Raw genomic sequence first — 57,671 nt, forward strand, 5'->3', positions numbered from 1 at the left:
CGTTCTCCTCTCCGCGCAGAATCAGTAACTTGCCCGCCGCTAACTTGTGCGGCGGGCAAGTTGATTCCACTATAGGCTGTTAATTTGATTATGAACTAATGATGTTATTCAGCTGAAGTTCCGTTATTCAAATCTTTAATTTGTTGAACGGCTTTGTCCATGGCAACTTTAGGATCAATGTCTTTATCCCAAATTTCAGGAAGAGCTGCGTTCACAGGGCTCCATACGTTGCCCATTTCAGGAATCGAAGGCATAGGCTGAGAGTTCTTAGCTTGCTCTGCAAATGCGGATACGTAAGGGTCATCAGCGATTTGCGGATCAACCAGAGCCTCGTTGTTGGTAGGCACAGATCCGATCGTTTTGTTCAATAGAAGTTGAGCTTCTTTGTTGGAAGCGAAGCTGGCATACAATTTAGCAGCATTAGGATATTGCGAGTATGCATTAACAGCAAAGATCTTGATACCCGAGAAAGTGATTGCTGTTTTACCTTCAATAGTTGGGATTGGTGCGATTCCAAGGTTCTCTCCAAGTGCTGTTTTGTAACCGGCAAGCTCCCAAGGACCTGTAATATCCATCGCAACATCACCTGTATTGAACAAGCTGCGTTTGATATCGGCATTAATATCACCGCTCTTGATTGGCAATGCTTCTTTCATTTTTACAAATGCCTTTAGGCCCGTAATAGCACCTTCATTGTTAAGACCGATATCGTCTTTGTTAGTGCCGTTTTCTCCGAAGAGATATCCGCCGTTAGAAGAGATGAACATGTAGTTGAAGTAAAGGTTACCCACTTCCCACATAATTCCGTATCTGTTCTTAGATTTATCAGTGAACGTTTTGCTGAAGGCAAGAACGTCGTCGAACGACTTCGGAGCTTCTTTAACTAATGATTTGTTGTAGAACAAAGCATAGGTTTCTGCCGCTCTAGGGTAACCATACAATTCGCCGTCAAAAGTGGATCCAATAATGGAAGCTTCTGTGTTAGCGGCTTTGGTTTCTTCACCGAAGATATCATTTGGAAGGAGCAAGCTTGCACTCGCTGCTTTTCCTAAGTTATCGTGAGGAATCAGAATAACGTCTGCAGCAAGTCCGGATGGACCATCTTGTGTAAGTTTAGTGACTTGATCGGGTGGTGCTACTTCTTCAATTTTAACTTGAACGTTATATTTTGCTGTAAACTGCTTGGCGATTTCTTCTGCGAAAGGTCTCTCTTCTTTACTTTCCCATACAGTCAGTGTAGCGCCTTCTTCTGGCACAACTTCCTCTGTAGTTGCAGCGTTGCCTGCATTCTCTGTTGTATTTTCTGCAGGTGCATTAGTAGCTGCTACATTTCCCCCATTGTTGGCATTGTTGTTGCTGCCGCAAGCAGTAATGGATAGAACCATTGAGCAAGCCGCTGTTAGAACCATTAGTTTTTTTAACTTCATTACGTTAACCCCTCCCGTTTTATGTAGCAAAATATTCTTACAACACGCTTCAATAAACTTGCGCAAACGATTTCAGTAGGAGTGAAAAAAAGGTTGATTTCAACGTTTATCCCACCTGTATTTGCTATAACAAGTTTAGAAAGCGCTTCATTCATGAGTCCATCATACAACAGTAATGTTTGTTTGTAAAAACGTTTGCACATAGTGAATTTGGGCATTTTCACGCATTTAGGCTGAATAACATCCACTTTACTCCCTCTTTTGCAAGATAACTCTGATTTGAATGCTTTTTTCAAAATATTCAGCTATAATTTTGGGTATACATCCCACTTTTAGCTTCTTATCAAAGCATAAACCTGGGATATTTACCCGTTAATAAATTTAAATATCCTCAAATTTATGTGAATAATTGTGCAATGGTTTGTACAAAATAGATTGAACCCTTTTTTTTTTCGTGCTATAATCCAAATCGATCCAGAAACCGGTCATCTATCGTTCCGGTATCTGTAAAATTAAAAGGCAATGTTACTTATGACAGGTACATCCTCGGCAAGCTACTTTGCTTTGATGTGCCTGTTTTTTATTTCAGGGAGCCTTAGCTCACCACTTTTGGGAGGAAACAACTATGTTACTGGAAGCTGTATATCATCGTCCGCGGTTAAATTGGTCTTATGCTTATAATGAGAACACCATTCACCTACGTCTACGCGCTAAAAAAGGGGACTTAACAGAGGTATATGCTTGGACTGGAGATAAATATGCCTGGGATACTACCAAGGAACTGATCCCGATGAGTCTTTTCACCTCAGATGAAATGTTCGATTATTGGGAATGCGAGACCGTTCCTCCACACCGCCGTCTTAAATACGGATTTTTACTGCAAAAAGGTTCTGAACGGATCTGGATGACCGAAAGCGATTTTCAAACCAAGCGTCCGGAAAATCCGGAAAAGCTGTTCGAGTTCCCTTACATAAATCGCAGCGACATCTTTACTCCCCCTGCATGGGTTAAGGATGCCGTCTTCTATCAGATCTTCCCTGAACGATTCGCGAACGGTGATCCCAGCTTAGACCCGGAGAACGTACAGCCGTGGGGGGGCAAACCGGAGCGCGACAGTTTTTTTGGTGGAGATCTGCAAGGCGTTATTGATCATCTGGACCATTTGAGTGAACTGGGTATCAATGCTATTTACTTCACTCCCGTCTTTGCTGCAACAACCAACCATAAGTACGATACGGAAGACTATATGCGTATTGATCCGCAATTTGGTGATGCCAAAACGCTAAAAAAGTTGGTTGACGTCTGTCATGAACGCGGTATTCGCGTGTTGTTAGACGCTGTATTTAATCATGCAGGCAAAACCTTCGCCCCATTTATAGATGTGCAGGAAAAAGGAGAGGCCTCTCCCTACAAGGACTGGTTCCATATCAATCAATTTCCGCTGGCATTTGACCAAGATATTCCGTCCTATGATACCTTTGCCTTTGAACCGTTAATGCCAAAGCTCAATACGGAAAATCCTGAGGTTAAGCAGTATTTGCTGGAGGTTGCCGAATACTGGATTAAGGAAGTTGGAATCGACGGCTGGCGGTTGGATGTAGCCAATGAAGTGAGTCATGAGTTCTGGCGGGAATTCCGCAAAGTTGTAAAACGCGCGAATCCAGATGCCTATATTCTAGGGGAAATATGGCATGAGTCCGCACCGTGGCTGGAGGGTGACAAATTCGATGCCGTAATGAATTACCCATTCACCAGTGCTGTGATTGATTTCTTTGTTTTCGGTAATTTGGACGCTGAGGGATTTGCTAATTCCATCGGAAAACAGTTATCCCGTTATCCGCTGCAGGCAAGTGAAGTTGCGTTCAACCTGCTCGACAGCCACGATACCCCGCGCCTTCTTACGCTTGCTAAAGGGGATAAGAAAAAACAAAAACTGGCATCGTTGTTCCAATTTACTTTCATGGGTACGCCTTGCATCTATTACGGTGATGAAGTAGGAATGGACGGCGGTGGAGATCCAGATTGCCGTAAATGCATGGAGTGGGACAAAGACAAGCAGGATCTCGATTTGTTTGAATTTTACCGTAGATTAATTCATATCCGAGCTAGTCATCCCGCACTACGAACTGGAACTTTGACCTTCCTTGAAGCAAGCCGCCAGGGAACCAAACTGGCTTATGAGCGCCGATTGGGTGACGATATTCTGATCGTACTGGTCAATACAGAAGAAACGGCCCAATACTTCCAATTGGCTGTAGAGGAACGGCAATGGGAAAATGTCCTTACGGACGCCCCTCTCCGGGCTGAACGCGGCATTCTATCTATGAAGCTTCCTGCCTTCGGTTATGCGGTTCTAAAGGCTGTCTATTAATAATAGTAGTAATTTTCGTTAGCGTTCATATTTTACCCTTCAAAAGCCATCATCCCGTCTGTTTTTGGAGATGGCTTTTGGACATACTAAATGAGTCTCAACATTCAAAAAAAGCATTCGTATCGTTGGTAAACTGCGTTTCTCGTTGTAATCCCGAGGGATTTTATGTATTTACAATTAACTTTACTTCGATTAATATTACTGTGTAAAGCAAACGGTTCCATAAGGAGGTTTCTATGACAGTTACCATCAAGGATGTGGCCAAGAGAGCCGGAGTATCACCTTCAACGGTGTCCCGGGTATTGTCGGGCCATCCCAGAATCAGCCTAGAAACTTCCCGCAAGGTTAAGGTTATTATGGAGGAAATGGGCTATCACCCCAACATGATGGCTAAAAGCCTGGTCTCGAAGACTACGAACAGTATCTGTATCATTCTTCCGAAACCAGCTGAAGAGCTGTTCTCTAATTTGTTTTTCATGGAATTAATACGCGGTATTGTCACACAAGCCAGCCGTTCCGGCTATGATGTGCTTATCAGCTCCGGTGCGAATGAAAAGGAAGAGCTGGAGGCTGCCTCACGTCTCCTGAAAGGGCGCCGCGTCGACGGCGTTATTCTGCTGTATTCGCGAAAAGACGATGCTGTAATTGATTTTCTGGAGAACAACGACTACCCATTCGTTCTCGTAGGACGAAGTGACCGTTATGAGAACATACTATCTGTCGATAATGATAATGTGATGGCAGCGTATGACGCTACGAATCACCTGATCTCTATGGGACACGAACGCATCGGCTTTGTCAGCGGTCCGCAGAACCTGATTGTTTCACGCGACCGGCTGGAGGGATACCGTAAGGCGATGCAAAATAGTGAGCTGGAAATGCGGCCTGAATGGATAGTAGAAGGTGAATTTCTGCAGGATAGCGGATATCGGGCCATGTCTTTTTTCATGAATCTCCCGAATCGTCCCACTGCGCTGGTTGTAGTCGATGATATGGTGGCCTTTGGGGTACTGCGCGGGTTAAATGAGTTGAAGTACAGTGTTCCGGAAGATTTGGCCATTGTCAGCTTCAATAATATCCCTCTCTCTGAGTTATCCAATCCACCGATCAGCAGCATTGATATCGGAATTTATCACCTGGGCTACACGGCTTCCCAAGTATTAATTCAAGGCATTCAGAAAGCGGCAATTGGTGCTGGATATACGAATAGATTTGTTATTCCGCATCGTCTTATTATTCGCGAATCTTCTATGCATTCCCTTATCAAGAAATAATTGCAACATAATAAATGAAGCATTGAGGCTTCATTTATTTTTTCGAAAGTTGTACAAACGTTTGCGCTAATCATTAATTTGTAATAGTTAATTCTACAGGAGGTTCTATTCATGAAAGAAGTAAAAGCTTGTTTGTTCGACCTTGACGGTGTACTCGTTGACACAGCCAAATATCATTATATTGCCTGGAAAGAGCTGGCAAATGATCTTGGATTTCAGTTTACAGAGCAGGATAATGAACGTCTTAAAGGTGTTAGCAGAGTCGCTTCCCTTAACATTCTGCTTGAAATCGGCGGCTTATCATTTACCGAGGAAGAAAAGGAAAAACTGGCCGAGAAGAAAAATAACCGTTATGTCGAATACATCAGCACTATGGACAGCTCAGAGATTCTCCCTGGGTCTTTAGATTTCCTGAAAGATTGCCGTGCACACGGAATTAAAGTGGCACTGGGCTCCGCCAGTAAAAATGCTATGATGATTCTAAATAATACCGGTCTCACCTCTTACTTCGATGCCATCATTGATGGAACTCATACATCAGTCGCCAAACCGGATCCCGAAGTATTCCTGCTCGGCGCTAAAGCCCTGGAGACAGCTCCTGAACATTGTGTTGTATTCGAGGATGCTGAAGCAGGCATAGAAGCGGCTATCCGTGCCGGTATGGTCAGCGTTGGTATCGGCTCACCGGAGACACTTGCGGCAGCGAATGTAGTGATCCCCTCTTTGCAGCAAATGAATGTTGCACGCTTAAGAGAATCATTTGCAAGCGTTTGACGAACATTAAAGTCCGAGTGGAGTGAACGTGTGTGTGTTTTCTATTCTCTTCTCTCCAATTAGAGTGAACTAAATATAGCCATTAGATTTTCTGGTGAGAAGTCACGGAGAGGAATTTTGGAACTGGAGAAGCGTTAGCGTTCGCCTTTATAATCAGATTTCATCCGTAAAATACGGATAAAATAGAGAAATCTGATTATAACAGCGATCGGAGGTCCAAACATTCCACGCAGTTACGCTCCATCACCAGGTCTAATTCACATATTTTTATTCAATATAAACCCCTACTTATTAAAGGAGCGATTAACGTGAAACAATACTTAACGATCGATGAATGGTCCATTATTGAGGAATCCTTTGATTCTCAGACTCATGAGATTTCCGAAAGCGTGTTTAGTATCGGGAACGGTTATATGGGCGGCCGAGCCAACTTCGAGGAGCAATATAGCGGTCGCAGTCTTCAAGGCAGTTATATGGCCGGGGTATATTACCCTGATAAAACCCGTGTAGGCTGGTGGAAGAACGGCTACCCGGAGTATTTTGCCAAAGTACTTAACAGCACCAACTGGATTGGTATTAACATAGAAATTGACGGTGTACAGCTGGATTTGGCTACGAGCACAGTTTCTGAGTTCCGCCGGCAACTGAATATGAAAGAGGGGACTCTCTCCCGCTGCTTCACAGCTACCCTTGAGGACGGTAAGATCGTCAGAGTGGAGAGCATCCGGTTTGTCAGCTTGGTTCGCCGTGAGATCGGAGCTATCCGTTACTCTGTTATTCCCGTGAATTTTTCCGGTAATATTACTATTACTCCTTATCTGGACGGGGATATTAAGAATAAGGATGCCAACTATGATGAAAAGTTCTGGAATGAGGTTGAGAAGAAAGGCGAGGCTGACGGCGGATTTCTCACTTTAAAGACGAAAAAGCTCGACTTTCATGTTACTTCAGCCATGGCTTTTGACATACTGGTGAACGGTGAGAAGCTTAACACAGAAGTGGAAGTTATTGAGCTAGAAAAATATGTAGCGAACAAAATCAACCTATCCGTACAGGAAGGCGATCAGATAGTTATTTATAAATATGCCTCAAACGTTACCTCCAGAAATCATGGTCTCGGCCAACTCGTTGAAGCTGCCAAAACTACACTTCAACAAGCAAAAGAAGCGGGATTCTCCACTCTTTTGAAGGAACAAAATGAAGCATGGAGAGATAAGTGGAAGGAAAGCGACATTATCATCGAAGGTGATGCCTCTGCTCAGCAGGCTATTCGCTTTAATATTTTCCAACTGAATCAGACTTACAACGGTGAAGACGACCGTCTGAACATCGGACCGAAGGGCTTTACGGGTGAAAAATACGGCGGCAGCACCTATTGGGATACAGAAGCCTATTGTGTGCCTTTCTATCTTAGTACGGCTGACTCCTCTATTGCACGAAACCTGTTGATTTACCGATACAAGCATCTTGAAAAAGCAAAAGAAAATGCCCGCAAGCTCGGCTTCACTAAAGGCGCCTTGTACCCAATGGTAACGATGAATGGTGAAGAATGCCATAATGAGTGGGAAATTACATTCGAGGAGATTCACCGGAACGGTGCGATCGCTCACGCCATTTTCAACTATGTGAATTACACCGGCGACAAAGCCTATCTTGGACAATATGGTCTTGAAGTACTTGTGGAAATCTCCCGCTTCTGGGAAGAACGTGTTCACTATGTCCCTCATAAAGACAAATATGTAATGCTTGGTGTTACCGGACCGAACGAATATGAGAATAATGTCAACAACAACTGGTACACGAACCGGATGGCTTCTTGGACGATGGAATATACTTTGGAAGCTCTCGCTTATCTGCAAGAAAATGAAAGCACACGGTATGCTGAGCTGTTAGAAAAGCTGGAGCTTCAGGAAACTGAAACCTCTAAATGGAATGATATCATTGCTAAAATGTATTATCCTGCGGATGAAGAACAAGGTATCTTCTTGCAGCAGGATGGTTTTCTGGACAAAGAAATCATCCAAGTAAAAGATCTGAACCCAGAGAATTTGCCTCTGAATCAAAAATGGTCCTGGGATCGAATCTTGCGCTCATGCTTCATTAAACAAGCGGATGTCCTGCAAGGTTTATACTTCCTGGGTGATCGTTATGATCTGGAGACCAAAAAACGGAATTTCGATTTCTATGAGCCGATAACCGTTCATGAATCCTCCCTCTCCCCTTGTATCCATGCGATTCTTGCCTGCGAACTCGGTTACAAAGAGAAGGCTTATGAAATGTATCTCCGCACTTCCAGACTGGATCTCGATAATTACAACAATGATACTGAGGACGGCTGTCATTCTACTAGTATGGCCGGTACTTGGATGTCTATCGTACACGGCTTCGGCGGACTTCGCGTCCATGACGGCAGATTAACATTGAAGCCTTCGAATCCAGGCCACTGGAAATCATATTCCTTCAAAATCATGTTCCGCGGCACACGACTTAAAGTAAGTGTTACCGACCTCAATGTCACGGTTTCGAATGAAACTGAAGTACCGGTTTACATCACGATCTACGACAAGGAATTTACAGTAAACGGCCTGAGCAGTGTTACTGCCCCGGGAACCTCCGTTACAGCGTAACTTTCTGACCATAAGACCCGGAGCTTAGGCTTTCGGGTTTCTTTTTACATAAATTAAAGGAGTGACTAAGAATGAATAAAGCCTTTTGGAAAGAAGCCGTTGTCTATCAAATTTACCCTCGCAGCTTCATGGACAGCAATGGTGACGGCATAGGTGATCTGCGAGGAATTATCTCCCGGCTGGATTACCTGCAGAAGCTTGGTGTCGATGTGGTCTGGTTATCACCGGTATACAAGTCGCCAAATGATGATAACGGTTATGACATCAGCGATTACGAGGGTATTATGGATGAATTTGGTACCTTGAAGGACTGGGAGGAACTGCTTGCAGGCCTACATGACCGCGGCATCAAATTAATGATGGATCTTGTAATCAACCATTCCTCTGATGAACATGCCTGGTTTGCGGAGTCACGCTCCTCCATAGACAACCCTTACCGTGATTACTACATTTGGCGTCCAGCCCAACCGGATGGCAGACTGCCTAATAACTGGAGCTCCATCTTTAGTGGTCCTGCATGGGAGCTAGATGAAACAACTGGTGAATACTACCTCCATCTGTTCTCACGTAAGCAACCTGATCTCAACTGGGAGAATCCGCGCTTACGCGAGGCACTATATAAGATGATAAGCTTTTGGCTCGATAAAGGTGTAGATGGGCTGCGCATGGACGTCATCAATCTGATCTCCAAAACTCCCGGTCTTCCTTCAGCCGGAGAAGAAGAGCTGGACTGGGGCGGACAATATTTCATGAATGGCCCGCATGTACACGAGTATTTACAGGAAATGAATGAGCAGGTTCTTTCTAAATATGACATCATGACTGTTGGCGAGACTCCGGGGGCAACCGTAGACGATGCTATTTTGTATACTGGGGAGGATCGTAAAGAACTGCAAATGGTGTTCCAATTCGAGCATATGGATGTGGATTCAGGCCCCGGGGGCAAATGGGACGTGGTCCCTTGGACGCTGATTAATTTGCGCAACATTCTCCACAAATGGCAGAGCGGACTTGCCGAACAGGGCTGGAACAGTCTTTATCTGAATAATCATGATCAGCCGCGGATGGTATCACGGTTCGGAAATGACGGACAATACCGCGTAATATCGGCTAAAATGCTGGCTACTCTGCTGCATACCCTAAAGGGAACTCCGTATATCTATCAAGGTGAAGAAATCGGTATGACCAATGTGAAATTCTCGGTACTTGAAGATTACCAGGATATCGAGACTCATAATATGTATCGTGAAAAAGTAACCGTAGGCGGAGCGGATCATGAAACGATTCTGAACGCCATTCATGTGAAGGGCCGTGATAACGCGAGAACCCCAATGCAATGGAATGCGTCAGCAAATGCGGGTTTTACAGAGGGTACTCCGTGGCTGAAGCTTAATCCCAATTACAATGATATTAACGTAGAGCAAGCGTTGGCAGATCCGGAATCTATATTTTATTATTACCAAAAGCTAATCAAACTGCGCAAAGAGAATCCGATTATGGTCTATGGTAAATACGAATTATTGCTGCCAGAACATGAATATTTGTATGCCTACACCCGGTCTTTGGACAACGAAAAGTGGCTGGTGCTGCTTAATTTCAGTGATACTCCGCAAAGGGTTGATCTGCCTGAAGAACTGAAAACCGTTAACAGACTCATGATTAGTAATTATGAGGAATCTTCTGCTGAGTTAGAGACGCTTAGACCTTACGAAGCCAGAGTCTATTCTTACTGATTCGAGAGTTCAGGAGCGTATCTCTGTCTTTATAAAGCACAAAATGACAGGTAAAGCTGCTAAACTTCATGATAGTATGGTATCAAAGGAGATGGCGAACTTGGAATGGCTTATTCGAATGAAGGACGCTTTGGAATACATGGAGAGCAAAATGGAAGATTCGCTGAATATAGAAGAGATAGCTAAGGTAGCCTGCTCCTCCACTTTTCACTTTCAGCGTATGTTCAATATGTTGACCGGGGTTACGGTCGCAGATTATATCCGTAAACGCAGATTAACATTAGCTGCTCAAGAGCTGACTATCTCTAATGCAAAAGTGATAGATGTGGCACTCAAATACGGATATGACTCTCCAGAGTCCTTTGCCAAAGCATTCCGCAAGGCTCACGGAATTACACCCACTGCAGCCCGCGGGCAAGGTGTACCGCTCAAAGCCTTTCCCCGTCTCTCCTTCCATCTATCCTTGAAGGGAGATCAAGAAATGGACTACAAAGTGATTGAAAAAGGCACTTTTACAGTAATTGGCAAGTCATGGGAAGTTACATGCAGAGATGGTGAAAATTCACGCAGAATCCCTCAGATTTGGCAGGAAGTTAATGCGGACGGCACTTCCGATAAGATTATGGAAATCGGCGGGAAAGAAGATATTCTCGGTATTTGCATACAGATGGAACCTGCGAATGAGAATTTCTACTACTGGATCGCTGCGGAGAGCGGATCCGACAATGACCCTCAGGGCTTTGAGTCTACGGTAATTCCTGCTGCCACCTGGGCTGTTTTCACCTCCACAGGACCGATGCCGCATGCTATTCAGAATGTATGGAAACGTATTTATGAGGAATGGTTTCCTGCCACAGGCTATGAGCATACAGGCGGACCTGACTTTGAATTATATCCTCCAGGGGATCCCGGAGCAGATGATTACCGCTGCGAGGTATGGATTCCGGTCAAGAAAAATTAATATTTCACCCTACCACCCTTTCAAGATTTAATGAAGGGGTGGTTTTTTGTTTTGCGAATAGTGAAACCTTGCTATAATAGAAGAATTATTGCGATTAATAACTGTATCTATGGAATGGGTAAAGGAGAAATTCATGTCTAATGTAAAAATATTCGCAGACAGCACTTCCGATTTGCCTCAGGGCTGGAAGGACACTTATGACATTGGCATTGTTCCGCTTTATGTAGTTTTTGAAGATCAGACCTACAAAGACGGCCTTGATATTACACCTGAAGCTGTGTATCGCCGAGTAGAAGCATCCGGTAATTTGCCAAAGACAGCAGCGCCCTCACCGGCGGATTTCATGGCTGCCTTTACTCCAGTTATAGAAGCTGGACATGATATTGTATATATAAGTCTTTCCTCTTCTCTATCCTCCACTTACCAAAACGCCCTGCTGGCTGCCGGGGAATATCCGGAAGGACGGATCAAGATTATTGACTCACGGACTTTGTGCGGCGGAATTGCTCTATTAGTCATGAAAGCCGTTCGCGCAGCTCAGAGCGGACTTAGTGCAGATGAAATTGCAAACCTTCTGGAACAGGATCGTGACCGGGTAGAGACTGAATTTGTTGTCGATACGCTAGATTATTTATATATGGGTGGACGCTGCTCCGGTATGCAGAATTTCATCGGCAGCTTGCTCAAGATTCGGCCCATCCTTAGAATGGTCGAAGGTGCTATCGTACCTGTGAACAAAGTGCGCGGCAAGAAGGAGAAAGCGGTGGAGCAATTGCTTCAGAATGCACTGCCGAATATTGAACGTATGGATAAAGAACTGCTCATTATTGCCCACGCGCTGGCTGACGATGACGCTCAGTATCTACATAAGGCTCTGAAAGAAGCAACAGGTATTGATAATATCGCAATAATTCAGGCCGGCTGTGTAGTCGGCAGCCATTGCGGTCCGCAAACGGTTGGTCTTATGTATATACTTAAGCCTGATGCTGTGTAATCATCCGCTGATTGTTTTTAAATTATGTCACATCAAGAAACCTCCGATCCCTTATAACAAGGGCCTCGGAGGTTTCTTGATGTTCTCATGTTGTTACCAGGAAGCAGTAACTCCCACTTCTGATTCTTCTTTTGGAAAGGAGAGCATAAATCGGAAGGTAGACCCCCTATGCTCCTCACTCTCTACAAATATAGTACCGCCCATCAATTCCACAAGCTGCTTGGAAATTGCAAGTCCAAGTCCAGTCCCGCCATATTTCCGGTTAATGGTTGGATGTACCTGAGAAAAAGATTGAAATAACAAATTCAGCTTGTTAGCAGCAATACCTACTCCGGTATCTCTCACGGAAAACTCCAATAGGTAGTCCGATGCATCCGGCAGTGGAATATTCTTCACCGAAAGAGTTACGCTTCCTTTCTCTGTGAACTTGAGGGCATTCCCAACCAAATTAACAATAATTTGCCGTAATCTGCTCGGATCGGTTTTGATAATTTCAGGAACACTGGTATCCGCCCACCACCGCAGCGACAGCTTCTTCTCCTCCGCCTTAGGTGTAAATAGATCTACAATGCTGGATATCATTTCACGAAGATCGAACATCTCGGACTGAAGAGGCATTTTGCCTGCCTCCATTTTACTGAAGTCCAGAATATCATTCAGAATATGCAGTAAGCTGTAGCTGCTGCTTCGCAAAATTTCAGTATAAGTACGTTGTTCCTCGCCAAGCTCCGTTTCGAGCAGGAGATCTGCCATTCCGATCATACCATTCATAGGTGTGCGGATTTCATGGCTCATCATAGCCAAGAAGTCTGACTTTGCCCGAGCGGCCTTCTCAGCGAACTCCTTAGCCCGAATGATCTCCCGTTCATTAGTGATATCGCTAAAAGCAACAACCGCCCCCTGAATCGCTCCGTTATTAATAATGGGAGAGACCCGATAATTCACCAAAAAGCTTGTCCCGTCCTTACGCCAGAATACTTCCTCATCCATACTTCGTGTGACTCCATCGGAAATAGTCAGACTGATTGGAAACTCTTCCTTAGTATAATGGGAACCGTCATAACGAGTATGATGAATTAGGGAGTGGCTATGGATTCCTATAAATTCTTTGCGGGAGTATCCAAGCATCTCCATGGCAGCCGGATTGATAAAAATAGTATGTCCTTGAGTGTCGAGTCCAAAGATCCCCTCAGATACAGAATCCAGGATGAGACTATGCTGATCACTGAGCTCCCTGATCTGCTGCAGATTGCGCATATTTTCCGTAATATCAATGGCAACGCCATGAACGCCCTCCAGATGACCGTTTATCTTTATGGGAACATTGACTACATTTATGAGAAGTGTATGACCGTCTTTATGGGTCAATTTTACTTCATGATGCCTGGGCTCTGAAACGGTGTCCAAATCATAGGATGACATCACTCGGTAACACTCATCCGGATGAATAAGATCATCAAAGAACTTTCCAAGCAATTCTTCTTTTGTAAATCCTGTAAGATGCTGCAGTCTGGCATTCACCTCTATAAACCTTCCCGATAGATCAAGTAAGAACACACTCGCAGGATTGTACTGGAAGAGTGACTTATAACGTTCCTTGCTCTCCTTCAGCTTATTCTGCGCTTTAACATGCTCCGTTATATCCTTGGCTAAACCATACACACCGACTACTTCGCCCTCAGCTTTTATAGGTACGTAGGTTATATCTGCTGTATGCAATTCTCCGCTTTTGTGAATGAATTCAATAACAAATCGGGGGGATTGCCCCTCTACTGCCAAAGCAAAGTTGTACTTTTGTAAATCAATGCTCTCGGCCGTGTATGTTTCTTTGGCAGATACTTCTTTCATTTCCTCAAAGGTATAGCCTGCCATCGCATGCGTTGAAACGTTCGTATCCACCAGATTCCCTTGTAAATCTAGAATGTAGATCGAATCTGGATGATTCATATATAAGGATTTAAAGGCGCCATCGGCCGATATCATTTCTTTTAAAATCAGAGTCTTGTCCTTGTACACAGCCCACATCCTCCCTGCGTTCCCCCTAGAAATCACTCTAAGTCCTGCGAAATAAGTCTTTTCATGTATTAATATAGACGTTTTTATAATTTATTATATATCAAAATTGTATGGATTCGTATCCGTTAAAAATAAAAAATAACCCCCGTCTACAATCATGACAGAGGTTAAGGAATATTAGATTAAGCAATGTCCTCAGTTTCCACCTTTCGGATGGATAAATAGGCAATACCAATGCCAAGCAAACCAAGGGATATCGATACTGCGGCCAGATTTCCTAGGCGGAATTGATCAAATCCGGAAGTGATTGTACTGACAACAAGGACCGCTGTTACTATTGTAGCCGGGACTGATTTTTTGCGCATTCCCACGTACAGTGGAATTAATCCAATACCTGCGGCATACAGTGCACCCATTACGATTGTATATAACTCGTTTGTTACTAGAGAAGCTGACAAATTACCCGGGATAATATTCACGAAATAATTAATACCGATGAGGATCCCTCCAAGTACTACATCTGAGATCAGTATGGCCGCAAAGGTGAACAGGAACACGATGATTAGTTTGGCAGTCATCAGTTTTTTTCGGGGAATAGGGTACATAAACAGCAATGTAACGGTGTTGTTCTTATACTCATCAATGACCAGTTTACATAGCAGCACCGAAGCAAAAATAATAAATACAGCTTTCACAAAAACGAACAAGGCGTCAAACAATTCCTCATAGGAAGCAAAGGTAAGGTCACTCTCCCCTTGCTCTACAAAAATAATTAGAAGTATAAACGCAAGTAGCCCTAAGTTGGCATATAAGAAACCTTTGAGCATACCCGACAATTTATGTTTACGAATTTCAAGCGAAATCAGCTTAAGCAACGCCATCACCCCCGATCAATTTCAGAAAATAATCTTCCAGCGAATGTTGCTTTTTAATTAGGCTCTCCAGCTCCACGTCTGCTGTGACAAGGGCCTTGTTCAACTCACGTTGAGAGATTCCCTCATAAATACGAATCGTTCGAGGATCAAGCACCTTGAAATTCGATAACCCAAGCTTGTGCTCAAGCACATAAACCGCTTTGCTGGTCTCATCCGTAATCAGTTCCATATACTCCGTATTCTGGCCGCGGATGGACTTCATCGCTACTTCTTCTACTAATACACCTTCACGAATCACACCGATTGTATCCGCAATCTGTTCAATTTCAGCCAAAATATGACTGGAGACCAGCAGGGTCATCTGATACTCCTGGCTTAGCATCCGAAACACCTCACGCATCTCCTTAATTCCGACCGGGTCCAGACCATTTATGGGCTCATCCAGTATAAGCAATTCCGGTTTGGTCATAACGGCTCTTGCAATGCCTAGGCGCTGCTTCATTCCTAGTGAGAACTGCTTTACAGGCTTGTTATCGATCCCTGTAAGCTTTACCAGTTCCAGCGCTTCACCAATCGCCTGTGGATTATAATAGCCCATGTACTCTCCATGCAGGATCAGGTTTTCTTTTGCGGTCAGCTTGTCGTAGAACACCGGGTATTCTATAATACAGCCCATCCGTTTCAGCATTTCGTAGGATCGATCCGTCATTTTTTCTCCGAAAAATTCAATCTCCCCGTTCGTTGGTTTTACGAGATTGGTGATCATCTTCATGACCGTTGTTTTACCGGCTCCGTTCGGGCCTAGAAATCCGTAGATTTCACCCTGCTTAATATTCATATTCACATTGCTTACGGCTTCTTTGCCCTGATAAACTTTTGTGAGATTCCTTGTTCGCAGTATGGTTGTCATTTCCGCTGTCCCCTTTGGCTTTTGTTCTTGTTTTCTATATTTTTATTGTACACAGCGGAATTTTCTTTTTTATTACTCAATTCTTACGTAATTCTTAAGTTCTACTCTATCAGAATCGCAGTCTTCGAAAAGATACCGTAAATACCGTTTGGACATATGGTTGACTTGTCAGTTTGATCGTGCCGTTCATTTGCTCCGTTAGCCTTTTCGTAATCGTTAAGCCTAGTCCGCTGCCTTGATACTCTCGGTTTCTTGAATCCTCAAGGGTATACAGCCGCTCGAACACCTTATCCTGATGCGACTCCGAAATGCCCTTTCCCCGATCCCAAACCTCTATGTATGCGTTCTGTTCATCACTATATAGCTTTAAACCGAGCACACCGCCGGCATCTCCGTATGAAATCGCATTGGAAAGCAAATTGGAGAGAACCCGGTCCAAAGCCTCGTCATTGCCCATTATGTAAAGTGCCGTATCGGAAATATCAATCTCCACCTCACTGCCTTTAGCCGTTAAGAGATCGTAGAAGGACAGGATATTCCTCCGGCATACTTCACCCAGCTCTACCCGTGAAAGAGGGATATCCCGGTCCCCGGATTCCAACTTTGCTAGGTCAAAAAAGGTATTCATCAGTATGATCACTTGATCCGCTTTCTGATGAATGGTGTGCAAGATACGTTCACGCTCTGAAGCTGACATCGTCTCGTCATGCATTATCGTCTCTATATAACCGAGCACAACCGTTAGAGGTGTCTTCAGATCATGAGAGATATTGGACAGCATGTTGCGCATAGATTTCTCCAGCTTGACCCGCTCTATCGCCCCCTTATGATTCGTATCAAGCAGGTTGTTCAAGTCGGTTAGCAATAGTTGCAGTTCTTGATTACTGCTGAATAGAAGCAATCGTTCGCGTGTGCCCTGAGTCATGATGCTGTTCAGTTTCTCATGGATATATCCTAGCTGTCGTGAAGACTCACGAGCATTCCTATACTGCCAAATAATTATAAGCAGTAGGCACACAATCACAATAGGTAAGAGGGTACTCACAACCGTAATCATGGTGCAAATTCTCCCAGCTTGTATCCGATCCCCCACAGCGTCTTGATGAATTTTGGACGGGAAGGATCATCCTCTATTTTTTCGCGCAATCTGCGCATATGTACATTGATGACATTCTCATCCCCGTAATACTCATCCGCCCATACGACGCCATAGATCTGCGCTTTCGTAAATACCCGCCCCGGATGGGTCACGAACAACTTGAGAATCTGAAATTCCTTGGCGGTCAGCTTCACCTCTACTCCGTACTTCTGTGCTGAGAAATTATCCAAATCCACCGTCAAACCGTGAAGGGTAACCCTTTTCTGAGGTAGTAGATCAGGTTCATTGCCCTGACCGCTTGATGAAGCATATCCAGCCCTTCGTATAGCAGCCTTCACCCTTGCCGCCAGCTCGATCATGGAGAACGGCTTGGTGATATAATCGTCTGCCCCGAAGCCAAGTCCCAGCGCCTTATCTACATCGCTGTCCTTGGCCGACATTATAAGAACAGGAACCAAACTACTGGCCCGAATGGTCTGTAGAATATCTGTTCCGCTGCGTTTTGGCAGCATCAGGTCAAGAAGAATAAGATCAAATGCACTGCTTCTGCTGCGAAAAATCATCTCTGCTGCTTCCCCGTCGAATGCCGTTTCTACCTCGAAGCTTTCTTTTACTAAATAGGACCTAACCATTTCACTAATGGCCTCATCGTCCTCGATTAGCAATATGCGCTGTTGCATGGTTTCTCCTCCAACTAATCACTTATTTTAGCCACCTACACTCTTAATCTTGTCTTCAAGTTCACCAAAACATTGATAAAAAATAGATAGAATGGATACAGAATCAATATCCCGATGGCGATCAATCCGCTTATCGGATTAGAATCATCCATTTATTTGCGGTATACAGAAAAATGATCGTTGAAATTATAAAACCGACGTAATTATATATATCGATAATCCTATTTACTTTTTCTAAATCCCAGCCTGTAACTCTACTTATACGGTATACATTCAACATGAGCTCAAGATATATAAATAACGGAAAGGCAAAAATAATGCTCATCAAATTCAGTCTTACAAACCATTTCATCCCTAATAGATCCTCCTTAGAAGCCCACTGAAAGAACAGAATTCAGAAAACATTTGTTAAAGTATACCAATGATAGCCTCCGCTGTGCATCCCCCTTAGAGCAGCGTAGGGATTTAGAGAGTTATAATGGCCTTCCCTCACCCATATACATAAGAAGAACAGCTCTGCCAGAACGAGGTACTTTGAGTCGAAAGGAGAGATGGGTTCATGCCCGGTGAGGAAATACAAGCGCTTGAGCGATCAATTGCTGAAATCACGGAGATTGCATCCGGCTTCGGCCTCGATTTTTTCCCAATGCGTTACGAAATATGTCCTGCAGATATTATTTATACATTTGGTGCCTATGGAATGCCGACCCGTTTTGGACATTGGAGTTTCGGAAAAACTTTTCATAAAATGAAATCACAATATGATTTCGGACTAAGTAAAATATACGAACTCGTCATTAACTCCAACCCGTGTTATGCATTCCTGCTGGACGGAAATACACTTATACAAAATAAACTGATTGTTGCACACGTTCTGGCTCACTGCGATTTCTTCAAAAATAATGCGCGCTTCTCCATGTCTAACCGGGATATGGTCGAGAGTATGGCAGCTACAGCTGAGCGGATCGCCGCCTATTCTGTAACCTATGGCACTCAGACTGTAGAGAGCTTTATCGACGCTGTCCTCGCCATACAGGAGCATATTGATCCCAGCCTCATTAAGCCGCAAAAGTTGGGCAAGGGTCACCTGCTAGAGTTAAAAATGATGGAGCGCAAGGAAGCCTCAAAGGGTACTAAAGCAACGACAAATAATCCATACAGCGAGCTGTGGGATCTAGACAAATCTGCAGCTATTAATCCGAATCAAGCGGGCGGTAATATGATCTTCCCCCCAGATCCGGAGAAGGATATGGTTTGGTTCATCCAGCAATATTCCACCGTATTAGAGGATTGGCAGCGCGACATTATGACGATGCTGCATGATGAGATGCTCTACTTCTGGCCGCAGATGGAGACCAAGATCATGAACGAAGGCTGGGCTTCGGTCAGCTAAGGTGCTTAGAAAAAAGACACCTCTTCAGGTGTCCTTGACTAAAATGTTCTTAAGTAACTCTAATGCACTTTCTTCATTTAAATTATTTGTTCCAAGTTCACTGCGAAAAGCTTTAGACAGAATAGAACTTTCTAAGCGATTAATTTTTTCAGTAAGGTCAATACAATTTCTTGTTTTTTCTTCTTTATTTAAGATTAAGTTTAGCATACGGACAATTTCTATTTGTTCTTCTATTTTGGGTAACGGTACAAGCACATTCTTAACGTCCTGTTGGTTAATACTTGCTTGATTCACTGCATGCTTTGCGTTTTTTCTAAGTTCTTCAAGTCCTTTGTAAGAATTAAGATATAAAATCAAAAATTCTGGTATAACCTTATCATTTATTTTTAATCTCATAACATTGCTTTCAAACACAGCGGGTTCAACTAAATTTCTCACCAAAGCCGATTTCCCCAAATATTCAATACTATTAACCCTATTTATAATCACATCATTATTATTCAATCCATAAAGGGTTATTTCATTTTCCTCTAACTGTAACCTCTTTAAAGTTTCCCATTCCTTTATCTCACCGTTATAGAAACTGTCAATCCTAACAATTAATGTCCCTTCCCCATAAGCATCCTTAGCTTTATATAATCCATTTTGAGGACCCTCTTCAATTAAATCCCCAAGTTTTTTCTGATCTAAATTGAAGTTCATATTTTTCTGCTCGCGCCAATTTGCCGTCAATTCCCCACGAAAAGCCTTATCCAAAATTGCCGATCGACGAAGTTCGAATGTTTCTTTGGCTTCTTCAATCATTTGTTTGGCTTGATTGATTTTATGCAATAGTCTTTCGACTTTGTCAGCAATTCGTTTTTGTTCACTCAGTGGTGGGATAGCTACTTTTTGTTTATAGGCATCCTCTCGATTAAGCCCTGGTATTGCAGTAGATCTATTTAATTTTTTCAAATTTATCGTTAACAGTAAATAATATAAATACCTATAATGCAATTGTCCCAATGGTTTAACATAATAAGTAGTATCTATTGGCCATCCTGATTCCTCAAACCAACTAACTTCTCCATGTGATCCTTTTCGACCAACTACTATTACTGGGCCTTCTATTAAGAATTCATCATGAAAGCCTACAATACCATTAGAACCAAAAACAGGGTAACCTTCATTACTCCGTTGTGAAGCAGGAAGACTCTTTCCGTAAATAAATTCAGCAATGCTCCCTAAAGTAACCCACATCCAATTCTCTGGCACCTTATAAGGCTGCTCATCTTCAGGAACTAGCGCCTCTTGCAGCAATTCCTCTGTTGACTTCCCTTTATTCTTGCTCATACATTATACTCTCCACGCACTTCAGCAACCTGAAATAACTCTTGACGATCTTCAGTGACATACTCAGGCTTATTTTCTACCGCCTTAAGCTCCGCCACAACTTCAAGAAGCAATGTCATTGCCTCATCCAGCTTCGCAATAGCTTCTTCAGCCGAATCAATCGGGTCAGGCAAATCATCATAAGCAGACAAAGACTCATCCGCAATCAATCCGATATCTAAGCTGTCGTCCTTCTTACGAATATCCTCACGTGTAAACACGTTAAATCTTTCGTCTTGCACACTATTTCGCTCAGTAGCTGTATAAGCCTCCATAAACGCATCAAAATGAGCAGTCGTAAAAGGAGTTCGTTTCCCGAATTTAGGCATGTTTGTTCGTAAGTCATACACCCAAACGTCTTTCGTATTGTCCTTATCCGTCTTCTCACGTGTGAAGAACAAAACATTCGTCTTTACCCCTTGAGCATAAAAAATCCCCGTAGGCAGTCGCAGGATGGTGTGCAGATTACACTTGTTCATCAAGTCCTCGCGAATCTTCGCTCCGACTCCACCTTCAAATAATACATTATCAGGAAGAACAACCGCAGCGCGGGCTTTGCCGTTTGCATTTAACGCCCGATAGATATGTTGCAAGAAGTTCAACTGCTTGTTAGAAGTTGTAAAAGTTAAATCATCACGGGTAAGTCCTTCTCCCCCTTGTTTGGTACCGAACGGAGGATTAGTCAAAATAACATCGAAATTCTTCAAACTTTTTCCTAAATCGGAAAGAGTATCACCTAACATAATATCCCCATGAAGATCATGGAGCATCGCATTCATCATCGCTAAGCGATGGGTATCTTTAACTAACTCAACTCCAGTGAAGGCTTCATTTCTTTGAAACTCGGCTTCTTTTTCACTGAGATCAAAATATTCATCAGTCTTACTACGCATATGGCTATCAGCAGCAATCATAAATCCAAATGTTCCTGCGGCAGGGTCATTACAGCGTTCGCCTGGCTTGGGATCAACAAGCTTAACAATGACATCGATCAATGGACGCGGCGTAAAATATTGCCCCGCACCCGATTTGGTTTCACTCGCATTTTTCTCCAGTAGACCCTCGTAGAGATCCCCAAGTCCTTCTTCTTTCGCGCTGTACCAGTCTAGCTGATCTATAGATCGCACGATTTTTTCCAGATTCTTAGGTTCATCAATGTTAGATGAGGCGTTCATATAGATCTGTTTGATAATCCCGTTACCCTCTTGACCTAATTCAAGCAGCAGTCGGCGATAATGAGTTGTTAGTTCCAAACCGTGCCGTTGCTCTAACGAATCCCAACGATATTGTTCAGGAATAATTCCCTCATTATCCGTTTCCTTCATCATTTTAAGAAAAAGAAGATAAGTTAATTCTGTTACATATTGGTGATACGTGATTCCATCGTCACGCAGTACATTACATAAGTTCCAAAGCTTCTGTACGATTTCCTGATTTCTCATTATTTAAGCTTGCTCCTTCTCTCTAGGTGGGTATAGCGCAACGTTTATTGTAGCAACAATCTCGTCCAATTGACCATCAAAAATTTTATTTAACTGTTTATATCCGCCTTTGCTGCGGAAAGGTTCCACGTCGAATGCTTTTTCTGGACTTGGGTCCAACACGGATTCTTGCAGCAATTGCTTCTCGATCCGTTTCAACCAGTCCTTTTGTACCTTGGGCCAAACTCTCATCCCATAAATTTTCTTCATGGCGTTCTCGATCCGTTCCTCATGACTGATCAGCGGATCTCCAAGAGCCTGCTGTCGGATAAAGCTGATAATGTCTGCGGCAATATCCTGCTGCTTCGTATCGCGCCATGCCGTTTGCAGGTTCTTTTCCGTAAACCCTTTCTGATCCAGGATTACACGAAGCTTCCGCAGCTCTTCACGGGTTAGATCATTCGGACGTGTGCAAATAATATATAATGCTGGAATCAGGTTCAGGTTCTCTCGTATAAAACCGTTGAAGCCTTCTAAGTAATCTTCAGGTTTCTGAGCATCACCGTAGCCGCGTGTAACACCAATCAATTTATCTTGGTGATTAGAAATATACTGTCGGCTATGCCGTCCCCGATTCTCTTCAATGAATTGAAGTAGCTGGGGTTTGCTCAACAAAGCTTTGCTTACCTGATCCACACTTGTCTTCTTAATCTCGTCTATAAATTCATCGACACTTTCGCCATCTGATAAAGCCTTGAAATCATCGTGATCCTGTGGGGTCCAGCGCTGCTTCTTCCGCTGCATTTTGGCGACAATCTCTTCTTGATGCGACTTGATATGGTGCTCAATCCGCATCTGTTTCAGCTCATCAACTAGTAGATCAAGAGTGACCTGCGGTCTCGTCACTACAGGCTTCATATCCGTATAAGGCTTCAACGATTCATATATCCCCACGGCATCATAGATCATAAAATGATCCTTGCTAATTTCATCACAGCGACGCGTAGCCCGTCCTAACATTTGTTCATACAGGATACGGGAGCGAACTCGCCGTAAGAAAACCACATGAGAGATACTTGGGATATCAATGCCAGTCGTGAGCAGATCCACGGTAACAACGATGCTCGGAAGTCGCTCATTTTTGAACAATTTAATCGCATGTAGAGGATCTTTAATCGAACCTGTAATTTTCAGAATGGCGCTATCGTCCACAGGCCCGTAAACCTTCTCAAGCTCTTCCTTAAAAATCCGAACCACCATATCTGCATGATCATCGGTTGCTGCGAAGATCAAAGTCTTTCCGTCCGCCTCAGGATCGATGTATTTAGTGAGTGCCTCCAGGACTACGCGATTGAAGTTCTCGGTGATCACTGTTTTATTGAATTGTGTTACTTCAAGGTTGACCTCATCCTCCAGCAATTCTTTCTCCACGGTCCCTGAACTCACGTTATAGACAGCAATTTCTTCCCCGATTTGCCACTTGATGCCGTTCTTCTTCAACTCTGTTTCAAATAGGACAGGGGGCTCGTGATCAATAAGATAGCCATCAATAACCGCTTCGCGGTATGAGTAGTTAACAATCGACTTATCAAAAATCTCCACAGTATGAAGAGCGGGGGTGGCAGTCAACCCTATACGAACAGCATCAAAGTAATCCAGTACCTTCCGATACTTACTCACATAATCGGCATGATCACGGAACTCCAACTCAATCTCCGTCATTTCCTTATCCAGCGTATAACCTCGGTGGGCTTCATCCACTATGATGCAATCATACTGATCTACGGAAGGAATACCTTTATCATCGTCACTATAAAATAGTCGTTTCACCATGCCCTGAACGGTAGCAATCTGAACCTTCGTTTCCGTATTCGGCTTCTTGTCATCCAGCGTTTGGAGTTCGAAAATTTCTGTAAACGAATGATAGCTTTCCAGTTTGGAATCTTTAAACGCCGCTTCAGCCTGACGGCCTAATGCGGAACGGTCAACCAGGAACAGTATTCTCTTAAAGCGATTATGTTTAATCAGACGATAAATCAACCCAATGGCCATTCTAGTTTTGCCTGTCCCTGTCGCCATGGCTACCAAGATTCTACGCTGTCCAGCTTCTATGGCGTGTTCTACGGCTAAAATTGCATTCTCCTGATATTCACGCAAATGAAGATAATCCAGCGATTCATCGCGGAGATCCTTCGTTGCCTGTTCTATATCTTGCTGTAAGAGTTCTTTCAGACCTTCAGGCGAATACCATGTTTGCAATACTCTGGAGTGATTTGTAGGCTTACGAGCATCAAGGAACCATATACCTGACTTTTGCTCAAGCTGTCTCAAATATGGACGGCCGTTGGTTGCAAAGAGAAACGGTACCTGATAGTTACCCCACGGTCCATGAATAACTTCGTCACCATGTTTAATAACATACGAGGCATATTTCTTCGCCTGTTCAATATCCGCTTGAACGTCTTTGCTCTGCCTTTTAGCTTCGACTATAGCAATCAGTTCCATTCCATAGAATAAAGCATAATCCGCAAATCCGTTCTTCAGTGGCCATTCCGCGATAGCTAGAAACTTTCCCTTTTCAGGTCGAGTACCCGCGCTAAAACGCAATTGTAAAGTATCTGCTTCCCAACCAGCCAGACGAAGTTTCTCGTCAATAATTACGCGAGTTTCGGCTTCGGTGAGCACTAATGCGCTACCTAGTTTTCTTGCTTTAGAATGGCGCTTCTGCTTCTCATCCTGAGACTTCTGGTCTTGTAACTGGCTTAGCTTCAATAGCTCCTGTTCCAAGTGCTGTACTTTGGATTCGTAGGAATCGGCTAGCTGCTGTAATTGCTCCTGATTTTGGGAATCCTCTACGTTGGTTGGCTCTGTGTATTCAGGTGCAGTAAAGTCCCATTCACCATACACCTGCATAAACCATACGGCTAATCGGAAGGTCATATGTAGCAAAGCCTTAGCTTCTTCCGTCGTTCCGTAAATTCCATCACCGTGATTCGCTTTATTCCCTGTCTTACGAATAGCATGCAGTATATCAAGCAGTTCTTCTGTTAGAAGATCTTCTTGGCTTAATAGGTTGAGCCTGTCCATTTGACTAAGAGTATCAGTATGATTCATTTCTTCAAGGGCACATATGTATTTCGTTATTGTCTCCCCGAGCATACGGAGCTTTATAAGAGATGTATTCGGGTCACTGTAAACGTTTCGCTCGGCCATTTCGGCAAGATTGGATAGAATATTCCAATGGTTCGATAAGAAAGTGAAATTGCTGTTATTCATTCCATTCACCTCAAGAAAATTAGAATGTCATACGTTAATATACTTTATACGCATAGGAAAATTTTCCTAAGTCTATATTAACATGTCCAAATACAAGAGGAGAACTAAAAATAAGGACTCCAGTAGAGCCCTTCTTAATTTTTCTCTTCAATCCTTCTTAACCAAGCATCAAAATAACTTCTACTTAACTCTTCCACCCAATGATTGCATAATAAATAATCAGTTCCGTAAATCATATATGGATCGGAGTAGAATCTGGAGCGTCCATTTACATTCCGCTGTTCAGTCATGGATATTGTAGAATCGACCTTTTTTAAAACAGGATAAGTGATATTAAATGTTCTCTTGGCGTAGTCCAGCCGTTGCAATCGCACAACCTCTTGTTCAGGTAATACATCACTTGCTATCAACCGCTCAAGACTGGATCTGACAAAAGCGCCGATCTTTATAACCTCAGACCCTTTAAAATCAGCAGGCATTTCCTTTATCTTAAATGTGCTTTTCGGCAGACCTACGATCTGTTTATCCTCAGCGAAGAGATTGTACATTTGTATGCTCCTCATAAAAAGCTCTGAGGTATCGGACACTGAATTTGATAAGGCTGTTACGACATTAAAAATTTTCTCCTTGAAGTCTTCATTGCACAAAAGCTCAAAACGAAAATTCAAACCTTTGCCATGAAACAGCTCTTGAAGTTCAGTTATGTAGAGTTGCAGCGGTTCGCGTATCGCTCCATGAATTTTAGGAGCAGCAAATATGATATTCTCCAGCATTTAAATTGAAATACCCATGAATCGCCATCGCTGTACGAATCATTTTCTTCAGCACTCTGGACACTGTCTCTTCTTTAGATCCATAATTCAGACCATATTCATGGTAAGCCACTTCAATACCGTATATGTTTTGAATGCTCCCGCAACCTCCATACCCAAAGCATCGATCTCGGCTTGTTGGAGCAGTTGTGAGTATGAATTGTTTTGCTTAAACAAATCAAGGTTGTATTTTTCTCTAAAATATTGGTCTGAATCTTTCATCATATTTTCGACAACAGCTTCATTATAAAATTCCCATGACTTCACCGATGGCTTCCAGTTCAACTGAACAAGCTGACAGTTCTTTGAATGTCTTAGCCATGAGAGCATCAATGATTCTCCGATTTCGATTTTCAAAAGAGCTACACCTCATCACCTATTTTTCTGAATGCAGTTTTCTCTCCAAGCGTGACTGAATCCACTTCCCAACCAGCGTGCAGCCAGGATTTAGCTTGTGTATTCGTCAAAGCATTAGCCCACCACGGACGATATTTACTCGCAGATGCAGGCAGGTCAAAACCTAGTACCGCTTCGATTTGGTATATAGTCATAATCACTTGCTTACCTTCAGTACTCAGTAAATATCGATAGAGTGAAACGTACTTCCCAACGTTATTCTCCGTAAGATTCTTCGGTTGATTTCTATGTTTTTTCAATGTACGTTGTACAATAACTTCAGACGGTGACTCCAGTGAATGTCCAGATATCGCCTCATGTCCTTCCAATGCTCGGGTCAACCTTTGCAGCATATAGCCAATCCCCGTACAATCGCTTAGAGGAAAAAACAATTCCTGTCCTTGATTAAATACAGCCTTAGCTCGATCCGCATAATGCCTGCCGCCCAGCACCGTAATCTCCTTATATTTGAATAATCCCTTGCTTTCAGCCTGCTCTTTCAATTGAGCGATAAGAATAGTCTCACTGGAAGGCTTGATGAAGGACACGTTATAGTCCTCTGGAATGATATCCTCAGGATATAGAAAACCATATTTTGCAGACAGAATTACCCAATGATTGAAGAAGGTTTTAGCATACCTTTGACAGGCCACCGCAAAAACACCTGTATAAACGTTCTGCGCTTCTACAGGTCCGATTGAAGGCTGTTTATCCCATATCTTCGCGGCACCGCAGGGAATAATACAAAGCGATTTATCTCGATTCACTGGCGAGCACCTCGATTCTGTCAAAATCTTGGTTATTCAATGGTTCTTTATACAACTCGTTCACTTGCCAAAGTCCACTTCTTCTTATTTTTTCATGGGGTGATGACATCCCAAGCCATTGAACAGAAGGAGCGCACTCATCACATAATGATAGCGTAGATATGAGCCTGGATTCCAAAGATAAGCGCTCTGTTTTATCTTCTATACCCAGCACACAAAATGAGAAATGCTTCTGAAAGTAATCACTGACTCTGCTCTCAATAGTTAACTGATATGCTGGATTTATTAAATGACCATTATTAAGTTTAGCTTCCCGAGTTGTAAAATCGAGTTCCCATACACTTGCGTATGGATCTTTGTCTCGGTTCAGCAGACACCTACCTATGTTCTTGCGAAATATACTTCTATCCTTATTCTCCTGAACAAAATGCTGCTTCAAACGCGACCTAAGTTGATTAGGGCCAGTGTGGGTACCAACTCGAACAATCCGATCTGCGTCATGCCCGTATTCCCCTTTCTCTAACAGAAAGTAAATTCCGTTTCTGGGGATGCAGTCATCTTCGAATGGGAAACGATGTCTGGGTAAGCCATTAATAATTATGTGCAATTCACAACAATGTTGACTCAATCTAAACACCCCCATGTATCTGAAGACCTTCTTCATACTCCCGTACTTCCTGTGTTAATAGATTTAATATTTTTTTAAAATCCTCGTTTTCATATAGAAGCTCATCAGAAATGTCGTAAAAGTCAATGGTAATATTGATCTTATCCAAGATCTCATTTGCCTGTGGAAATTTAAGTTTATTTTCAACAAACTCATCAATAAAAATCCTAATTGCTTCATCTCGTGTTATTGTACCGTTACTTACTTTTGATTTTAAAAGACGGTTCTGAAGTAAAATATTATTAAAAAAATCATTATCATTATGAGTTAACTGAATAAAATAACTAATTAATTCTTCCTTACTATTCTCAAGTATTGAATCAATGTTAAAGTTGTTGTGAATTATTTGATCACTTTTCTGTACTGTAAATCTATTTGACTCATCTGTACTTCCTTTTATAAATGAGATGAATTCTTCTTTTACCGCTGTTATCTCTTCGATATAAGATTTTTTCTTTTCAATCGGCAATAAATACCCGAATCGACCAGCATTTATTAAAAAGTCTGAATTTAGGTTGTCCATTTCTGAACGAAGCATGGTCATGTCTTCAAGTCTGAATAAATCATCCTGAGAGAAAACGTTCCAGCTACTGTTTAAACGTTCTTGCCTTACTTTAATGTTTTTATAAAATGGATTCAGATTTATGCGTTTAACCTTTAGATTTACCCCAGAGAGTTGTAATTTTATAATTTTGTATTTGTTTCTATAGAAATTAATTCTTTGTAATTTATTGGGGTCAATAGGGGGATTGTTATCTAGTTTTTCTAGTGTTTCATTTATTCTTTTTACTACAATTTCACGCTGAGCAATGGCAATTTCTTTAATATCAAAAGGGTTATACTGGGACTTATCTTCTGGAAGGTCAATCGGATAAATCGGGAATTTATCAAGAACTAATTGTGTAAGCTTTTGGTCTCCATATATACCATTTGGAAAATCCAAGTCACTCTGCACTTCATCAAGAAACATTATTTTAGGCATATAAAATAATGTATAGTGATCTACGACTATGATTGCCATATGTATTCTCGCAGCTGTCTGAAGGGATAATATATCTAGATTATTTTGAATTAGCTTCATAGCTTCCGATTGTCCAAACCCATATCGAATCGCTTGATCATTTTCTTCAATATATAATTCGCAGTGAACCTTAAGCTCTCTTGCAAGTTTCAAGAGTAATTGTACTTCCCATTCATAAAATGCTGGTTTGACAAAGATTATCCTCGTCCTTGCTTGGGTCAAGAATTTTTTAATGGCTCCATCATTCACATTTACAAAAGTTAGATTTTCCATTATGAGCCCCCTTAAGTGGAGTAATCCACAAAAACCAATAATATCAATTAATTCTCTAATTAATGATATATTCCCTGCAAAGATTCTCAATAAAAACATTAAGCCTGAGTTCGATTCAATGACCATTCATCTGATGTAATCATCAATTTAGTATGAGTGATATGCCTCCTCCCCATATGTTATAATAACGAAAAGGCGGTGAGCAGAATGTCCATTTCTAAGCAACAATTGGAACAGAGCTTTCAGGGCAAATCTTACGTAGACCTTAAAGATTTGGTCCAATTAATCGAAGAGAACTTCGGATTCAACGTTACGCTGCAAAGAAAAGATGAACACCTTACATTTACAGATGAACAAAAGAAGCGAATGACTTCAGTTATTTTTAAAGATGAAGGTGTTCTGACTCAACTACAGCTAGCTCAAAAGGATCGTAAGGATGGAATTTCCACATACAGTGACAGCGAAGAGGAGTTTGCACAATTACTGAAAGAGGCCCAGAATGAAATCTGACCGATTCAAGGTTCTCTGGACCACTTACGCTCGGGTAGCTCTTGCCCGAATGAAGGAATATAAAGTAGACCCCATGAACGTCTTCAGACGTTCTAAGTCTGTATTAGCCGATGAGCCGAAATACAAAGCTGATGGAGTTTCTGACTTCCCTGGTTTTGAGTTTAACGGTTACTACTGGGTGCTAATCGGTAATGTGATCATTATATACAGGATTGATGAGAATCTTCGTGAAGTGTATGTCGATGCTTGTTACTTTGCGAATACGGGGTTGTCGCATTATATCTTTTGGGGAATTGATCCAGATAAAGAATAGCCTAACCCATTAACGTTATCACGCTCGGTTTAGGCTATTTTTTGTCCTATAATGCTTCTATCTCAACAAGCCACTCACGTATTTTCGAATCATTAATTTTCCCCAAAGCATATCTGACCCACTTCTTCACTTCTGTTAATGTTAATCCATAATCTTCAAGCTCACTTCTATGTACCTTTAGATAATAAAACAGCGATTCAGCTTCTTGGGGAGAAAGTGATAGATATTTTAGTTTGGAAACATACTCAACAATATCGATATCCACTGTCATATAGGTTACCGCAACTTCTGCTAATGATTCTTGAACAGTTGATGCAAAATATTTATCCCTTGCCTGCTCTTCATACCTGACTTCGTTGGCTTGTCTTCTTAACGCTGCTTCTGCTTTTAACGCTTCAATCTGAAATAGTACTTGATTGGCGAACTCAAGCCTGTTCCTATCCTCCCGTTCCTTATCGCTTAGGAGAATCTCATCCCGAACAATCAAAGCTTGCGAAATATTCATTCGATAACCTTCAGTTAACGCAAATCCTCTGAATGGTGACTGCATTTGATCTAGGATCAGTCTATACACAGAGAACGTAATTTCATCTCCGATAGAGTGAACATAATACAGACTTCTGACATCTTGATTCATTGTGCCATGTGCTCTGTATCCAAATAAACGAGTAATATTATAACCAGGAAATTCCTCACTCAATTCCTTCAATAATTTATCCCATTTGTAATCCTCTTCTGTCTTTATGGCCAAGCCATACTCTGCTTCCCACAGGTGAAGAACCCTATGCTCGAAATCATCTGCCAATTCCCTGTCTTCCACAAACCAGATGGATTCAAGACCTTTTTCTTTAAAGTACTTATTCCGTTTGTTGATTGTTTTCACTATCTTTTCATCGCCAATCTCATGGACATTTGTAATCACAGAAACGGCAAATTCACGACCATTTTTATTAAGATAAATGTCAGGGTAATGCTTCCATTTTTCTTCAGCTTTTTCTTTATAGCCGTATTCAACTTTCAAATCAGGTCTTATCAATTCCTGACCTTTAAGCTCATTATAGATAATCTCCTTGATAACAGAATGCTTTTTATTCTCCCGTTTCGTTTGATTATGATAAGTATCGTATGCCTCTGCTCCCTGACATGACTTACCTTTGAGATGAGCAAAATGTATTTCATTAATTTCTCCAGCACGTAGCCGCAGCTCTTCGTGGCAGAAAGGGCAGATCATCGCCTTCTTCTCAGCAGCTTTTCGATATTTGTCAATCATTCGATCCTTTTCTGCATCACTATATCTGCTGATCTCGGCTGTAATGTTGAGTGTTTCCCCTTCGTACAATGCGACATCCATTTGAATTCCCCCTTATTTGCATAGTGAATTGTATAATCTTCTACATTTTCTGTGAAAAGCCCTTCATATTTTCTAAATAATTACAGGCAAGATCAAATTAAAGAGGCTCTTGAACTCAATGTTCGAAAGCCTCTGTTTCAAATCCTACATATTGTTCGATTAGACTCATTAAACGTTCACCATTAAATGTCTGGATCGGTTTGTCGCTCGCACACTCCAATGCTTGTTTTGAAAACTCTCCAGTCGTAATAAAGAATCCTTCTTGGGCGCTGCATTCCATAATCGCACTGTGGAACTTTTGAATATCTGGTCTGCCCACTTTAGTTGTTGTATATCTTTTACACTCCACTAACCGTAGTTCATTCTCGCGGCGAAGAATGATATCTTTCCCACCATCCCCAGTACGCTTAGTTACCTCGCAGTCAAACCCAGCATATCGAAATACGCTGGCAACGTATTGTTCAAATTCAAATGGGTCCATTTCTTGTAAAGCTCTTAAGTTTCTTTGGTGTAATATCCGCCTTTTCTCTTCCTCTTCACGTTCCATTTGAAGGCGAATGAGTTCCGCTCTTCTTTTGTTTTTTACTTCATGAATAATCCAAACCGATAACAAGCACAGACCGACCAAAACAATAATAAATGCTGCTTGTACCAGGGGATTTTGCTTTGAGAAATACGATTCAATATTTTGAGTGGCCGATACAATAGCCTTTATTATGCTGAATGCTACAAAGACCAGAAAAGCTATCAATACCAAAATCACTTCTGAGCTTCCTTTTTTGCTTCTGTAAGATCTGCCCCGTCTTCTTCTTGCCATCATAACACCTCCCTGACGGGCAGTATTATTCCCTACAGATAACGGATTTAGTACAAGGGACAACATAACTAAGCGGACTTCACCATAAATATATAAACAAACAAAGCAATGGACAGAGGGGGTATTAACAATGGGAAGCAATGAGCCTATTTCGTCAAAACAATTTCTAAGTAAAATCGAAGAAAGTCAGGCCAAACTGTACTACGACATAGGAAAACGAGTACATAGTTATTTTGAGGACACCTTTAAGGAGATGCAGCAATACCTTCAACAACTCCCCCCACAAGATGATGCAGCAACAATTGAAGAGGCTGGATCAAACGCACAATTGCTTCATAACAACGAATTATTGCAAGAGGAGGTTCAAAAACTCAAACATGTCAATGAAAATCAGAAATCTCAAATCCAAAAACTCAAAGAAGAGAAAGCTCAACTCTTACGTAACGCAACTAAACCAAGTTCAAGAAAAATGAAAGATAAAAATGATTCGGATAATCTCAGCAGCCCCGATGAAACAGAGTCCAAAACGAGAAAAACGAGAACGCCGAAGAATATGAAGACAATTAAAACTTTAACAGTAAAAGACGGTACACATGAAAATGAGATTGAGCCTTTGGATTATGAATTTCTAGATACTTTTGAAGAGGAAGCCGATAAAGTAAATGAAGAGAACTTAGAATCCCGTGAACCCTAACAATTTTTTGAACCAACGTCATTACGAATACACTTACCGTAATAAGAAATTACATTCATATACAGTTGCCGAAAGGAATTGATCAGTTTCCTTGTAAAGGATACTGTATCCGTTCCTTTTTTGTAATAAACGCTGTAGCGGCAATGAATTTGTCTTAATTCCTTAAGGCAGATGTATAGGGGCACGATCGTGCCCCTATACATCTGCCTTAACATCTGAAAATTGACTGACTAGTCCCTATACACTTACCGAGGAATGAATATTTTGTTTCCTTAAGAACAAATAAAAAGAGCTGGGCGCAGCTATAATTTCTCACTGTACCCAGCTCCAAAAGCAATTATTTCACAAACCATTCTTCTGCCTTTTGTCTGTGTTCGTCAGTAATATGTACATTTATTATTTTAAAGGCTGCCCAAAATGCTGCCGCATCATCAGTATAACCCAACCCTATAACAACATCGGGTATTGCATCAAAAGGAAGCACAATATACGCAAGTGCTCCCATAGCAATCAATCTTGCTGATAATGGCGTTTTGCTATCTGTTGCACAAAAGTACATAGCAACTGCATCTTTGGCAAAGGGGATTTTAGAGGCGTGTTTTTTTATTTTCTTCAAAAATCCTTCTTTTACATATTCCTCTTGCTTCTCAACCCCACCAATTTTTGATGTCCATGAATTAACGTCAATTTTTTCAGACTCAGAAAACTCAGTATCAATCTCCAGTGCAGCGGCTAATTCGTTATTTGACTTATAGGCGCCTAATGCAGTCAAACTACTAAATTTACCTTTACAAGACCCACATAAAGCCTGAGTAAATTTTTGAGTATCGACATCATTTAATTGCCCGCAGTTAGGACATTCCAACGTTTTAATCATATGTATTTAATTCCTTCCATGTTGAGATACAATTATAATTCCACAATCGACATTCATTTCCCTTTTTATGATAGAAAAACATAAAAACCGCCTCCAGTATAGAGAACGGTTCACAATAGTTCTGACTTAATCGCGTATTCAATTTTTCCGTTCTGATCAATAGTCAGGTGAGCGAGCGCAAATTGCAGTAATTGTTTCACGTCATGGATAGGTAATCGTTTATGATCACCTTTTATTATGTTCACAAGCTTCTCTGTGTCGTGAATAACAGTCTCCTTATCTTGTTTTAAAAAATCCAGTTTATGTTTGTACCGAACATACATTTTCTTAGCAGCCAATAAGTTTTTCTCATTATATGAATTAGCTAAACTGAATGCCTCGTAGATATCCTTTTCTTCACTTTTTGTTTTCTCATAATCTTCGATCCATAATTCGTAATACACTTTGTTGTTGGCGAATTCTTGAATTTCCTTATCATAAATATCCGTTCGATGCTGTATGCTGTTTACTTCATTTTGAAACCGAGCATATACAACTTCCGAAATCCTCGTAACGTCAACTGACCGCTGGATCTTTTTCCATATGGCTTCAATGATCGGTAATAATTTTTCTGACCCTACCTTATAATTACAATCCTTGCAGATATAAAAAATATCACCATAGACCTTCCCGCTGTCTTTATTCTCGGAAGTCATATCTTTACACTTCAAACGTTTGTTACATTCCGCACAATACAACAATCCATTCAACACATTTTTTGTGACATAGAATTGAGCAAATTTAAGCCCTGCGTTCTTCAATGATTTTTCACCATCGTAATAATCTCTGCGATTTTTATAGATGAACCAGGTTTTTTTCCACTCGTCAAAATTCAGAACGGGTTCAATGGAAGTATTGCTTCCTTGTAGCCACTCCGTCATTTCTTTAATTACGGTTAAATGAGAAATGGGATCACGACGGTTTAACGTCAATATTCCCGCGTAAAAAGGATTCGTAATGATCTCTTTAATATGGTTCCATTTCCAATCCCGACCTCTTCTTGACTCTTTAGGCATCATTCCCGCAATCGCCCTGAAACCCAAATTCCCCTGTTTGTAGAGAGAAAATATCTTATCCACATGTTCAATTTCATCGGGAATAGTCTGAAATTTCTTCGAATCCGTGAGATACTTATATCCGTATGGCGCTGTCCCGCCCGTCCACTGACCTTCTTTAATCAATGTTCTCATCGCTCGTTGAGTATCTCCCGCAATCTTATCTCCCTGATACTGTGAGAAACTGTCGCGTATAGTCTGCGATAATAACTCTCCCTCATCATAACGAGTGTTATTGTGAAGCACATATACGGGGATTTTATACTCCAGAAATTTTTTGCGAATTTCACGGTGTTCTCTAGTTTTTCTCGCTAACCGATCTTCAGACCATACCAGAACAAAATCAAATTTTCTCTTTTGAGCATCATCAAGCAATTTTTTTAACTCGGGGCGTTCATACATCCCCTTCTTTCTTGCTGATATCGCACTGTCTAAATAACTGCCTACGAGATTTAATTCATGCCGCTTTACGAATTCCTCACATGCACTTTCCTGGGAATCCATTTCTTGCTTATCCGTCGAATGCCTTCCGTAAAATACCCCCTTCATTCCAGGTTTAATAAAGTCGGTTATAGTCAAATCTCCACCTCCGTGTATTTGTTTAGATCATGACTCCACTCGATCTTTATTATTGTAGAATTTGCTTTAATCTTCATACTCAAAGATAAGAGAAATTGAATTAATTCATCTTCTGAATATTCTGATAATCTGGATTCCAGAGCAAATTCCGCAGCCTTTAGAAGAGGTGATGAGGAGTATTTCACCATTCCTTTAAACCTTTCAATCTCAGCCTTAATACAACTAATGTCCTCCTGTTTGAGATAATGTCTATGCTTGATCTTTTTTAATTTATCTATATTTTGATTGGACTTATCAAGCATATAATGTCTGGTTTGTGTTATTAAAGAAGAACCTATAGTACTGAGATCGAACTCTAACTGGAATAGTCTGTTTTCTAAATCGCTTGTTTTCTCAGCTACATATTTGGAGAACAGTTTTTCAAATTGATGAGGCAGTTCATCCCGAAGAAAATCTCTGGCTGCCAGCAGATATTTACTCTCCATTTCATTCTTTCGAATTCTAACACCATGTTGTTTACAAACATATAAACCCTCGACATCCTTATAAATGTACTTTTTTGATTCCATCATTTTTCCACATAGTGAACAAGTGACCTTATCTTTCAGAAGAAAAGTGACTTGATGTTTTGTGTTGGTTCTACCCGTTGAATACGCTGCGTATTTCTCCTGTATTTCCTTCCACACTTCATCTTCAAAAACTTGGAGGTAAGGAACGGCTATATGCACATCCTCATAACTGAGATATCCATTGTAATACTGAGTACCGAACATCCCGCGAATTCGAGAATCACTCCAATCCTGAGAAATTATTTTTTGTGATTTTAAGTACTTCACATAATCAGCAAATGACTGGAAATCATACTCAAGAAACACATTAAACATTGCTTGTACTATCGCTATCTCTTCTTCCTCTTTTCTCATTTTTCCAGCTTCTTCTTTATCATCTGTCTTGATTAATCTGTAGCCGTAAGGTGTGCGACCACCTGGATTTCTCCCCTTCTTTGCTTTTGCTCGTTTACCTGCTTTGATTCCTTCAACAATTTTATCTCCTTCCAACTCATTCTTCGCTCCAAAAATGGCTTCAAGAATTTCCCCCTCCTCAGAATAGATCATTGGAGGTTCGCTTTCCTCCGAGAAGATAACTCTGACCTTGTACTTTCTAAAAATATCGTAAATCTCAAGATGCTCGGTCAAGTTGCGTGCCAACCTACAACGTCTACTAACAATAACATTCTGAACAATCCCTGCCTGAATATCCGAGAGTAATCGATGCAATTCAGGTCTCTGATATCTGCTATTGCTGCGTGCAGAGACTTTAGGATCAAGATACCTCTCATCGATGAACAACTTATTCTTAAATGCCATGATTTCTCCTTCAGATATCTGTGAGCTCATCGATGTCTTTTGAATTTTCTGGTCAATCGAATGCCTTGCATACAACGCCGTCTTCATTGAAACTCCTGGTTCTGCTTATTTATTTCTTCATCAACAATTCGCTGAATAACCTCAAGAAACAGAGCGTGATATTGTTTGGCTGCTTCGGGATCATTCACGTATTTTACGGAATGAATTTGGGCATCCTTAATCTCTTGGTACCTTTTTTTCATTGGCTCAATCCCTTTCTAGTATTTTGAATTAAGGAGGCTTCGTAATGCAGGAAATCGGTAAACAAATCCGTCAAATTCGCACTCAAAGAGGGATTAGCCTTAATGCCTATGCTGATGTGCTCGGCGTATCTTCAGGGTATCTTTCTAACCTAGAAACGGGGAAAACTCAAAACATAACACTTAGTATTTTGGAGCATCTACAAAACGACCTTACTCTTGTTCCATATCCTACCGACAACAACGATGAACTTCGACTGCGACTTGATCGGGTATATAACCTTCTCTTTGCACTGCAATCGTGTAAACCTGATGCCGTTGAATATTTGCTTCGATGTGTTGAAGAAGGAGCCGAGGCCTTTCTGTCTCATTACACCTCCTCACCTCGGTAATTGGTAATATGTGCTTCTTTAGGAAAAAGTATTCATAATCATGAACAAATATTTACTATCGTGAAAGGGACAGCTTTATAATCATAAATATGCGTTTACGGACGTGAATAATGATCAAGCAAAAGGGGAGTCTAACCTGCAATAGGTTGGCTCCTTTTTTTTGCGTATCAGACTCATTCATATGCAAAAAAAGGAGAGTCTATCCCACTACGGGGAGACTCTCTTCTTTATGAACAAAGCTAATTCGATACCCACTTGCTTGTTCCGAGCCAATGGCTTCTGTGAGCAGATGTTCGGCTGCTCGCTCTTTTAGCGTCTTCTCCCAGGAAGCAAAGTGTTCCACTAACTTCTCTAGTGTTTCGAAATGATCGATTTCCTTAAGATTGCCAAAACAGATCTGCTGCGAAGGAGTGTTGACAGTAAAACGGATCTTCAGGTCCATCGTGCCTTCCCCCTTTAATACAACCTATGTAGAGGAACGACGAGGACAACCCTATAATCGTAAATCTAATTTTTGGCGCATAGAATAAAGGACCAGCCCATCAGGAGGAACAGCCAATGAACGTCGAGAACACCACAAGCCGTTTTGTAGCGATATATTGCCGCGTATCGACAGATGAGCAAGCCCGTGAGGGTGTTTCTCTGGATGAGCAGCAAGAGCGTCTCAAGGCCTATTGTCGGGCTATGGGATGGGCCGATGAAGTCATGCTTTTCGTGGATGATGGCTACTCTGCCAAAAGCACGGATCGCCCCCAGCTCAAAAGGTTAATGACATACATAGAAAACGGCGAAATCTCTAAAGTAATGGTCACCAAATTGGATCGGATGAGTCGGCGACTGTTGGATTTACTTACGCTCATCGATATGTTTCAGCAGCATCAAGTCGCGTTTATCTCGATCAGTGAATCGTTTGATACTAACACGCCATCAGGTCGCCTAACGCTTCAAGTACTCGGTGCAGTCGCTGAATTCGAGCGTGAACGTATTCGGGAGCGTGTACTAGACAATATGTTCCATGCAGCTAACCAGGGGAAATGGCTGACCCAGAGTCCCTACGGATATCGTTTGGAAGACAAAGTCCTTGTCATCCATGAACCTGAAGCAAAAACTGTACGTCAAATGTATGATCTATACCTCAATCAGGGTCTGGGATTCTTCGCGATTGCCAGACAACTGAACGAAGAAGGCATCCCTTCCAGGCACAACAAGGAATGGTCAATTCGTTCCGTTAAACTGCTGCTTACCAACCCTGTCTATAAAGGTACTTTTGTATGGAATCGTGTGGATTCAAGCATGAAAAAACGAACCATAAAGGACGATAAGGATTGGATTGTTATAGACGATTGCCTACCCGCCATTATCGACAAGAACACCTGGGAAAGAGTGCAAAACAAAATGAACAGACCGAGCATAGCACCCCGCGCCCAGACCAGCCCTCATCTGCTTGGAGGAATTTTAAAATGTGGAAACTGCGGATCAGGGATGAGTATTGGCTGGTCAGGATCACGAGATAGGCGTTACCGTGTCTACCGCTGTTCTGCGAATAAAAACAAAGGAACATGCACAAGTAAGCAGTACAAAGCTGATGAAGTTGAGTCATGGTTTCTGGAAGGGTTAGCAAGTTTATCTGATTCGCTTAGCCATGAATTGGTCCCTCACTTGGTTGAGAAAGCCCGTAGCAGCCAGAGCAGTCGTGGAGATCAACAAATCACGGCAGCCAAAAACCGTTATAAACGGAAGGTTGAAGCCTACACTGCTGGGTTGATTGAATTACAAGATCTTAACGAGGAAAAGCAGCGAATGGAACGGATTATTCAGGAGAATCAGCAGTCGGATGAACAGCGAGAAAAAGTACAAGTGGAAGAACTGAAGGGAATGCTTGAAAGCAAAATCAAGACGGTTCTGGATGCGATATATATGCTGCCTGTTGAGGAGGCCAAGGTGTTGCTTCGAACGTTGGTTTCGAAGGTTACGGTTTTGGGGGAGGGGGAGTTGGATATAGAATTGCTATTTATTTAAGAAATCAGTTCAAACGAAGGATAGTCCGACAATGAGGGTAATAGAATATTATAGATGTATACCACATCAATCGTCTAAAGATTCAAGCACATGATAATAATGGAAGTTATAACCAAACCAAGGAGGTAAACCTCATGGCATATTGTGATTATTGCCACGAAGGAATTGGTCCAAAAAATAGTTATGAAATTTTAATACACGATTTAGGGGTATTTGGAACTCACGAGTATTGTATAGAAAAGATGAGAAATCGACTAGAGCAAATAAACAATAAAAAAACCCTTGATTACAATCAAGGGCATAATAGGTATTAAAATCCATACTTTCTTTCTCTTTTTTCAAAGGCTTCCTGACCACCTTCTAATATCTCACAAACATGTTCCTTAATACCCTTCTTTAAAAGAATACTTTGGGCCTCTTCATTGGTAAAGGAACATTCTAACGAACCTGAGACATATTCGAATCTATATTTTTCATTCTCTCTTTCTGCTTGTTGTCCAGCTTGATTAGCAACTATGACTTGCTCCGCATCAGTAAGAACAACAAGGTTTGCATTATGAGTCACTATAATTATCTGCCGATTCACTTTTTTACTCTTCACGAATTCGTTTAATTCAGTGTAAATTGTTCTGTTATCAAGATTATCCTCTGGCTGATCAATTAAGATAGGGTGCGTTGAATTACTCAGATGTAAGAATAATTGTAGTAAAACTAAACCTCTTTTCCCTGGTGACATGTGCATAAATCCATCGTTTTTTTGTATTAAGTTGAAATCGAAGTAATAGTAGTTTGAAAATAAAGCTAAAACCACAGTTTTTAATTCATAAGCATTTTTAAGTTTAAACTCTTCGTTTGACATAATATTCTCAAAGACAAGCCTTACTCTAACAATATGATTTTCCAATGAATCAAATATAAATTCATCATTTTCATTGAAACATTGTGAAAGTAACCTATGCAGCTTTTTCTGTCTATTGAACAGATCTGTAAATTGTTTGAAAAATTTTTTATTATCAAAACATATTTCCGAGTTTAATTTCATATCCTCTGATATTTTATGATATTGTGGCTTATTTAGTTCTTCATTTACATTCGCATATATCTCCAACATCAAAGTGAATTCATGAATTATATTACTAAATTGCTGGTTATACTTTTCTGTTGCAATCGATAATAACTTTTCATGTTCGTATATATCATTTAAAAGTTTATTCTGTTCATCCAAACTTTTCTGAAGAGTTTCTAAGCGATTCCTATTTGCAAATTTTTCGCTAAACGGTAATAGTGCTAAATTTATTTTATCTTTATCTTCATAAGAACTTGAGATTAAAGAATTTATTTCCTCAAATGTGACAGATGCCTTCACTTCTTTAACCAGAGGAGTTGCTTTAGCCGCTAATCCATTAGCTACTACATTTGCATAAATACTACTCTCCTCATCATTTACAAATTGATTTTTGAATAACTCAATTTGATGTAATAGTCCTTTTATGTAGCTATCCGTAACATTTAAAACCTCTTTTTCGAAATCCTGCATTGCTTTTTTCAAAGAATTTAATCGATTTATTTCCTTTTCATTTTCATTTCTTTTAATTATTAGTGTATTATAATCTATTACCTCTTGTTCAGAAAAGCCTGAACTTATTCTTAACAGTGTAATTTCTGCTTCAACCTTATGTATTTCAGAAATGATGTTGAATTTGTCCCCCATCTTCTTTATTTGTTCGGAAATATTGTACCTGTCTGATTGTGTATTAAATAACGAAATAATCTCTTTATCAATATCTGCAAAATGGGTAGAAATTTTCTCCATGCGTTCTTGGTAGAACTCACTAAAAACACTGTTTTGTAGCAGGATGTTTAGAATTAATTCTCTCAGATTTTCATTACCTTTTTCATCTGCCAATTGATGAATGTATAACTGCGGTATGTAAGTAATTTGATGAATTGCTTTTTTCTCAAGATCTTCCTTCAAATAATTCGTAGAATTATCTAACCATTGAACATCAAAATTAAAATTCGTATCATTTTCAAAATCGTATACCTTACTACCTGTTTTATCAATGACTTGTTTGGGATCAATAGCCTTTGCAATATAATGTAGTAAAAGAGACTTTCCTGAGGATTTACCACCTATTATTACATTAAGTCCATCATTAAGTTCAATCCAAGCATCACTGAATTCTTTTAGCTGTCGGTTATCTGAAAATTTAACTTTATCAATTACTAAATATGATGTTTTTTCATTAGGTTTGTTTTGTGAAATACACACACGAGTTTCTGGCTCATGAATAATCTGCCTTAAACCATTGAAATTAGGATCAGCCTTTATCCAAGTCATTTTATCACTTGGGTAAACTCCATATTCCGAGTAAGCATGAGCATCACTTCCCGCAATACCAGGTTTATGAATGTTATCCAATGCGGCTTGAAATTCATCAATAAAGTCTAGATTCTCAGGGGTACGTTTACCAATAAACAGGTCTATAGTTTCTTGTTTTCTAGTCTCGAATATATCGGCTAGTCTTAAATAGAATGTATCAGCAATAGGAAATTTGCTCCAGTCAAGCTTGCTCAAGCCATCGCTAGTATCATAAGGTAAAAGAACATATCCCTGATTTGGAGGTAAATTTTTCATAGCTTCTACAAATGAATCCTTAGTTACTTCAGCTACCATAGAACCAAACTTTAATTTTTCAGCTATATCCATGTTCTCTGGATCGAATCCCATTACAGTTTTTTTATCATTACCTAAATGATCTGAGAGAGATATCAATGCTTCATCAGATAATTGCCTGTTTGTAAGCCTCAGCTTAAGATCAGATTTAAAGTCAATTAATTGTTGTTCTGTTAAATGATTAGACAATATGACGTGTATATTTAATCTGTAATTCGTAGGTGACTCAATTCTTAGTTCCATACCTGGTAGCACTGTTTTCTTTAAATCCCAGCCTTCAGCTTTAACTACCTTCATAAACTCTAAATAACCATCGAATGTCCAATAATCCATTATTCCAAAGACGGAAACATCCGAATTATTGATTGTGTCAAGCATAGTTTTAAATGAATCATTTTTCACTTCGGGACTCATCGTCGCAAACCTCTGGCCTTTCCAATGGAAAGAAGCAGGCGTATGCACGTGTAAATCCCACTTTCTCCAATCAGAACCCTTTGGAAACAAATATCCTTTCATGCTATCCCCACTATCTAGTAATTATTTAATAAAATAATCTTTCGACTTATAATGTCAAAACCCTCCTTTTTCTACTATAATATCACTTTGAAACAGTAAATGTTACCAAGCACCTTAGCAATACGAAGGCTGGGCTTCGTATTGGCATCAGCGGATCATGCGTGAGCTTGATCTTACTCCTGAGGAAACGATAGAGTACGCCAAGCTGAATTCCTCTGTGGTGCAGCCGTCCCGACAAAGCCTGAACCCTTATTATCTGGGTCTGAAAATCTTTGAAGACATTGAACGCCGCTGGGATCGCGATAAAATATTCGAGGTGCGTGAGCTGGAGTCCGATACTTCTTTTATTAGCAACTACTTGTCCAAGGAATTGGTCACCGACCTTGATCTTTATGTATTTGAGAAAAAAGGCCCGGAATGGAAAATTACCGATAAGGCTTGGGAAAATGTCAGAGACCAGCTGGTGCGTGCACGCGTAAACGGAGGATCGCCTTATTTGGTGGTTCAGGACGGTAATTTCGAACGCAATGGCGAGCTCTTTATCGTACATCGCTACGAGGGAATCGAGTTGGATCTGAAATACCTAGAGCGCACGCTGCCGCATATTTATACACTTTGGGGACGGACGGTTCACCTGCAAACTGTGCTGGAGGATAAAAAGGCGTTGTTCTCCTACGACGGCAAGAAGGTGCAGCGGAAGTTTGTGTGAGTCGGCGTAGACGGATGCTGTAGACAAATATTGCAATGCAAGACAAAGACCCGCAGAGCGTTCTGCGGGTTTTCTGATGCAATATGTTTCTCAACTTTCTCAACTTATTCTACAGTAGGCGTTCCTGCGTAAATATAATTGTATTTTGTACATCTAAAATGGCTCTTTTTGCGTCACTTGGATGTTTAAGTGTACATTCTGCAACTATATCGCTAACTTTGGACTGAAAATGGTGTTTTGCCGGATAATAGTTGTACGGAGTGCAATTAAAGCTCATTAGATGACTGAAATAGCAGAAATAAGTGTATTTTGTACAATTATATTCAATCCCGTCTTACCTTCATCATAATAGGGCCTTTCCCACCTAGAGCATCCAAAAATGACGACAAAAAAACGGGGCGCTATTCGCGAGGCCACTGAAGAACTAACCATTTTGGATTAAGTGCTTCGTCACATTCAAAAAGAAGCATCACCCCCTCAGGGAAGATGTCTTCTTTTTGCTGTATTTGGCTGCACAACCATAATCCTTATTAGTCGTGTAGCTTCAAAATCCTCTTCAGATTAACTGCGAATATCGCCATTGCTCCTTGTAGCTCCATGCCTAAGAGACCCGAGGATATGGCTACATCGTACCCGTGTCTGTGTTTCAGTTCGCTATTCTTGGCTTCAATCTTGTACCGTTCTTTTGACTTGTCTTTGAAATAGTCGCTCTCTTGGAAAGCCATTTGCTCCGAATGCTCGTCGGACTTTATGCTCACGGAATAGGTTTTCGTCTTGGATCCTTCCTTGTAGCACCCTTCTTTGAATGGACATCGCTTGCACTTCTCTACGTCAAAATAATACGTGACCACCTGGTTTTTACCGACACCCTTCTTTCCTTGCCGTGCTTTGCGGATCGCCATGTGGCCGGCCTTGCAGACATACAGGTCAGCGTCTTTGTTGAACTCAAACTCATCTTCTTTCTTGCGGTTCCCTTGCGTAATCATCGGGTTTAATTTGGCCACCAGTTCCATGTCGTTCGTCTTTGTATAGATGAGATTGTCCTTCTCCGAATAAGCCGTATCTCCAATTACCGTTCGGACGTCCATCCCCGTGGCTTTACTTTTTTCAATCAGATCTTGCAGTTGTTTACCGTCATTCTTTTCGCCCGTTGTAACAATGGCCGCTGTAATAATGCGTTCCTCTGTCATAGCCAAGTGAGTTTTGTATCCGAAAAAGGACGAGTCCGCACTTTTGTGCCCGACCCGCGCATCCGCGTCTTCTGCGATTCGAAGCTGCTCCACATCATCCTCCACGGTTTCCTTTAGCAGGTTTAGCGGTTCTTGCAGTTTCGGTACCAATGGTAGGCCCAATTCGTTTTCGACGGTATGTATGAGTTTGTTGCAGTAGGAGATCTCGTCTTCCAACACTGTGCTGGTATTCTTCGTCGGCAGCTTAGTCTTGACGGATTCGTCCATCGCATAGAGAGCTTTGCGTACTTTCCGGGCCCGGTCCTGAAGGATCTCTTGCGGAGACTTCTGGTTGTAGCGCGCTTTGGTATGGGTTGCGTCCACAATAATTGCAGTGCTCTTCAGGATTCCTATCTCAATGGCGAGTGTCACGGTTTTCCCAATGAGTAAGTCCAGCATATTCATGTTTTTCAGGCGTAGCTTGCGGAACTTGGTTAAGGAGCTGGGATCCATAACCGGGTCCTCTGGCGCCATCCCCAGAAAATACTTAAAGGACAGGTCATACCGGGACCGTTCCACGATGTCCACGTCAGACAATTCAAATATTGCTTTAAGGAGCAAGTATTTAAACATCCGAATCGGGTCGATGGCATTACGCCCGTTATCGAGGCAATAGTTCACTTGAAGTTCTTCGTAGATAAATGAAAAATCTACAAGTTCGTTGATTTGCCGAAGCAAGTTATCCTTCGGCACTACCATATTGTAGAGTTCGATGTATGGACTCAACACCAAGGTCTGTTGTTTCTGAATCATTCCGGCTCACCTATTTCCCCCATGATACTTAAGTATACAGGAAAAAGGTGCAGTTCCTCCTTTTTGTAAGGAGTAACTGCACCTTTTTTAAAATCACTTTTTCAGTGGCCCCCTATTCGCGGCCCGCCTTTTTTAACGCAAGTTACCTATTCAGCAAACTTCCCACATACCGCAGCAGTTCGTTAGCGCAGGTTGGGCAGTAGCCATGGCCGTCAATGAGTCTTGCGCATACCTCGTTGATCCGCTTCAGCTGGCTCTCATCTGGCGTCTTGGAGGAGGTGGTGATTTTGACGATATCTTTCAGGTCTGTGAACAGCTTCTTCTCGATAGCCTCCCGAAGCCGGTCATGATTGCTGTATTCGAACTTCTTGCCTTTACGTGAGTAGGAGGAGATACGGATCAGAATTTCTTCACGGAAGGCTTTTTTCGCATTCTCCGAAATACCGATCTGCTCTTCAATGGAACGCATCAAACGCTCATCCGGCTCCATCTCCTCATCCGTCAGTGGATCGCGGATTTTGGACCAGTTGCAGAAGGCTTCGATATTATCCAGATAATTCTCGAACAAGGTCTTGGCAGATTCCTCGAATGAATAGACGAACGCCTTTTGCACCTCGCTTTTAGCCAGAATGTCGTATTCCTTGCGGGCAATGGAAATAAAGTTCAGATAACGCTCCCGCTCTTCCTTCGTGATGGAAGGATGTTGATCCAGGCCGTCTTTGATCGCCCGCAGCACATCTAATGCATTCATGCACTCCAGATCACCTTTAATTAGCGCACTGGAGATACGGTTGATGACATAACGAGGGTCAACGCCTGACATCCCTTCGTCCTGGAACTCGGTTTGCATTTCCTTCAGGTCAGCCTCTTTGTAGCCCTCTACTTCTTCTCCATCGTACATCCGCAGCTTCTTGACGAGATCCATGCCTTGCTTCTTGCTCTCCTTCAGACGGGTGAGTATTGAAAAAATTGCAGCAGCACGCAGGGCGTGAGGGGCAATATGCACATGCTTCATGTCGCTCTGACCGATCAGCTTGGCGTAAATTTTCTCCTCATCGGATACCTTTAAGTTGTAAGGGACAGGCATCACGATCATCCGGGATTGGAGTGCTTCATTTTTCTTATTGGAGATAAAGGTTTTGTACTCGGATTCGTTGGTATGAGCGATGATAAGCTCGTCAGCACTAATTAACGCAAATCTTCCGGCTTTGAAATTCCCTTCCTGAGTCAATGAGAGCAGGTTCCAAAGGAACTTTTCATCACACTTCAGCATTTCCTGAAATTCCATCAGTCCCCGATTGGCTTTATTCAGCTCTCCATCGAAACGGTAAGCACGTGGGTCTGACTCCGATCCAAACTCAGTAATCGTGGAGAAATCGATGCTACCCGTCAGGTCTGCGATATCCTGGGACTTTGGATCAGACGGACTAAAAGTCCCTATTCCAATACGCTCTTCCTCGGACAAAAGCACACGAACCACTCTAACCTTTTCAATCGTACCGCTATACTCATTCTTCAGTCGCATTTGGCAAGAAGGACATAGGTTCCCCTCAATACGCACACCGAGTTCTTTCTCAATATCCGGTCTAAGCTCCAACGGAATCAGATGCAGCGGATCTTCATGCATCGGGCAACCGTCAATTCCATACACAGCACCTTGCTCAGTCCGTGAATATTTTTCCAGCCCGCGTTTTAGCAGCGTGACCAGTGTTGATTTCCCTCCGCTTACAGGTCCCATTAGCAGCAAAATCCGTTTGCGTACATCCAATCGCCGCGCAGCGGAATGAAAATATTCCTCCACCAACTTTTCGACAGCACGATCCAGTCCAAAAATCTCCTGTTCAAAAAATTTATACCGTTTACGGCCGTTAATTTCCTCCACACCGTGCGACTTAATCATGTCGTATACACGGGCATGCGCGGTCTTTGCGGGAGAAGGGTCCTTTCTAAGCAGTTCTATATACTCCTTGAAGGTTCCGCTCCACGACATACGCTCATTCTCTGCCCGATACGAAGCTATACGCTCAAAAATATCCATTGTTCGCTGCCTCCTCACCTTGCGCTCCAATTGCCGATATAGCTTTCAAAAGTGTATTACATAACTATGCGGCGAACCCCCAATAGTTGACCTCTTTTTTGCTGTGCTATAATAGAGAATCATATTTAATGAATTCATAAGCGCGTAGGAGTGACGGTCTATGGCGGTACGGCATGAAACGGAGCTGTATGCTCCTTTGAAGGTTTTTTTTGAAAAACAAGGTTATGAAATTAAAGGGGAAGTGCGAACTTGTGATATGGTTGGCATCCGTATCAACGAGGAGCAGCCTCTAATCGTGGAGATGAAAAAATCCTTCAACCTCTCTCTGCTACTGCAAGGGGTCGAACGATTAAAGCTTAGCCCGAACGTTGTTCTGGCGGTTGAGCGCTGCCGGGACAAAAAAGGGGCGGTGAACCAGCGCTGGGGTGAGCTTAGCGAGCTTTGCCGCCGACTGGGCCTGGGGCTGATGACCGTAGTCTTCTACAAGACTAAGCCTCCTCTGGTAGAAGTGTTAGTCGAGCCGGGAGAAGTCCCCCCGTTACGGCGTATCAACGGTCGGCGTCAAGAGCGGCTACTGTACGAATTCCATGAGCGCAGCGGCGATTATAATACCGGAGGCAGCACACGCGTCAAGCTGGTTACTGCCTATCGTGAAAAGGCATTGCGGGTAGCTGCGGCTGTTCGAGAAATAGAGGCCGCTACGTCCCTTATTCCGCTGCAAAAGCAAGGTGTAGCTCCTGCGGAGCTACGCAAACGCAGCGGCGTTCCGGGGGCGGCAGCTGTATTGCAAAACAACTATTACGGCTGGTTCATCCGCATCGTGCGTGGCCGATATTCCTTAACTCCTGCCGGAGTAGCAGCTCTGGAAGAATATTCTGCTATAACGAGTGGCTACAATCCGTCTGAAGTTAACTCCCAATAATAAGCAAATTATACTGAAAACTTATACTTTCTTATATTTTAAAAAAGGGGTTTCCCAGTAGCCATTTACACGGCTTTTGGGAAACCCCTTTTAAAATATACAGCTCGTCACGTTATCTCTCCACTTTATCCGTGGACTTTAGTTCCGGGCTGTAAACTCTGTGACGGCCTCACTCATCAGATTCATCCCCAGCAGCAGCGCATCCCGTCCGGGATGACTGAAGTTGAGTCGAATATGTCCTCCTCCGCCTTCTACACAGCATAATGGACCCGGCAAGAATGCCACACCTTTACTCAAGGCACATTTTAACAATGAGTTTGCATCAAGGCCTTGAGGAAGTGCAACCCACAGGAACATCCCTCCTTTTGGCAGATCGTATGAGCTGCCCTTCCAAGCAGGACGCTTTAACAGCTCTGCCATCAGCTTCAATCGGGTATGATATTCACGGTTCAGCAAGGCAATATGCTCACGCAAATCGAAGGAAGAAACATCAAGCAGATGATATAAGAGCCTCTGGTTCAGTGGGCTTGACTGCCAGTCAGCCATACCTTTGGCCGCAGACATCATGCTGATGAGTTCCGGACTCCCTGCTGCCCAGCCCGTCCGCAGTGCAGGTGCAACGGTCTTGCTGAAGGAGCCGATATAGAGCACATGACCACCGTGACTGACATTCTCCAGAGCATAAAGTGACGGATATCGCTTCGCAGGATGCTGATCATATTTTTCAAAATGAAGATCTCCATAGGAGTCATCCTCCACGATCAGCACGTTGTGCGCAGCACAAAGCTCCAGTACTTCCTTGCGCCGCTCCAAGCTCCATAGATTGCCACTAGGATTCGAGAAGCTTGGTGCTGCGAACAGCATCTTAGGCCGATACTTCTTAATCTGTGAGAGCAAATGATCAGGAAGCAGACCCTCTCGATCTCCTTGTACAGGTATGATAAGGGCCCCTTGCATTCTCAGAGCTTGCAGACAACCCGGAGAAGTCGGATGTTCCACAAGTACACGATCCCCCGAGTCGAGGTATACCCGAGACAACAAATCAACAGCCTGCTGGCTTCCCGTAGTAAGTAACACGCCGCCTTCGTTAACAGTTACCCCCTTGGATTTGAACCAATCCCCTGTAAGCCACTCCCGCAGCGGTCCATAACCTGCAGGATCACCATACTGGAGCGCCTCTGCATTAGCTGTAATGACGTTGGAAGCAGCCTCTGCCAGCAAGGATAATGGAAATAATTCCTCTGCAGGCAGTTCCTCTGCCAGTGATATTAAGGAGCCTCTTCTCATTTGGGTCCGTATACTTAACAGCGGTGATGACTGAAGCGTATGTGCGCGAGCGGAAAACTCATATTTCATAAAGCGTCCCCCTTCCTTGGTACCAAGAATATTCCGGCTGGAACGGCAATATGTCGTCCTGCTGACGCTACGCGTATATTTGCTTGTTTTGTCTGGAAAAAAGCGCGAATTTCTCTATAGCCTGTGCTCTAGTAGAGACGTTCAGCTTCACGTAGATCTTCCGTAAGTAATTATCAATGGAACGCCGACTAACCTCGATTTCCAGAGCTATTTTATCATAGGTAATCCCCTGGACAATCCGCTCCATTATAAAAGTCTCTGTAGCCGTCAATTGCAGCAACCCGTCATACACTTCAGAGGATGTGACAGGAAGGAAGCCTTTATTCATCCATTCAAGAGGCATGGAGAGGAATCCCTCCCTTAGACCTTGGATCAGTTGCAGCAGTTGCCGTGGTGAAGCCCCCTTAGATAACAATCCACTGGCCCCAAGCTCCATAAGCGGCTGAAGAAGTTCCATAGCATCATCATCTGTCATTACTACAAAATGAGACGTTGGCGAGCTTCTTTTCATATCCAAAAGCACACCTACTACCTCGCCCTCCGGCATGCGGTAATCCATTAAAATTAACTCCGGATGCTTATCCTGAACCATTTCGGCGCAGTCACTCCATGAAGAGCACATCCCCACAACACTCAGCTCTCCGCCTTCCTCTAAAATCAGTTTCGTCCCCAGCATACTTGTGGGATGACAGCCCACAAGTACCACCTGCCATACCTTCATCATTGACGCCTAGACCTCCTGCTATATATGTATTTAACCAGAGTGGATAGCGCCGTAGCGTTTCCGTATTAAACGTTAGCAAGGATGCATGATGACTTGTAAGAATTTTCCCTATTTTACCTTGTATACGCCCATCAGATATTCCATTCTATAGTAATTCTATCCTAGTAGTTTATTAGGATGCAATTACTTTTTACCCATATTCTGTTCTCTTTCACTTTTGCGAAATAAGTTGAAGTCTGATAGAATGGTGACTTGAAAAAATATAGCTTGAGGTGATGAAATGCAGGCGTCAACGGAATCGTCCCCGGTACACTCACGCCGCACGTCCACAACGAGAAACGGCCCTTCCGTCAAATGGTTTATGCTATTCTGGGTACTTATGATTGGACTAAGCGTATATGCGGTTTACAGCTATACCAACCATTTGAAGGATCAAGTACTGGGTCAGCTAAGCCAGCAGAGCCAGCAGCAGCTTAATCTTTTGAAGGCAGACTATGAGGCGAAGATTACCGTACTTTCTTCAGATGTGCAGGAGCTTCAGAGCACAGTACAATCTTTTAACGAACTCTTAACTTTTACGAAGGATAATGCAAGTGCAAAGACGGACAATAGCAATAAGTTGTACACGCAATTAAGCGAGGTTCGCAAGCAGCTTGACACCCTGAAGAAAGAGATGGATCTACTCAAATGATTACCCCTGTTAAAAGAATTAACCGCTTCTTCATGCTTACTACAGCGCCGTTTATAGGTCTGCTCTTGTGTCTATGGATCTATCAGCCGCCACTTCAGCTAGATTTGAGGATTAGCCAATACGCACCGGTTACAGGCCCTCTTCAGGAGACAGCTGCGCTCAAAGGCGACCTAACCAAGGCGCAGTCAGCAGCCGCTTATACTATTAAAACTGTTAGTACCAGTGCTAAAGTGTACAAGCAGACAACGACTACAATGAATGCTCTTGTGAGTACAGCTACAGCCCAGACTACCCGTCCTAAGTTCATATATAACCGCCGGATATCGGCAAAGCTAGGTTCTCCTGAGGAGGTTATCAGCAGCAGCCGTATTTCAATAGAGCTGTACCGGATGAATCCCGGGAATTATAAAGGCTATGCTCTAAAAATCAAGCTGAAGGATCCATCAGCAATGGCGATGAGCCTTGGTAAAGAGACCCCCGGAGGATCAGAAACCACAATGCAGGCTGTAAGTCGCCACGGCGCAGTTGCCGGGATAAATGCCGGCGGGTTTGCGGATAAAGGCGGTAAACGTTATCCTCTGAGCACAACCATTATCGGCGGACATTATCTAACTGGCTTCGAATCCAGCTATAAGGACCTCAGCTTCGTTGGATTGAACAAATCGGGGAAGTTGATTGGAGGCAAGTTCTACAGTCAAAGCCAGCTTGATAAGCTTGATCCGGCTTTTGGTGCTACATTTGTCCCTGTATTACTACAAAACAGCATCAAAATACCTATACCCGAGAAATGGAAGGCAAGCCCCAAACGGGCGCCCCGCACGGTTATGGGAAAATATAAGGATGACCAATTGCTTGTCTTGGTAGCCGATGGATATAACGAAAATGGAAGCTCCGGCGCTACACTGGAGGAAATTCAGAATAAACTTTATGGCATGGGAGTAACCGATGCCTATAATTTAGACGGAGGCGGATCCTCCTCTTTGATCTTCAACGGAAAAGTTGTGAACAAACCTTCAGATGGAAATTTACGGCCCGTCCCAACAAATTTCTTGTTTTTCGAATGAATATTAGAGGTTGTCAATGCGACATATCACATTTAGATTTATTTTTTTGAAGAGGCAGGTTATAATGTAAATAACGAATTCAGTTCTATGGAGGTGCCAAGCATGACATTCTCTTTAACCTTTTGGATTGTTACTTTCGTATTTGTATTATTTATGGCCGGCATCCTCACCTCATCTTACAATGACGACAAAACAAAAGGTCTGTAGACACTGGCCCCTCTTTTAGATAGGGGACTTCTTGCGGCGGATCTGCTTACCAACAAAAAAAGGAAGAGCGCCGCAAAATGATGCGGTGCTCTTCCTTTTTGAACCCTTATGCCTTAAAAACTCTGAAAGAAAAAATATCTCTCAGCTCTTAAGCATGTCTTTGCAATTGAGTCATTTCGGTCATGCATTGAGCGCAAATATAACGTTCTTTATATTCGCTTACCTCTTCCATAGATCCGCAAAAAACACACTTCGGACGATACCGTTCTAAAATGATATGGTCACCTTGGACCAAAATTTCAACCGGATCTCCCTCATTCATTTGATACCTTTTACGAAGGGATTTAGGTAGAACAATTCTACCCAGCTGATCCACTTTTCTAACCACGCCAGCAGGTTTCATATCGTAACTTACACCTCTCCTGTTCAACTATTTATAACAACCTATTATTATTTTCGGCTCTATGAAATGATTTCGTTATAAAAATGTCGAATCCTGCTGAAAAAAATAATAAACTGTGATTTCTTTTAGACAAGTTCCGGAAAATCAAGCTGACGTAGCGCTTCATAGACAATTATGGCTGCTGAGTTTGACAAATTAAGGGATCTAACGGCATCACTCATCGGCATACGAATTCTCGTTTCTTTTCCCGCTTCCAAAATATCCTCTGACAACCCCTTAGTTTCTTTACCGAAAACAAAAAAGTCCCCATCCTGGTAATTGAAATCACAATATCTTTTTTCAGCCTTGGTTGTGGCATAGAAAAAGCGACCGTCCTTGTACTTCTCCAGCACTTCATCAAAAGAATCATGATACTCCAGGTTGACGGCATGCCAGTAATCCAGACCCGCCCGCTTCAAGGAAGCATCATCTGTACGAAATCCAAGCGGTCGAACCAGATGAAGATGAACGCCTGTTGCTGCGCAGGTTCGGGAAATATTGCCGGTGTTGGCCGGAATTTCCGGTTCAACCAGCACAATGTGTAGTGCCATGTGTAGGTAATTCCTCTCTGCATATGCATATATGTAATAATTATAGTACCCAGTACCCTAAAATTCTAGTTCCATTAAAACAGAAAACCTTCCACCATGAAGGCGGAAGGTTAGTGATTAAGTTCAATTAACCTTGAGTTTGACGGAAATGATTCATGAAATCAACCAGTACCTTAATATTTTCATAAGGAACCGCATTGTAGATGGAAGCACGCAGACCGCCTACACTCCGATGACCCTTAAGTCCGATGAAGCCTTCTTTTTCTGCAGCTTTGACGAATTGCTTCTCTGCATCTTCGGATTGCATACGGAAGGTCACATTCATGATGGAGCGGCTGCCTTGTTCTGCAACTCCGCGGTAGTATCCGTCGCTTCCGTCTATTGTGTTATATAGAAGCCCCGCTTTATCGCGGTTTTTGGATTCAACACCAGCCAAACCACCCTGTTCACCGATCCATTTCAATACTTCGTTCACCATATATATTGAGTAGGATGGAGGAGTATTGTAAAGTGAATTATTGTTATAATGGGTGCTGTAACGCAAAATTGTCGGGATATTGGAAGGTGATTCAGCAATCATTTCTTCCTTGGCAATCACTACTGTTACACCGGACGGCCCGAGGTTTTTTTGTGCACCTGCATAAATTAAACCGAATTTATTAATATCAAAGGAGCGGCTCAGAATATCACTGGACATATCCCCAATCAAAGGAATAGAGCCCGAATCCGGAAACTCTGCATATTGCGTACCCTCAATCGTTTCATTGGAGGTCACATGCAGATATGCTGCATTGTCTGCGGCCTGGATTGACTTTAAGTCTGGGATGGCGAGGAAAGATTTATCCTCCGAAGAAGCAGCTACATGAGCGCCTCCAGCTAATTTGGCTTCTTTATAAGCTTTGTCTGCCCAACTGCCTGACATTACATAGCTCCCTACTTGTCCCGCAGAGATAAAGTTCATTGGGATCATAGCAAACTGGGTGCTGGCACCGCCTTGTAAGAATAATACCTTGTAGCCTTCTGGATTGCCAAAGAGTGATAGTAGGCGTTCCTGAGCTTCATTATGCACAGATTCGTATATTACCCCCCGATGCGACATCTCCATAATGGACATTCCACTTTCTCGGAAATCCACAAACTCTGCTTGTGCACGCTCCAGTACTTCTAAAGGTAGCGCCGCCGGACCGGCATTAAAATTATATGCTCTCTTGCTCAAAATCTCTCCCCACCCTTTCTCTCCTATGAATATGGATATGGATATGATAGCAATAATCTTACACACCATCAAGTATAATTATTCACATAGGGAGTCAAATTGGACATATTTATACGTAGAAAAACTGATATGTTCTGCTCCAATGCTGACTTTGTCCCGGTGCCAGTTCTATATTTACAAAGACCTCTGGAGAAATTACATGACGTCCCCCCCACAGCGCAATCCGTGCCACCTGGAAGTCTCCACTCTCTCTGACCCCCAGTCCGCTCGGCTTATGAAGCAGCTCCCAATTGCAGTTTCCGTCCGCATTTTCCCATCCCCCCAGCTTACAGTAAAAGGGTCTATCCGGACTCTTATTCCAACTTATTCTGCCCTTTGAGATCTGTAATAATTCAGATGTATACGCGGATTCTGGTTCCTCAATCCTAACGCTTCCAGGAAGCCTAAGCTCATAGCCATAATCAACTTCATGATTATCTATCCCAATAAAATTGTGTATATATTCCTCTGTCTGAAAATGCTGCGACCCTTTATTGTGCATTTTATAGGAGATATTCAACTTATCGTGACAGAGCGAAATGGTTTTGGTCAGCTGAATGCTATACCCGCGGCACTCCAGGGGTTGTATCGTATATTGAATTTCATGAAGACCAGCCTCCACATTCACTTTGAATGGGTTAACTAGATAGTCAGTATTGAATTGATAAGGATAATTATTCTGCTTCTGCAGCAAACCTACACCAGGCTTCGGGAACCATCCGCCTACCGGGGCGGTATCATATCCAATTGCCCGGGAAATGCCAAACTCATTGCATAGCCCTTGTCCTCCGGTACCCTTCCCGGAAATGAGACTTTCAGGTACACAGAAGGTATGTTTCCCTGGTTCCAGGGTTACTTGCGTAATAAAACCGGTCCTGTCAAAGCGAGAACCCTTGTAATCTACCAGATCAGCAATATCAACGGTTAGAATTCCGTTCGACAGTGCATATCCCATGTGAGTCGCATCCTTTCATTGAGAATCCAGATAAACTTTCAAACTTGTTAAAAACGTCCGCTACCGCCTCATGCTGCGGTGCGGACGTTTCTTTTCTTCGCTACTTACCTTTTACTAACTCTACCTCGATGAGATGACATTGTCCGGCCTGGAGGCTGGTTAATTCCGCCCGGGCAATCAGAACACCCTCTGAGACGCGTTGAAGCGTCACCTGAGCGCCATTTATTAGAACCGAGGATATTTGATACTCCCCGTAAGCGGAGCCCTCTGTGTTCTTGTAGAGGACCTCTAACTCGCGATCGGCGAACATCGTTTTGATGGAGGCCTTTCCCTCTGCGTCAAATTGCGGCCCTACCAATTTCGGTTCCAACAACAGATCACCAAGCTTGCCTTTAATTCCGAAGACTTCTGTAACCATGGTCAAGAGCAGCCAACTCGCCGAACCTGTCAAATAGGTATACATCCCTCTGCCCGATTCATTAATATATTCAGGTATTCCAGGATACATATGACTCACTTCAAAATCGGTACTAAGCTGATAAAGAGACTCCAGCACCTTTCTACCTTCGTTTACATATCCACGCTTATAGAGCGCGTTCCCATACATAATGGTCATGTGGCTGAACATGGCTCCGTTCTCCTTATGCCCAAAAGCAAAGCCAAATGCGCGTCCCAAATTTTGCTGAATACCACCAAATTGAGAGTTGAGTCTGTAGCCTATTTTTTCATCCAGCAAATTCCGTTCCACTGCGGCAATGATTTGCGGAACCTGATCCTCAGATGCAGCATGGCCCATTAATGGAAACACTTGACCCGTAAGTGTCATCCGGACACCTTCCGCGAACTCTCCTTCGACCCTTTCCCCATCATTGTTGTAGTAGCCGTTAAACCAGCCTCCGCCCTCTTCACTCTCCACCCATTCATTTTGGCGTAAATGGTTAAAGATCCACTCTGCTTTCTGAGCAAGATCATCTGCAACCTGATCAATATCAAGAGATGCCTTAACTCCTGAAACCTTATTAGGTGCAGAGGCATAGAACCGATTCAGCAGGGCAATCTTGCCTGAAATGGACTCGTAATCAACCTTTTCTGACATCGTATCCAACAGAATGGTAATCTCTTCTGCCACTTCTATAATCTTTTGGCCGGTTCGTTCCTTCAGATCGCGCAGCAGAAGCGAAATATCCATAAGATTACTGCCATAGAAGGAAGTAAAGGTTACACTTTCGCCACGATCCGCTCCCATATCGAGCCCGTCGTTCCAATCCGCACCCTCCAACTTGATATTATTGTGTTCTCCAACATTGAAGAAAGGTACGAGATTTTGTAGTAGAATATGCTCCAGAATCGTGCCTTTATAGATATCACCAGATGCTGTTCTAAGAACACTTCCCTCTTTAAGATCCAGGGAATGATCCCTTTCCCGACAGCGGCTCATGAAAGTATCACGGAAATAGCCTTGCTCTTGATTTAGAAATTCCATATCACCGCTATGATTTAAATACAGCATCGTGGTCATAAACGGCCAGGCTCCATGATCCATCCATACACGCGGTATGTTGTTGCGATCCGCAATGAATTCCCCAGGATGCTGGCCAATAATGGTCGCATTACTTCCATCTATTCTAACACCGGCATAATTATCGAATAACAGGTTGCGTACCTCTGCCGGCTCCATAATAAGCAATGCCAGACAATCCTGCCACAAATCCCGCCATCCTCTACCTCCACGACCGTAATCATGATAAGGCAAGAAAGAGTTCCCGTATAATCTTCTAAGCACCGGCTGCAAAGTTACCCATTTCATCCATTGGTCTGCATCTGCATCCCCCGTTTTGAACTGAACAGTATTTACCTTTTCACTCCAAAAGGCCTTATTCTCCTCCAGTAATCGATCAAAAGACGATGAAGAGCCATATTTCCCTATAAGAGCCTCGAGATCCATTCTTTGATCCTCTATGGCCATTATAACTACATACGAAACACTTTCTCCCGGCATCAGAGTAACGGTGGTAAATCGGATACCACCCAGTGCCTCATACCCTTCCCTATGTACACCAGTTCCTGCAATGATATCAGGGGCTCGATTGACTACTACTGCCTCGGGCCAATCCAAACTTCCCCCTTCTCCAATGAACTCCTCTTGAACCGGAAAAAATCCCTCAGGTGTATTTCCGTCACCTTCCACTCCA

Annotated in this window: 47 protein-coding genes and 2 pseudogenes (1 of these 49 running past the window's edge); 18 read left to right on the forward strand and 31 right to left on the reverse strand. The window is 42.4% G+C overall.

Annotated features, from left to right (window positions below; translation table 11 throughout):
* Positions 1-104: 104 nt before the first annotated feature.
* The gene (locus tag PWYN_RS03265) at positions 105-1,427 is read right to left on the reverse strand and encodes a sugar ABC transporter substrate-binding protein (RefSeq protein WP_036648506.1); all 1,323 of its coding nucleotides are present in this window, start codon (positions 1,425-1,427) and stop codon (positions 105-107) included.
* Positions 1,428-2,052: 625 nt separating this feature from the next.
* Here PWYN_RS03265 and PWYN_RS03275 point away from each other — a divergent pair.
* From PWYN_RS03275 to PWYN_RS03305, 7 genes are all read left to right on the forward strand, one after another.
* Positions 2,053-3,798, forward strand: a complete 1,746-nt coding sequence (locus PWYN_RS03275) for an alpha-glycosidase (protein WP_036648514.1) — start codon at positions 2,053-2,055, stop codon at positions 3,796-3,798.
* Between the two features lie 236 nt (positions 3,799-4,034).
* Positions 4,035-5,072: a LacI family DNA-binding transcriptional regulator gene (locus tag PWYN_RS03280; RefSeq protein WP_036648516.1), complete on the forward strand. Its 1,038-nt coding sequence runs from the start codon at positions 4,035-4,037 to the stop codon at positions 5,070-5,072.
* Positions 5,073-5,183: 111 nt separating this feature from the next.
* Positions 5,184-5,846 (forward strand): beta-phosphoglucomutase, encoded by a 663-nt coding sequence (gene pgmB / locus PWYN_RS03285; RefSeq protein ID WP_036648518.1) that lies wholly within the window; start codon positions 5,184-5,186, stop codon positions 5,844-5,846.
* Positions 5,847-6,154: 308 nt separating this feature from the next.
* Positions 6,155-8,473 carry a glycoside hydrolase family 65 protein gene (locus PWYN_RS03290; RefSeq protein WP_036648521.1) on the forward strand — a complete coding sequence of 773 codons (2,319 nt, stop codon included), beginning with the start codon at positions 6,155-6,157 and terminating at the stop codon, positions 8,471-8,473.
* Between the two features lie 71 nt (positions 8,474-8,544).
* Positions 8,545-10,206: a glycoside hydrolase family 13 protein gene (locus PWYN_RS03295; protein WP_036648523.1), complete on the forward strand. Its 1,662-nt coding sequence runs from the start codon at positions 8,545-8,547 to the stop codon at positions 10,204-10,206.
* Between the two features lie 100 nt (positions 10,207-10,306).
* Entirely contained in the window at positions 10,307-11,167 is an 861-nt protein-coding gene (locus tag PWYN_RS03300) for an AraC family transcriptional regulator (RefSeq protein WP_205622730.1), read from the forward strand.
* 133 nt (positions 11,168-11,300) lie between these two features.
* A complete protein-coding gene (locus tag PWYN_RS03305) occupies positions 11,301-12,161 on the forward strand; it encodes a DegV family protein (RefSeq protein WP_036648524.1) in 861 nt (286 codons plus the stop codon).
* A gap of 93 nt (positions 12,162-12,254) precedes the next feature.
* Here PWYN_RS03305 and PWYN_RS03310 read toward each other — a convergent pair whose 3' ends face one another.
* From PWYN_RS03310 to PWYN_RS03330, 5 genes are all read right to left on the reverse strand, one after another.
* Positions 12,255-14,177: a PAS domain-containing protein gene (locus PWYN_RS03310; RefSeq protein ID WP_169744085.1), complete on the reverse strand. Its 1,923-nt coding sequence runs from the start codon at positions 14,175-14,177 to the stop codon at positions 12,255-12,257.
* 182 nt (positions 14,178-14,359) lie between these two features.
* The gene (locus PWYN_RS03315; RefSeq protein ID WP_036648525.1) at positions 14,360-15,052 is read right to left on the reverse strand and encodes an ABC transporter permease; all 693 of its coding nucleotides are present in this window, start codon (positions 15,050-15,052) and stop codon (positions 14,360-14,362) included.
* Complete coding sequence (locus PWYN_RS03320; protein ID WP_036648526.1) at positions 15,045-15,962, reverse strand: ABC transporter ATP-binding protein; 918 nt, start codon at positions 15,960-15,962, stop codon at positions 15,045-15,047. The genes PWYN_RS03315 and PWYN_RS03320 overlap by 8 nt, the downstream gene beginning before the upstream one ends.
* Before the next feature lie 109 nt (positions 15,963-16,071).
* Positions 16,072-17,007, reverse strand: coding sequence for a sensor histidine kinase (locus PWYN_RS03325; protein ID WP_157261162.1), 936 nt, complete (start codon positions 17,005-17,007; stop codon positions 16,072-16,074).
* A gap of 8 nt (positions 17,008-17,015) precedes the next feature.
* Positions 17,016-17,741 (reverse strand): response regulator transcription factor, encoded by a 726-nt coding sequence (locus PWYN_RS03330; RefSeq protein ID WP_036648530.1) that lies wholly within the window; start codon positions 17,739-17,741, stop codon positions 17,016-17,018.
* A gap of 559 nt (positions 17,742-18,300) precedes the next feature.
* Here PWYN_RS03330 and PWYN_RS03340 point away from each other — a divergent pair.
* Positions 18,301-19,125 (forward strand): annotated as a pseudogene (locus tag PWYN_RS03340) (SpoVR family protein); the annotation flags it as partial.
* Between the two features lie 33 nt (positions 19,126-19,158).
* On the opposite strand, the gene PWYN_RS28505 reads toward PWYN_RS03340, so the two are convergent.
* From PWYN_RS28505 to PWYN_RS03375, 8 genes are all read right to left on the reverse strand, one after another.
* Positions 19,159-20,466: a restriction endonuclease subunit S gene (locus tag PWYN_RS28505; RefSeq protein WP_084146574.1), complete on the reverse strand. Its 1,308-nt coding sequence runs from the start codon at positions 20,464-20,466 to the stop codon at positions 19,159-19,161.
* Positions 20,463-21,947, reverse strand: a complete 1,485-nt coding sequence (locus PWYN_RS03350; RefSeq protein WP_036648535.1) for a class I SAM-dependent DNA methyltransferase — start codon at positions 21,945-21,947, stop codon at positions 20,463-20,465. The genes PWYN_RS28505 and PWYN_RS03350 overlap by 4 nt, the downstream gene beginning before the upstream one ends.
* A gap of 3 nt (positions 21,948-21,950) precedes the next feature.
* Positions 21,951-25,202 carry a type I restriction-modification system endonuclease gene (gene hsdR / locus PWYN_RS03355; protein ID WP_036648536.1) on the reverse strand — a complete coding sequence of 1,084 codons (3,252 nt, stop codon included), beginning with the start codon at positions 25,200-25,202 and terminating at the stop codon, positions 21,951-21,953.
* Positions 25,203-25,336: 134 nt separating this feature from the next.
* Positions 25,337-25,750, reverse strand: a complete 414-nt coding sequence (locus tag PWYN_RS29030; RefSeq protein WP_157261075.1) for a hypothetical protein — start codon at positions 25,748-25,750, stop codon at positions 25,337-25,339.
* 312 nt (positions 25,751-26,062) lie between these two features.
* Complete coding sequence (locus PWYN_RS27780; protein ID WP_052087722.1) at positions 26,063-26,371, reverse strand: hypothetical protein; 309 nt, start codon at positions 26,369-26,371, stop codon at positions 26,063-26,065.
* A gap of 5 nt (positions 26,372-26,376) precedes the next feature.
* A complete protein-coding gene (locus PWYN_RS29870; RefSeq protein ID WP_240479671.1) occupies positions 26,377-27,177 on the reverse strand; it encodes a DUF7662 domain-containing protein in 801 nt (266 codons plus the stop codon).
* The gene (locus PWYN_RS03370; protein WP_205622731.1) at positions 27,164-27,841 is read right to left on the reverse strand and encodes a GIY-YIG domain-containing protein; all 678 of its coding nucleotides are present in this window, start codon (positions 27,839-27,841) and stop codon (positions 27,164-27,166) included. Before PWYN_RS03370 ends, PWYN_RS29870 begins: the two co-directional genes overlap by 14 nt.
* Positions 27,807-29,138 (reverse strand): hypothetical protein, encoded by a 1,332-nt coding sequence (locus PWYN_RS03375; RefSeq protein WP_036648543.1) that lies wholly within the window; start codon positions 29,136-29,138, stop codon positions 27,807-27,809. Before PWYN_RS03375 ends, PWYN_RS03370 begins: the two co-directional genes overlap by 35 nt.
* A gap of 207 nt (positions 29,139-29,345) precedes the next feature.
* On the opposite strand from PWYN_RS03375, the gene PWYN_RS03380 reads away from it, so the two are divergent.
* Together PWYN_RS03380 and PWYN_RS03385 are read left to right on the forward strand one after the other, a co-directional pair.
* On the forward strand, positions 29,346-29,648 hold the full coding sequence (locus PWYN_RS03380; protein WP_036648544.1) for a hypothetical protein: 303 nt from the start codon (positions 29,346-29,348) through the stop codon (positions 29,646-29,648).
* Positions 29,638-29,961, forward strand: coding sequence for a hypothetical protein (locus PWYN_RS03385; protein ID WP_036648546.1), 324 nt, complete (start codon positions 29,638-29,640; stop codon positions 29,959-29,961). The genes PWYN_RS03380 and PWYN_RS03385 overlap by 11 nt, the downstream gene beginning before the upstream one ends.
* A gap of 46 nt (positions 29,962-30,007) precedes the next feature.
* Here the strand turns inward: PWYN_RS03385 and PWYN_RS03390 are convergent, their stop codons facing one another.
* Together PWYN_RS03390 and PWYN_RS27785 are read right to left on the reverse strand one after the other, a co-directional pair.
* Positions 30,008-31,312: a competence protein CoiA family protein gene (locus PWYN_RS03390; RefSeq protein ID WP_052087723.1), complete on the reverse strand. Its 1,305-nt coding sequence runs from the start codon at positions 31,310-31,312 to the stop codon at positions 30,008-30,010.
* A 115-nt stretch (positions 31,313-31,427) separates the two neighbouring features.
* Complete coding sequence (locus PWYN_RS27785; protein ID WP_052087724.1) at positions 31,428-32,129, reverse strand: restriction endonuclease; 702 nt, start codon at positions 32,127-32,129, stop codon at positions 31,428-31,430.
* 130 nt (positions 32,130-32,259) lie between these two features.
* Between PWYN_RS27785 and PWYN_RS03400 the strand changes: the two genes are divergently transcribed.
* Positions 32,260-32,823 (forward strand): hypothetical protein, encoded by a 564-nt coding sequence (locus tag PWYN_RS03400; protein ID WP_036648548.1) that lies wholly within the window; start codon positions 32,260-32,262, stop codon positions 32,821-32,823.
* A 337-nt stretch (positions 32,824-33,160) separates the two neighbouring features.
* On the opposite strand, the gene PWYN_RS29735 is transcribed toward PWYN_RS03400, so the two are convergent.
* From PWYN_RS29735 to PWYN_RS29040, 4 genes are all read right to left on the reverse strand, one after another.
* Positions 33,161-33,700: a YkvA family protein gene (locus PWYN_RS29735; RefSeq protein ID WP_084146576.1), complete on the reverse strand. Its 540-nt coding sequence runs from the start codon at positions 33,698-33,700 to the stop codon at positions 33,161-33,163.
* A gap of 110 nt (positions 33,701-33,810) precedes the next feature.
* A complete protein-coding gene (locus tag PWYN_RS03410; RefSeq protein WP_036648551.1) occupies positions 33,811-35,373 on the reverse strand; it encodes a recombinase family protein in 1,563 nt (520 codons plus the stop codon).
* Positions 35,370-36,827 (reverse strand): recombinase family protein, encoded by a 1,458-nt coding sequence (locus PWYN_RS03415; protein WP_036648553.1) that lies wholly within the window; start codon positions 36,825-36,827, stop codon positions 35,370-35,372. Before PWYN_RS03415 ends, PWYN_RS03410 begins: the two co-directional genes overlap by 4 nt.
* Positions 36,824-36,982 carry a hypothetical protein gene (locus PWYN_RS29040; protein ID WP_157261076.1) on the reverse strand — a complete coding sequence of 53 codons (159 nt, stop codon included), beginning with the start codon at positions 36,980-36,982 and terminating at the stop codon, positions 36,824-36,826. The genes PWYN_RS03415 and PWYN_RS29040 overlap by 4 nt, the downstream gene beginning before the upstream one ends.
* 44 nt (positions 36,983-37,026) lie before the next feature.
* Here PWYN_RS29040 and PWYN_RS03420 point away from each other — a divergent pair, with 44 nt between their 5' ends.
* A complete protein-coding gene (locus PWYN_RS03420) occupies positions 37,027-37,371 on the forward strand; it encodes a helix-turn-helix domain-containing protein (protein ID WP_036648558.1) in 345 nt (114 codons plus the stop codon).
* A 199-nt stretch (positions 37,372-37,570) separates the two neighbouring features.
* Here the strand turns inward: PWYN_RS03420 and PWYN_RS03425 are convergent, their stop codons facing one another.
* Entirely contained in the window at positions 37,571-37,813 is a 243-nt protein-coding gene (locus PWYN_RS03425; RefSeq protein WP_036648561.1) for a hypothetical protein, read from the reverse strand.
* A 116-nt stretch (positions 37,814-37,929) separates the two neighbouring features.
* Here PWYN_RS03425 and PWYN_RS03430 point away from each other — a divergent pair, with 116 nt between their 5' ends.
* Both PWYN_RS03430 and PWYN_RS03435 read left to right on the forward strand, forming a co-directional pair.
* Positions 37,930-39,390, forward strand: a complete 1,461-nt coding sequence (locus tag PWYN_RS03430) for a recombinase family protein (protein WP_036648563.1) — start codon at positions 37,930-37,932, stop codon at positions 39,388-39,390.
* Between the two features lie 134 nt (positions 39,391-39,524).
* Complete coding sequence (locus tag PWYN_RS03435) at positions 39,525-39,704, forward strand: hypothetical protein (RefSeq protein ID WP_036648566.1); 180 nt, start codon at positions 39,525-39,527, stop codon at positions 39,702-39,704.
* Here PWYN_RS03435 and PWYN_RS03440 read toward each other — a convergent pair.
* A complete protein-coding gene (locus tag PWYN_RS03440) occupies positions 39,701-42,583 on the reverse strand; it encodes a TrlF family AAA-like ATPase (RefSeq protein ID WP_036648567.1) in 2,883 nt (960 codons plus the stop codon). The two genes, PWYN_RS03435 and PWYN_RS03440, sit on opposite strands and share 4 nt — an antisense overlap.
* Before the next feature lie 124 nt (positions 42,584-42,707).
* Here PWYN_RS03440 and PWYN_RS03445 point away from each other — a divergent pair.
* Positions 42,708-43,292 (forward strand): annotated as a pseudogene (locus PWYN_RS03445) (SpoVR family protein); the annotation flags it as partial.
* Between the two features lie 530 nt (positions 43,293-43,822).
* Here the strand turns inward: PWYN_RS03445 and PWYN_RS03450 are convergent.
* Positions 43,823-45,274, reverse strand: coding sequence for an IS1182 family transposase (locus PWYN_RS03450; protein WP_036648568.1), 1,452 nt, complete (start codon positions 45,272-45,274; stop codon positions 43,823-43,825).
* A 142-nt stretch (positions 45,275-45,416) separates the two neighbouring features.
* A complete protein-coding gene (locus tag PWYN_RS03455) occupies positions 45,417-47,312 on the reverse strand; it encodes a PrkA family serine protein kinase (protein WP_036648569.1) in 1,896 nt (631 codons plus the stop codon).
* Positions 47,313-47,472: 160 nt separating this feature from the next.
* Here PWYN_RS03455 and PWYN_RS03460 point away from each other — a divergent pair, with 160 nt between their 5' ends.
* The gene (locus PWYN_RS03460) at positions 47,473-48,234 is read left to right on the forward strand and encodes a DUF2161 family putative PD-(D/E)XK-type phosphodiesterase (RefSeq protein ID WP_036648570.1); all 762 of its coding nucleotides are present in this window, start codon (positions 47,473-47,475) and stop codon (positions 48,232-48,234) included.
* Positions 48,235-48,372: 138 nt separating this feature from the next.
* On the opposite strand, the gene PWYN_RS03465 is transcribed toward PWYN_RS03460, so the two are convergent.
* Together PWYN_RS03465 and PWYN_RS03470 are read right to left on the reverse strand one after the other, a co-directional pair.
* Positions 48,373-49,590, reverse strand: coding sequence for an aminotransferase-like domain-containing protein (locus PWYN_RS03465; RefSeq protein WP_036648572.1), 1,218 nt, complete (start codon positions 49,588-49,590; stop codon positions 48,373-48,375).
* Positions 49,591-49,657: 67 nt separating this feature from the next.
* On the reverse strand, positions 49,658-50,314 hold the full coding sequence (locus PWYN_RS03470; protein WP_036648574.1) for a response regulator transcription factor: 657 nt from the start codon (positions 50,312-50,314) through the stop codon (positions 49,658-49,660).
* Between the two features lie 280 nt (positions 50,315-50,594).
* Between PWYN_RS03470 and PWYN_RS03475 the strand changes: the two genes are divergently transcribed.
* Together PWYN_RS03475 and PWYN_RS03480 are read left to right on the forward strand one after the other, a co-directional pair.
* Positions 50,595-51,005, forward strand: coding sequence for a hypothetical protein (locus PWYN_RS03475; protein WP_036648577.1), 411 nt, complete (start codon positions 50,595-50,597; stop codon positions 51,003-51,005).
* The gene (locus PWYN_RS03480) at positions 51,002-52,069 is read left to right on the forward strand and encodes a phosphodiester glycosidase family protein (protein WP_036648580.1); all 1,068 of its coding nucleotides are present in this window, start codon (positions 51,002-51,004) and stop codon (positions 52,067-52,069) included. Before PWYN_RS03475 ends, PWYN_RS03480 begins: the two co-directional genes overlap by 4 nt.
* A 355-nt stretch (positions 52,070-52,424) precedes the next feature.
* Here PWYN_RS03480 and PWYN_RS03485 read toward each other — a convergent pair whose 3' ends face one another.
* From PWYN_RS03485 to PWYN_RS03505, 5 genes are all read right to left on the reverse strand, one after another.
* Positions 52,425-52,679: an AbrB/MazE/SpoVT family DNA-binding domain-containing protein gene (locus PWYN_RS03485; protein ID WP_036648582.1), complete on the reverse strand. Its 255-nt coding sequence runs from the start codon at positions 52,677-52,679 to the stop codon at positions 52,425-52,427.
* A 125-nt stretch (positions 52,680-52,804) separates the two neighbouring features.
* Positions 52,805-53,269, reverse strand: a complete 465-nt coding sequence (trmL, locus tag PWYN_RS03490) for a tRNA (uridine(34)/cytosine(34)/5-carboxymethylaminomethyluridine(34)-2'-O)-methyltransferase TrmL (RefSeq protein WP_036648585.1) — start codon at positions 53,267-53,269, stop codon at positions 52,805-52,807.
* 127 nt (positions 53,270-53,396) lie between these two features.
* Positions 53,397-54,488: a 3-phosphoserine/phosphohydroxythreonine transaminase gene (serC, locus tag PWYN_RS03495; protein ID WP_036653127.1), complete on the reverse strand. Its 1,092-nt coding sequence runs from the start codon at positions 54,486-54,488 to the stop codon at positions 53,397-53,399.
* A gap of 106 nt (positions 54,489-54,594) precedes the next feature.
* Entirely contained in the window at positions 54,595-55,479 is an 885-nt protein-coding gene (locus tag PWYN_RS03500; RefSeq protein ID WP_036648587.1) for a hypothetical protein, read from the reverse strand.
* A 100-nt stretch (positions 55,480-55,579) separates the two neighbouring features.
* Positions 55,580-57,671, reverse strand: partial view of a GH36-type glycosyl hydrolase domain-containing protein gene (locus PWYN_RS03505; RefSeq protein ID WP_240479672.1) — the 3' portion only. It continues 656 nt past the right edge of the window; only the last 2,092 of its 2,748 coding nucleotides appear in the window; the start codon falls outside the window, past its right edge; the stop codon is at positions 55,580-55,582.

This window comes from Paenibacillus wynnii (assembly GCF_000757885.1).
GTDB lineage: Bacteria > Bacillota > Bacilli > Paenibacillales > Paenibacillaceae > Paenibacillus_AQ > Paenibacillus_AQ wynnii.

Excerpts from the sequence above, each read along its gene's own strand:
- PWYN_RS03330 (WP_036648530.1), bottom strand. The coding sequence starts at position 17,741 with ATGCAACAGCGCATATTGCTAATCGAGGACGATGAGGCCATTAGTGAA.
- trmL (WP_036648585.1), bottom strand. The coding sequence starts at position 53,269 with ATGGCACTACACATTGTGCTGGTTGAACCGGAAATTCCGGCCAACACC.
- PWYN_RS29735 (WP_084146576.1), bottom strand. The coding sequence starts at position 33,700 with ATGATTAAAACGTTGGAATGTCCTAACTGCGGGCAATTAAATGATGTC.
- PWYN_RS27785 (WP_052087724.1), bottom strand. The coding sequence starts at position 32,129 with ATGGCAAGAAGAAGACGGGGCAGATCTTACAGAAGCAAAAAAGGAAGC.
- PWYN_RS03385 (WP_036648546.1), top strand. The coding sequence starts at position 29,638 with ATGAAATCTGACCGATTCAAGGTTCTCTGGACCACTTACGCTCGGGTA.
- PWYN_RS03415 (WP_036648553.1), bottom strand. The coding sequence starts at position 36,827 with ATGAAGACGGCGTTGTATGCAAGGCATTCGATTGACCAGAAAATTCAA.
- PWYN_RS03400 (WP_036648548.1), top strand. The coding sequence starts at position 32,260 with ATGGGAAGCAATGAGCCTATTTCGTCAAAACAATTTCTAAGTAAAATC.
- PWYN_RS03375 (WP_036648543.1), bottom strand. The coding sequence starts at position 29,138 with ATGGAAAATCTAACTTTTGTAAATGTGAATGATGGAGCCATTAAAAAA.
- pgmB (WP_036648518.1), top strand. The coding sequence starts at position 5,184 with ATGAAAGAAGTAAAAGCTTGTTTGTTCGACCTTGACGGTGTACTCGTT.
- PWYN_RS03435 (WP_036648566.1), top strand. The coding sequence starts at position 39,525 with ATGGCATATTGTGATTATTGCCACGAAGGAATTGGTCCAAAAAATAGT.
- PWYN_RS03450 (WP_036648568.1), bottom strand. The coding sequence starts at position 45,274 with ATGATTCAGAAACAACAGACCTTGGTGTTGAGTCCATACATCGAACTC.
- PWYN_RS03295 (WP_036648523.1), top strand. The coding sequence starts at position 8,545 with ATGAATAAAGCCTTTTGGAAAGAAGCCGTTGTCTATCAAATTTACCCT.
- PWYN_RS03465 (WP_036648572.1), bottom strand. The coding sequence starts at position 49,590 with ATGAAATATGAGTTTTCCGCTCGCGCACATACGCTTCAGTCATCACCG.
- PWYN_RS03475 (WP_036648577.1), top strand. The coding sequence starts at position 50,595 with ATGCAGGCGTCAACGGAATCGTCCCCGGTACACTCACGCCGCACGTCC.
- PWYN_RS03370 (WP_205622731.1), bottom strand. The coding sequence starts at position 27,841 with ATGAAGAAGGTCTTCAGATACATGGGGGTGTTTAGATTGAGTCAACAT.
- PWYN_RS03440 (WP_036648567.1), bottom strand. The coding sequence starts at position 42,583 with ATGAAAGGATATTTGTTTCCAAAGGGTTCTGATTGGAGAAAGTGGGAT.
- PWYN_RS03500 (WP_036648587.1), bottom strand. The coding sequence starts at position 55,479 with ATGGGATATGCACTGTCGAACGGAATTCTAACCGTTGATATTGCTGAT.
- PWYN_RS03430 (WP_036648563.1), top strand. The coding sequence starts at position 37,930 with ATGAACGTCGAGAACACCACAAGCCGTTTTGTAGCGATATATTGCCGC.
- PWYN_RS29040 (WP_157261076.1), bottom strand. The coding sequence starts at position 36,982 with ATGAAAAAAAGGTACCAAGAGATTAAGGATGCCCAAATTCATTCCGTA.
- PWYN_RS03480 (WP_036648580.1), top strand. The coding sequence starts at position 51,002 with ATGATTACCCCTGTTAAAAGAATTAACCGCTTCTTCATGCTTACTACA.
- PWYN_RS03265 (WP_036648506.1), bottom strand. The coding sequence starts at position 1,427 with ATGAAGTTAAAAAAACTAATGGTTCTAACAGCGGCTTGCTCAATGGTT.
- PWYN_RS03470 (WP_036648574.1), bottom strand. The coding sequence starts at position 50,314 with ATGATGAAGGTATGGCAGGTGGTACTTGTGGGCTGTCATCCCACAAGT.
- PWYN_RS03280 (WP_036648516.1), top strand. The coding sequence starts at position 4,035 with ATGACAGTTACCATCAAGGATGTGGCCAAGAGAGCCGGAGTATCACCT.
- PWYN_RS03390 (WP_052087723.1), bottom strand. The coding sequence starts at position 31,312 with ATGGATGTCGCATTGTACGAAGGGGAAACACTCAACATTACAGCCGAG.
- PWYN_RS03460 (WP_036648570.1), top strand. The coding sequence starts at position 47,473 with ATGGCGGTACGGCATGAAACGGAGCTGTATGCTCCTTTGAAGGTTTTT.
- hsdR (WP_036648536.1), bottom strand. The coding sequence starts at position 25,202 with ATGAATAACAGCAATTTCACTTTCTTATCGAACCATTGGAATATTCTA.
- PWYN_RS03420 (WP_036648558.1), top strand. The coding sequence starts at position 37,027 with ATGCAGGAAATCGGTAAACAAATCCGTCAAATTCGCACTCAAAGAGGG.
- PWYN_RS03275 (WP_036648514.1), top strand. The coding sequence starts at position 2,053 with ATGTTACTGGAAGCTGTATATCATCGTCCGCGGTTAAATTGGTCTTAT.
- PWYN_RS03320 (WP_036648526.1), bottom strand. The coding sequence starts at position 15,962 with ATGACAACCATACTGCGAACAAGGAATCTCACAAAAGTTTATCAGGGC.
- PWYN_RS03305 (WP_036648524.1), top strand. The coding sequence starts at position 11,301 with ATGTCTAATGTAAAAATATTCGCAGACAGCACTTCCGATTTGCCTCAG.
- PWYN_RS03425 (WP_036648561.1), bottom strand. The coding sequence starts at position 37,813 with ATGGACCTGAAGATCCGTTTTACTGTCAACACTCCTTCGCAGCAGATC.
- PWYN_RS03350 (WP_036648535.1), bottom strand. The coding sequence starts at position 21,947 with ATGAGAAATCAGGAAATCGTACAGAAGCTTTGGAACTTATGTAATGTA.
- PWYN_RS28505 (WP_084146574.1), bottom strand. The coding sequence starts at position 20,466 with ATGAGCAAGAATAAAGGGAAGTCAACAGAGGAATTGCTGCAAGAGGCG.
- PWYN_RS03455 (WP_036648569.1), bottom strand. The coding sequence starts at position 47,312 with ATGGATATTTTTGAGCGTATAGCTTCGTATCGGGCAGAGAATGAGCGT.
- PWYN_RS03380 (WP_036648544.1), top strand. The coding sequence starts at position 29,346 with ATGTCCATTTCTAAGCAACAATTGGAACAGAGCTTTCAGGGCAAATCT.
- PWYN_RS03485 (WP_036648582.1), bottom strand. The coding sequence starts at position 52,679 with ATGAAACCTGCTGGCGTGGTTAGAAAAGTGGATCAGCTGGGTAGAATT.
- PWYN_RS29030 (WP_157261075.1), bottom strand. The coding sequence starts at position 25,750 with ATGTACAATCTCTTCGCTGAGGATAAACAGATCGTAGGTCTGCCGAAA.